This window comes from Enterobacter sp. PL_is514 (assembly GCF_055816715.1).
Genome location: NZ_JBVPGN010000027.1, coordinates 170,304 through 224,176, shown reverse-complemented (window position 1 = coordinate 224,176; position 53,873 = coordinate 170,304). Strand labels below are relative to the sequence as shown.

At 56.3% G+C, this 53,873-nt stretch carries 64 protein-coding genes and 1 tRNA gene (2 of these 65 cut by a window edge); 24 read left to right on the top strand and 41 right to left on the bottom strand.

The genetic code is table 11. The annotated features are described in order from the left end of the window. Window positions 1-439, top strand: partial view of an urease accessory protein UreG gene (ureG, locus tag AC0TNG_RS05215; protein ID WP_008503187.1) — the 3' portion only. 179 nt of this gene lie to the left of the window's left edge; only the last 439 of its 618 coding nucleotides appear in the window; its start codon lies beyond the left edge, outside the window; the stop codon is at window positions 437-439. A gap of 85 nt (window positions 440-524) precedes the next feature. Here ureG and tsaD read toward each other — a convergent pair whose 3' ends face one another. After that, window positions 525-1,538, bottom strand: a complete 1,014-nt coding sequence (gene tsaD / locus AC0TNG_RS05210) for a tRNA (adenosine(37)-N6)-threonylcarbamoyltransferase complex transferase subunit TsaD (protein ID WP_473713213.1) — start codon at window positions 1,536-1,538, stop codon at window positions 525-527. A 236-nt stretch (window positions 1,539-1,774) separates the two neighbouring features. Here tsaD and rpsU point away from each other — a divergent pair, with 236 nt between their 5' ends. From rpsU to rpoD, 3 genes are all read left to right on the top strand, one after another. Further along, window positions 1,775-1,990: a 30S ribosomal protein S21 gene (gene rpsU, locus AC0TNG_RS05205; RefSeq protein WP_001144069.1), complete on the top strand. Its 216-nt coding sequence runs from the start codon at window positions 1,775-1,777 to the stop codon at window positions 1,988-1,990. Between the two features lie 115 nt (window positions 1,991-2,105). Beyond that, complete coding sequence (dnaG, locus tag AC0TNG_RS05200) at window positions 2,106-3,851, top strand: DNA primase (RefSeq protein WP_023294585.1); 1,746 nt, start codon at window positions 2,106-2,108, stop codon at window positions 3,849-3,851. 154 nt (window positions 3,852-4,005) lie between these two features. Continuing rightward, complete coding sequence (rpoD, locus tag AC0TNG_RS05195; RefSeq protein ID WP_023309228.1) at window positions 4,006-5,853, top strand: RNA polymerase sigma factor RpoD; 1,848 nt, start codon at window positions 4,006-4,008, stop codon at window positions 5,851-5,853. 538 nt (window positions 5,854-6,391) lie between these two features. On the opposite strand, the gene mug is transcribed toward rpoD, so the two are convergent. Then, window positions 6,392-6,898, bottom strand: a complete 507-nt coding sequence (mug, locus tag AC0TNG_RS05190) for a G/U mismatch-specific DNA glycosylase (RefSeq protein ID WP_029741755.1) — start codon at window positions 6,896-6,898, stop codon at window positions 6,392-6,394. Window positions 6,899-7,023: 125 nt separating this feature from the next. Between mug and AC0TNG_RS05185 the strand changes: the two genes are divergently transcribed. The 3 genes from AC0TNG_RS05185 to AC0TNG_RS05175 all read left to right on the top strand — a co-directional run bounded on the left by AC0TNG_RS05185 (window position 7,024) and on the right by AC0TNG_RS05175 (window position 8,316). Further along, a tRNA-Ile gene (locus AC0TNG_RS05185) sits at window positions 7,024-7,099 on the top strand. 167 nt (window positions 7,100-7,266) lie between these two features. Further along, the gene (locus AC0TNG_RS05180) at window positions 7,267-7,446 is read left to right on the top strand and encodes a hypothetical protein (RefSeq protein ID WP_417927745.1); all 180 of its coding nucleotides are present in this window, start codon (window positions 7,267-7,269) and stop codon (window positions 7,444-7,446) included. A gap of 627 nt (window positions 7,447-8,073) precedes the next feature. Beyond that, entirely contained in the window at window positions 8,074-8,316 is a 243-nt protein-coding gene (locus AC0TNG_RS05175) for a hypothetical protein (RefSeq protein ID WP_248207118.1), read from the top strand. 262 nt (window positions 8,317-8,578) lie between these two features. Here AC0TNG_RS05175 and AC0TNG_RS05170 read toward each other — a convergent pair whose 3' ends face one another. After that, window positions 8,579-9,052 (bottom strand): hypothetical protein, encoded by a 474-nt coding sequence (locus AC0TNG_RS05170; protein ID WP_473712442.1) that lies wholly within the window; start codon window positions 9,050-9,052, stop codon window positions 8,579-8,581. Continuing rightward, entirely contained in the window at window positions 9,030-9,332 is a 303-nt protein-coding gene (locus AC0TNG_RS05165; RefSeq protein ID WP_473712443.1) for a polymorphic toxin type 44 domain-containing protein, read from the bottom strand. Before AC0TNG_RS05165 ends, AC0TNG_RS05170 begins: the two co-directional genes overlap by 23 nt. Before the next feature lie 294 nt (window positions 9,333-9,626). Here AC0TNG_RS05165 and AC0TNG_RS05160 point away from each other — a divergent pair, with 294 nt between their 5' ends. After that, window positions 9,627-10,118 carry an Hcp family type VI secretion system effector gene (locus AC0TNG_RS05160; RefSeq protein WP_024906453.1) on the top strand — a complete coding sequence of 164 codons (492 nt, stop codon included), beginning with the start codon at window positions 9,627-9,629 and terminating at the stop codon, window positions 10,116-10,118. Between the two features lie 150 nt (window positions 10,119-10,268). Here the strand turns inward: AC0TNG_RS05160 and AC0TNG_RS05155 are convergent, their stop codons facing one another. Beyond that, on the bottom strand, window positions 10,269-10,442 hold the full coding sequence (locus tag AC0TNG_RS05155) for a PerC family transcriptional regulator (RefSeq protein ID WP_081112021.1): 174 nt from the start codon (window positions 10,440-10,442) through the stop codon (window positions 10,269-10,271). Between the two features lie 72 nt (window positions 10,443-10,514). On the opposite strand from AC0TNG_RS05155, the gene AC0TNG_RS05150 reads away from it, so the two are divergent. After that, window positions 10,515-10,748: a DUF2542 family protein gene (locus AC0TNG_RS05150; RefSeq protein WP_157189744.1), complete on the top strand. Its 234-nt coding sequence runs from the start codon at window positions 10,515-10,517 to the stop codon at window positions 10,746-10,748. 245 nt (window positions 10,749-10,993) lie between these two features. On the opposite strand, the gene AC0TNG_RS05145 is transcribed toward AC0TNG_RS05150, so the two are convergent. The 25 genes from AC0TNG_RS05145 to AC0TNG_RS05025 form a co-directional block, all read right to left on the bottom strand. Further along, on the bottom strand, window positions 10,994-11,194 hold the full coding sequence (locus AC0TNG_RS05145; protein WP_032650280.1) for an ogr/Delta-like zinc finger family protein: 201 nt from the start codon (window positions 11,192-11,194) through the stop codon (window positions 10,994-10,996). 67 nt (window positions 11,195-11,261) lie between these two features. Beyond that, window positions 11,262-12,416 (bottom strand): phage late control D family protein, encoded by a 1,155-nt coding sequence (locus AC0TNG_RS05140; RefSeq protein WP_473712444.1) that lies wholly within the window; start codon window positions 12,414-12,416, stop codon window positions 11,262-11,264. Continuing rightward, the gene (locus AC0TNG_RS05135; protein WP_473712445.1) at window positions 12,413-12,877 is read right to left on the bottom strand and encodes a phage tail protein; all 465 of its coding nucleotides are present in this window, start codon (window positions 12,875-12,877) and stop codon (window positions 12,413-12,415) included. Before AC0TNG_RS05135 ends, AC0TNG_RS05140 begins: the two co-directional genes overlap by 4 nt. Window positions 12,878-12,894: 17 nt before the next feature. Next, entirely contained in the window at window positions 12,895-15,168 is a 2,274-nt protein-coding gene (locus tag AC0TNG_RS05130; RefSeq protein ID WP_473712446.1) for a phage tail tape measure protein, read from the bottom strand. Continuing rightward, complete coding sequence (locus AC0TNG_RS05125; RefSeq protein ID WP_023616176.1) at window positions 15,161-15,280, bottom strand: GpE family phage tail protein; 120 nt, start codon at window positions 15,278-15,280, stop codon at window positions 15,161-15,163. The genes AC0TNG_RS05130 and AC0TNG_RS05125 overlap by 8 nt, the downstream gene beginning before the upstream one ends. Window positions 15,281-15,312: 32 nt before the next feature. Next, entirely contained in the window at window positions 15,313-15,621 is a 309-nt protein-coding gene (locus AC0TNG_RS05120) for a phage tail assembly protein (RefSeq protein WP_024906448.1), read from the bottom strand. Between the two features lie 56 nt (window positions 15,622-15,677). Then, window positions 15,678-16,196: a phage major tail tube protein gene (locus AC0TNG_RS05115; RefSeq protein ID WP_023309235.1), complete on the bottom strand. Its 519-nt coding sequence runs from the start codon at window positions 16,194-16,196 to the stop codon at window positions 15,678-15,680. An 11-nt stretch (window positions 16,197-16,207) separates the two neighbouring features. Next, on the bottom strand, window positions 16,208-17,395 hold the full coding sequence (locus AC0TNG_RS05110; protein ID WP_090418752.1) for a phage tail sheath protein: 1,188 nt from the start codon (window positions 17,393-17,395) through the stop codon (window positions 16,208-16,210). A 153-nt stretch (window positions 17,396-17,548) separates the two neighbouring features. After that, on the bottom strand, window positions 17,549-18,157 hold the full coding sequence (locus AC0TNG_RS05105; RefSeq protein WP_370884308.1) for a tail fiber assembly protein: 609 nt from the start codon (window positions 18,155-18,157) through the stop codon (window positions 17,549-17,551). Continuing rightward, the gene (locus AC0TNG_RS05100; RefSeq protein WP_473712447.1) at window positions 18,157-19,650 is read right to left on the bottom strand and encodes a phage tail protein; all 1,494 of its coding nucleotides are present in this window, start codon (window positions 19,648-19,650) and stop codon (window positions 18,157-18,159) included. Before AC0TNG_RS05100 ends, AC0TNG_RS05105 begins: the two co-directional genes overlap by 1 nt. 11 nt (window positions 19,651-19,661) lie before the next feature. Beyond that, a complete protein-coding gene (locus tag AC0TNG_RS05095) occupies window positions 19,662-20,192 on the bottom strand; it encodes a phage tail protein I (protein WP_024906444.1) in 531 nt (176 codons plus the stop codon). Then, a complete protein-coding gene (locus AC0TNG_RS05090) occupies window positions 20,185-21,093 on the bottom strand; it encodes a baseplate assembly protein (protein WP_024906443.1) in 909 nt (302 codons plus the stop codon). The genes AC0TNG_RS05095 and AC0TNG_RS05090 overlap by 8 nt, the downstream gene beginning before the upstream one ends. A 5-nt stretch (window positions 21,094-21,098) precedes the next feature. Beyond that, entirely contained in the window at window positions 21,099-21,449 is a 351-nt protein-coding gene (locus AC0TNG_RS05085) for a GPW/gp25 family protein (RefSeq protein ID WP_157189747.1), read from the bottom strand. Then, window positions 21,446-22,087 carry a phage baseplate assembly protein V gene (locus AC0TNG_RS05080; RefSeq protein ID WP_032645069.1) on the bottom strand — a complete coding sequence of 214 codons (642 nt, stop codon included), beginning with the start codon at window positions 22,085-22,087 and terminating at the stop codon, window positions 21,446-21,448. The genes AC0TNG_RS05085 and AC0TNG_RS05080 overlap by 4 nt, the downstream gene beginning before the upstream one ends. Window positions 22,088-22,199: 112 nt before the next feature. Next, window positions 22,200-22,667: a phage tail protein gene (locus AC0TNG_RS05075; protein ID WP_032645068.1), complete on the bottom strand. Its 468-nt coding sequence runs from the start codon at window positions 22,665-22,667 to the stop codon at window positions 22,200-22,202. Then, window positions 22,630-22,875: an Rz1-like lysis system protein LysC gene (gene lysC, locus AC0TNG_RS05070; RefSeq protein WP_229226321.1), complete on the bottom strand. Its 246-nt coding sequence runs from the start codon at window positions 22,873-22,875 to the stop codon at window positions 22,630-22,632. The genes AC0TNG_RS05075 and lysC overlap by 38 nt, the downstream gene beginning before the upstream one ends. Next, on the bottom strand, window positions 22,763-23,188 hold the full coding sequence (gene lysB, locus AC0TNG_RS05065; protein WP_063622459.1) for an Rz-like lysis system protein LysB: 426 nt from the start codon (window positions 23,186-23,188) through the stop codon (window positions 22,763-22,765). The genes lysC and lysB overlap by 113 nt, the downstream gene beginning before the upstream one ends. Then, the gene (locus AC0TNG_RS05060) at window positions 23,185-23,694 is read right to left on the bottom strand and encodes a lysozyme (protein ID WP_024906439.1); all 510 of its coding nucleotides are present in this window, start codon (window positions 23,692-23,694) and stop codon (window positions 23,185-23,187) included. The genes lysB and AC0TNG_RS05060 overlap by 4 nt, the downstream gene beginning before the upstream one ends. After that, a complete protein-coding gene (locus tag AC0TNG_RS05055) occupies window positions 23,678-23,899 on the bottom strand; it encodes a phage holin family protein (RefSeq protein ID WP_023309247.1) in 222 nt (73 codons plus the stop codon). Before AC0TNG_RS05055 ends, AC0TNG_RS05060 begins: the two co-directional genes overlap by 17 nt. Then, window positions 23,890-24,093, bottom strand: a complete 204-nt coding sequence (locus AC0TNG_RS05050) for a tail protein X (RefSeq protein ID WP_104950066.1) — start codon at window positions 24,091-24,093, stop codon at window positions 23,890-23,892. The genes AC0TNG_RS05055 and AC0TNG_RS05050 overlap by 10 nt, the downstream gene beginning before the upstream one ends. Window positions 24,094-24,271: 178 nt before the next feature. Continuing rightward, window positions 24,272-24,712 carry a DinI-like family protein gene (locus AC0TNG_RS05045; RefSeq protein WP_024906437.1) on the bottom strand — a complete coding sequence of 147 codons (441 nt, stop codon included), beginning with the start codon at window positions 24,710-24,712 and terminating at the stop codon, window positions 24,272-24,274. Window positions 24,713-24,821: 109 nt separating this feature from the next. Beyond that, entirely contained in the window at window positions 24,822-27,011 is a 2,190-nt protein-coding gene (locus tag AC0TNG_RS05040) for a replication endonuclease (RefSeq protein WP_024906436.1), read from the bottom strand. Window position 27,012: 1 nt separating this feature from the next. Continuing rightward, window positions 27,013-27,234: a TraR/DksA family transcriptional regulator gene (locus tag AC0TNG_RS05035; protein ID WP_032650300.1), complete on the bottom strand. Its 222-nt coding sequence runs from the start codon at window positions 27,232-27,234 to the stop codon at window positions 27,013-27,015. Beyond that, window positions 27,234-27,461, bottom strand: a complete 228-nt coding sequence (locus AC0TNG_RS05030; protein WP_148768958.1) for a DUF2732 family protein — start codon at window positions 27,459-27,461, stop codon at window positions 27,234-27,236. Before AC0TNG_RS05030 ends, AC0TNG_RS05035 begins: the two co-directional genes overlap by 1 nt. A gap of 67 nt (window positions 27,462-27,528) precedes the next feature. Continuing rightward, window positions 27,529-27,867, bottom strand: a complete 339-nt coding sequence (locus AC0TNG_RS05025) for a DUF5347 domain-containing protein (protein ID WP_024906434.1) — start codon at window positions 27,865-27,867, stop codon at window positions 27,529-27,531. A 227-nt stretch (window positions 27,868-28,094) separates the two neighbouring features. On the opposite strand from AC0TNG_RS05025, the gene AC0TNG_RS05020 reads away from it, so the two are divergent. The 6 genes from AC0TNG_RS05020 to AC0TNG_RS04995 all read left to right on the top strand — a co-directional run bounded on the left by AC0TNG_RS05020 (window position 28,095) and on the right by AC0TNG_RS04995 (window position 32,293). Further along, window positions 28,095-28,670 (top strand): phage repressor protein CI, encoded by a 576-nt coding sequence (locus AC0TNG_RS05020; RefSeq protein WP_473712448.1) that lies wholly within the window; start codon window positions 28,095-28,097, stop codon window positions 28,668-28,670. A gap of 271 nt (window positions 28,671-28,941) precedes the next feature. Next, window positions 28,942-29,433 carry a type VI secretion system tube protein TssD gene (gene tssD / locus AC0TNG_RS05015; protein ID WP_473712449.1) on the top strand — a complete coding sequence of 164 codons (492 nt, stop codon included), beginning with the start codon at window positions 28,942-28,944 and terminating at the stop codon, window positions 29,431-29,433. Between the two features lie 12 nt (window positions 29,434-29,445). Then, the gene (locus tag AC0TNG_RS05010; RefSeq protein WP_071994439.1) at window positions 29,446-29,808 is read left to right on the top strand and encodes a tlde1 domain-containing protein; all 363 of its coding nucleotides are present in this window, start codon (window positions 29,446-29,448) and stop codon (window positions 29,806-29,808) included. A 101-nt stretch (window positions 29,809-29,909) separates the two neighbouring features. Continuing rightward, entirely contained in the window at window positions 29,910-30,272 is a 363-nt protein-coding gene (locus AC0TNG_RS05005; protein WP_231103412.1) for a hypothetical protein, read from the top strand. 211 nt (window positions 30,273-30,483) lie between these two features. Next, window positions 30,484-30,918 (top strand): hypothetical protein, encoded by a 435-nt coding sequence (locus tag AC0TNG_RS05000; RefSeq protein WP_061716449.1) that lies wholly within the window; start codon window positions 30,484-30,486, stop codon window positions 30,916-30,918. 205 nt (window positions 30,919-31,123) lie between these two features. After that, window positions 31,124-32,293: a DNA repair protein gene (locus tag AC0TNG_RS04995; RefSeq protein WP_473712450.1), complete on the top strand. Its 1,170-nt coding sequence runs from the start codon at window positions 31,124-31,126 to the stop codon at window positions 32,291-32,293. Here AC0TNG_RS04995 and AC0TNG_RS04990 read toward each other — a convergent pair whose 3' ends face one another. After that, complete coding sequence (locus AC0TNG_RS04990; RefSeq protein WP_473712451.1) at window positions 32,294-33,058, bottom strand: siderophore-interacting protein; 765 nt, start codon at window positions 33,056-33,058, stop codon at window positions 32,294-32,296. Between the two features lie 146 nt (window positions 33,059-33,204). Here AC0TNG_RS04990 and AC0TNG_RS04985 point away from each other — a divergent pair, with 146 nt between their 5' ends. Beyond that, window positions 33,205-33,699 carry a PadR family transcriptional regulator gene (locus AC0TNG_RS04985; RefSeq protein WP_024906427.1) on the top strand — a complete coding sequence of 165 codons (495 nt, stop codon included), beginning with the start codon at window positions 33,205-33,207 and terminating at the stop codon, window positions 33,697-33,699. Here AC0TNG_RS04985 and AC0TNG_RS04980 read toward each other — a convergent pair. Together AC0TNG_RS04980 and AC0TNG_RS04975 are read right to left on the bottom strand one after the other, a co-directional pair. Continuing rightward, on the bottom strand, window positions 33,696-35,255 hold the full coding sequence (locus AC0TNG_RS04980) for a methyl-accepting chemotaxis protein (protein WP_473712452.1): 1,560 nt from the start codon (window positions 35,253-35,255) through the stop codon (window positions 33,696-33,698). The two genes, AC0TNG_RS04985 and AC0TNG_RS04980, sit on opposite strands and share 4 nt — an antisense overlap. Window positions 35,256-35,591: 336 nt before the next feature. Next, entirely contained in the window at window positions 35,592-37,112 is a 1,521-nt protein-coding gene (locus AC0TNG_RS04975; protein WP_032650310.1) for a methyl-accepting chemotaxis protein, read from the bottom strand. 435 nt (window positions 37,113-37,547) lie between these two features. Here AC0TNG_RS04975 and ygjG point away from each other — a divergent pair, with 435 nt between their 5' ends. Continuing rightward, the gene (gene ygjG / locus AC0TNG_RS04970) at window positions 37,548-38,927 is read left to right on the top strand and encodes a putrescine aminotransferase (protein ID WP_198313983.1); all 1,380 of its coding nucleotides are present in this window, start codon (window positions 37,548-37,550) and stop codon (window positions 38,925-38,927) included. Window positions 38,928-38,963: 36 nt separating this feature from the next. Here the strand turns inward: ygjG and AC0TNG_RS04965 are convergent, their stop codons facing one another. After that, window positions 38,964-39,566, bottom strand: a complete 603-nt coding sequence (locus tag AC0TNG_RS04965) for a helix-turn-helix domain-containing protein (RefSeq protein ID WP_048992625.1) — start codon at window positions 39,564-39,566, stop codon at window positions 38,964-38,966. 42 nt (window positions 39,567-39,608) lie between these two features. On the opposite strand from AC0TNG_RS04965, the gene AC0TNG_RS04960 reads away from it, so the two are divergent. Together AC0TNG_RS04960 and AC0TNG_RS04955 are read left to right on the top strand one after the other, a co-directional pair. After that, on the top strand, window positions 39,609-40,295 hold the full coding sequence (locus AC0TNG_RS04960) for a B3/B4 domain-containing protein (RefSeq protein ID WP_024906422.1): 687 nt from the start codon (window positions 39,609-39,611) through the stop codon (window positions 40,293-40,295). Between the two features lie 12 nt (window positions 40,296-40,307). Further along, entirely contained in the window at window positions 40,308-41,156 is an 849-nt protein-coding gene (locus AC0TNG_RS04955; protein WP_473712453.1) for a dihydrodipicolinate synthase family protein, read from the top strand. Window positions 41,157-41,221: 65 nt separating this feature from the next. On the opposite strand, the gene lsrG is transcribed toward AC0TNG_RS04955, so the two are convergent. Genes lsrG through lsrA form a run of 6 tightly spaced genes read right to left on the bottom strand, consistent with a single transcriptional unit; the run spans window position 41,222 to window position 46,907 of the window. Continuing rightward, a complete protein-coding gene (lsrG, locus tag AC0TNG_RS04950; protein ID WP_003862606.1) occupies window positions 41,222-41,515 on the bottom strand; it encodes a (4S)-4-hydroxy-5-phosphonooxypentane-2,3-dione isomerase in 294 nt (97 codons plus the stop codon). Next, the gene (gene lsrF, locus AC0TNG_RS04945; protein WP_061716445.1) at window positions 41,512-42,399 is read right to left on the bottom strand and encodes a 3-hydroxy-5-phosphonooxypentane-2,4-dione thiolase; all 888 of its coding nucleotides are present in this window, start codon (window positions 42,397-42,399) and stop codon (window positions 41,512-41,514) included. The genes lsrG and lsrF overlap by 4 nt, the downstream gene beginning before the upstream one ends. Before the next feature lie 11 nt (window positions 42,400-42,410). Beyond that, window positions 42,411-43,412 carry an autoinducer 2 ABC transporter substrate-binding protein LsrB gene (gene lsrB / locus AC0TNG_RS04940; RefSeq protein WP_023333523.1) on the bottom strand — a complete coding sequence of 334 codons (1,002 nt, stop codon included), beginning with the start codon at window positions 43,410-43,412 and terminating at the stop codon, window positions 42,411-42,413. Window position 43,413: 1 nt separating this feature from the next. Further along, a complete protein-coding gene (gene lsrD, locus AC0TNG_RS04935; RefSeq protein ID WP_473712454.1) occupies window positions 43,414-44,391 on the bottom strand; it encodes an autoinducer 2 ABC transporter permease LsrD in 978 nt (325 codons plus the stop codon). Further along, a complete protein-coding gene (lsrC, locus tag AC0TNG_RS04930; protein ID WP_148770294.1) occupies window positions 44,392-45,423 on the bottom strand; it encodes an autoinducer 2 ABC transporter permease LsrC in 1,032 nt (343 codons plus the stop codon). Further along, the gene (gene lsrA, locus AC0TNG_RS04925) at window positions 45,420-46,907 is read right to left on the bottom strand and encodes an autoinducer 2 ABC transporter ATP-binding protein LsrA (RefSeq protein WP_061716443.1); all 1,488 of its coding nucleotides are present in this window, start codon (window positions 46,905-46,907) and stop codon (window positions 45,420-45,422) included. The genes lsrC and lsrA overlap by 4 nt, the downstream gene beginning before the upstream one ends. 215 nt (window positions 46,908-47,122) lie before the next feature. Between lsrA and lsrR the strand changes: the two genes are divergently transcribed. From lsrR to AC0TNG_RS04910, 3 genes are all read left to right on the top strand, one after another. After that, on the top strand, window positions 47,123-48,094 hold the full coding sequence (gene lsrR / locus AC0TNG_RS04920) for a transcriptional regulator LsrR (protein WP_024906415.1): 972 nt from the start codon (window positions 47,123-47,125) through the stop codon (window positions 48,092-48,094). A gap of 33 nt (window positions 48,095-48,127) precedes the next feature. Further along, window positions 48,128-49,744 (top strand): autoinducer-2 kinase, encoded by a 1,617-nt coding sequence (lsrK, locus tag AC0TNG_RS04915; RefSeq protein WP_473712455.1) that lies wholly within the window; start codon window positions 48,128-48,130, stop codon window positions 49,742-49,744. Between the two features lie 163 nt (window positions 49,745-49,907). Continuing rightward, window positions 49,908-51,929 (top strand): oxidoreductase, encoded by a 2,022-nt coding sequence (locus AC0TNG_RS04910; RefSeq protein WP_473712456.1) that lies wholly within the window; start codon window positions 49,908-49,910, stop codon window positions 51,927-51,929. A gap of 119 nt (window positions 51,930-52,048) precedes the next feature. Here the strand turns inward: AC0TNG_RS04910 and rlmG are convergent, their stop codons facing one another. After that, window positions 52,049-53,185: a 23S rRNA (guanine(1835)-N(2))-methyltransferase RlmG gene (rlmG, locus tag AC0TNG_RS04905; protein WP_473712457.1), complete on the bottom strand. Its 1,137-nt coding sequence runs from the start codon at window positions 53,183-53,185 to the stop codon at window positions 52,049-52,051. Between the two features lie 83 nt (window positions 53,186-53,268). Here rlmG and AC0TNG_RS04900 point away from each other — a divergent pair, with 83 nt between their 5' ends. Further along, on the top strand, window positions 53,269-53,772 hold the full coding sequence (locus AC0TNG_RS04900) for a YgjP-like metallopeptidase domain-containing protein (RefSeq protein ID WP_023333531.1): 504 nt from the start codon (window positions 53,269-53,271) through the stop codon (window positions 53,770-53,772). Between the two features lie 70 nt (window positions 53,773-53,842). Beyond that, a protein-coding gene (locus tag AC0TNG_RS04895; protein ID WP_090418811.1) for a Gfo/Idh/MocA family protein crosses the window boundary here: on the top strand, window positions 53,843-53,873 show its beginning. 968 nt of this gene lie beyond the right edge of the window; 31 of the gene's 999 nt are visible here — the first part of the coding sequence; it begins with the start codon at window positions 53,843-53,845; its stop codon lies off the right edge, out of view.

The following is a 53,873-nucleotide window of genomic DNA, read 5'->3' as shown; positions in this document are numbered from 1 at the left end:
GCCGGAGCGCATTGTGGGCGTGGAGACCGGCGGCTGCCCGCATACCGCCATCCGCGAAGATGCCTCAATGAACCTGGCGGCGGTGGAAGCGCTCAGCGAGAAATTCGGTAATCTGGACCTGATCTTCGTGGAAAGCGGCGGGGACAACCTGAGCGCGACGTTCAGCCCGGAGCTGGCGGATCTGACCATCTACGTGATCGACGTGGCCGAAGGGGAAAAAATTCCGCGCAAGGGCGGACCGGGGATCACCAAATCCGATTTTCTGGTGATCAACAAAACCGATCTCGCGCCGTACGTCGGCGCCTCGCTGGAGGTGATGGAGCGCGATACCAACCGCATGCGCGGCGAGCGTCCATGGACCTTTACCAACCTGAAGGCGGGGGACGGCCTGGGGACGATTATTGCGTTTCTGGAAGAGAAAGGGATGCTGCGGGTGTAGTGCGGTTTGTTGCCCGGTGGCGCTGCGCTTACCGGGCCTACAAAACCGTAGGCCGGGCAAACGAAGTGCCGCCCGGCAAAAAAACTCACGCCTCAGGCAGTTCCGCCAGCGGCCAGCGCGGACGCACGGACACGCTCAGGTCAGACGTTGCGCCAGCGTTCAGGCGCACCATCCCGGCGTAGGCGATCATCGCCCCGTTATCGGTGCAGAATTCCGGACGCGCGTAGAACACTTCTCCGCGACGCTTTTGCATCATCTCGGCGAGCTTCGCGCGCAGCGTGCGGTTGGCGCTGACGCCGCCCGCCATCACCAGACGCTTGAAGCCGGTCTGATCCAGCGCGCGCTTGCACTTGATCATCAGCGTATCCACCACCGCGTCTTCAAACGCGCGGGCGATATCGGCGCGGGTCTGATCGCTGTCGTCGTTATTGCGGATCGTGTTGGCCGCGAAGGTTTTCAGCCCGGAGAAGCTGAAGTCCAGCCCCGGACGGTCGGTCATCGGACGCGGGAAGACAAAGCGCCCTTCCGTTCCCTGCGACGCCATTTTCGACAGCATTGGGCCGCCCGGGTAATCCAGCCCCAGCAGCTTGGCGGTTTTATCGAACGCTTCACCGGCGGCGTCGTCGATCGACTCGCCCAGCAGCTCGTACTTGCCAATCCCCGTTACGCTAATCAGCTGCGTGTGACCGCCGGAGACCAGCAGCGCCACAAACGGAAATTCAGGCGGATTCTCTTCCAGCATCGGCGCCAGAAGGTGCCCTTCCATATGATGAACCGGGATCGCCGGCACATCCCACGCGAAGGCCAGCGAACGGCCAACCGTTGCGCCAACCAGCAGCGCGCCGACCAGGCCTGGGCCTGCGGTATACGCCACTGCATCAATCTCTTTTGCCGTTAATCCTGCTTCTTTCAGCGCCGCCTGAATCAGGGGAACCGTTTTACGCACGTGGTCACGAGAGGCCAGTTCAGGCACGACGCCGCCGTAGTCAGCGTGCAATTTCACCTGACTATACAGCTGGTTGGCCAGAAGCCCTTTTTCGTCGTCGTAAATGGCGATGCCGGTTTCATCGCAGGATGTTTCAATACCCAGTACACGCATGACTTGTTTTACCTCGTTTCAATACCGCGCAGTGTAGAGCCTGGGCGGGTTGATGTAAAACTTTGTTCGCCCCAGGAAGAAGGCTCGTGTATACTCCTCACCCTTATTAAAGTCCCTTTCAAAATCGCATCGGTGCTTTACAAAGCAGCAGCATTTGCAGTAAAATTCCGCACCATTTTGAAATAAGCTGGCGTTGATGCCAGCGGCAAACCGAATTTATTAAAGGTGAGAGTTACATGCCGGTAATTAAAGTACGTGAAAACGAGCCGTTCGACGTAGCACTGCGTCGCTTCAAACGTTCATGCGAGAAAGCAGGTGTTCTGGCTGAAGTTCGTCGTCGTGAGTTTTATGAAAAACCAACGACCGAACGTAAGCGCGCTAAAGCTTCCGCTGTGAAACGTCACGCGAAGAAACTGGCTCGCGAAAACGCACGCCGTACTCGTCTGTACTAATTGGTTGAGGGCCTCAGCCCTCAATTGACAGACAGAGTAATAGTCGTAAGGCCGTGCTTCCGGAAGGAATGCGCGGCTTGTTTTCGTTTATAAGTCGCTTAAAATTTTGGGGCATATGGCCGGAAGAATCCCACGCGTTTTCATCAATGACCTGCTTGCCAGAACCGACATCGTCGATCTCATCGACGCGCGGGTAAAGCTGAAAAAGCAGGGCAAGAACTACCATGCGTGCTGTCCGTTCCATAACGAAAAAACCCCCTCCTTCACCGTAAACGGTGAAAAGCAGTTCTACCATTGCTTCGGCTGTGGCGCACACGGTAATGCCGTTGATTTTTTGATGAACTACGACAAGCTCGAGTTCGTTGAAACCGTCGAAGAGCTGGCGGCGATGCATAACCTTGAAGTGCCGTATGAAGCAGGCAGTGGGCCAAGTCAGATCGAGCGCCATCAACGGCAAACGCTGTATCAACTGATGGATGGCCTGAATTCGTTTTACCAACAGTCTCTTAAGCACTCTGCGGCTGAGCCTGCGCGTCAGTATCTGAACAAGCGCGGACTGAGCGACGATGTCATTGCGCGTTTCGCTATTGGCTACGCCCCGCCCGGCTGGGACAACGTGTTAAAGCGTTTTGGCGGCAATAGCGAAGATCGTAAGTCTCTTATCGATGCAGGCATGCTGGTCACCAATGACCAGGGACGAAGCTACGACCGCTTCCGCGAACGGGTGATGTTCCCAATCCGCGACAAGCGAGGCCGGGTAATTGGTTTTGGTGGTCGCGTGCTGGGTGATGCCCTGCCGAAGTACCTCAACTCCCCGGAAACCGATATTTTCCATAAAGGCCGCCAGCTTTACGGTCTTTATGAGGCGCAGCAGGATAACGCGGAACCTCCGCGTCTTCTGGTCGTCGAAGGCTATATGGACGTCGTGGCACTGGCGCAGTACGACATCAACTACGCGGTTGCGTCGTTAGGAACGTCCACGACAGCGGATCACATTCAACTGCTGTTCCGCGTGACCAACAACGTGATTTGCTGTTACGACGGTGACCGCGCAGGACGCGACGCCGCCTGGCGCGCGCTGGAAACCGCGCTACCCTATATGACCGACGGGCGACAGCTACGCTTTATGTTTCTGCCCGACGGTGAAGACCCGGATACGCTGGTGCGTAAAGAGGGCAAAGCGGCGTTTGAAGCGCGGATGGAGCAAGCTCAGCCGCTCTCCACGTTTTTGTTTAACAGCCTGATGCCGCAGGTCGATTTGAGTACCCCTGACGGGCGCGCGCAGCTCAGCACGCTGGCGCTGCCGTTAATCAGCCAGGTGCCCGGCGAAACGCTGCGCATCTATCTGCGTCAGGAGTTAGGCAACAAGCTCGGCATTCTGGATGACAGCCAGCTTGAACGTTTAATGCCTAAACAGGCTGAAAACGGCGCGGTTCGCCCCGCGCCTCAGCTAAAACGCACAACCATGCGTATACTGATAGGGTTACTGGTACAAAACCCCGAACTGGCGCCACAGGTGCCGTCGCTGGCGGGTTTGAACCACGAAAAATTGCCCGGACTTGGCTTATTTTCAGAACTGGTCAACACGTGTTTATCACAGCCAGGTCTGACCACCGGACAACTTTTAGAACATTATCGCGGCACAAAAGAGGCCGCTACCCTTGAAAAATTGTCGATGTGGGACGATATAGCAGATAAGGACATTGCAGAAAAAACGTTCACCGACTCACTCAACCATATGTTTGATTCGATGCTTGAGCTGCGCCAGGAAGAGTTGATAGCTCGCGAGCGCACACACGGTTTAAGCAGCGAAGAACGCCGGGAGCTCTGGATGATTAACCAGGAACTGGCGAAGAAATAAAGAAATTTAACGGCTTAAGTGCCGAATATCGATCGGGAAGCCCCCGGCAGCCGCACTGAGAGGCAGCGGCAAAAATATAAGTACGCCCTCGCTTTAAAGGTTGGCAGCCCCATCGCCGACACCAATCAAACGAATTAAGTGTGGATACCGTCTTATGGAGCAAAACCCGCAGTCACAGCTGAAACTTCTTGTCCAACGTGGTAAGGAGCAAGGCTATCTGACCTATGCCGAGGTCAATGACCATCTGCCGGAAGATATCGTCGATTCAGATCAAATCGAAGACATCATCCAAATGATCAATGACATGGGCATTCAGGTGATGGAAGAAGCACCGGATGCCGATGATCTGTTGCTGGCTGAAACCTCCAACAACACTGACGAAGATGCGGAAGAAGCTGCTGCACAGGTACTGTCCAGCGTGGAATCTGAAATCGGGCGTACCACTGACCCGGTCCGCATGTACATGCGCGAAATGGGTACCGTTGAACTGTTGACCCGCGAAGGCGAAATTGACATCGCAAAACGCATCGAAGACGGGATCAACCAGGTTCAGTGCTCTGTTGCCGAGTACCCGGAAGCGATTACCTATCTGCTGGAGCAGTACGATCGCGTTGAGGCGGAAGAAGCGCGCCTGTCTGACCTGATCACCGGTTTTGTCGACCCGAACGCTGAAGAAGATATGGCGCCTACCGCCACTCACGTCGGTTCTGAACTGTCTCAGGAAGAGATGGATGATGACGAAGACGAAGATGAGGAAGAGAGCGACGACGACACCGCGGATGATGACAACAGCATCGACCCGGAGCTGGCGCGTGAGAAGTTTGCCGAGCTGCGTACCCAGTACGAAGTGACGCGTGACACCATCAAAGCGAAAGGCCGCAGCCATGCTGCCGCACAGGAAGAGATCCTGAAACTGTCTGAAGTATTCAAACAGTTCCGCCTGGTGCCAAAACAGTTCGACTACCTGGTAAACAGCATGCGCGTGATGATGGATCGCGTACGTACCCAGGAACGCATCATCATGAAGCTGTGTGTTGAGCAGTGTAAAATGCCGAAGAAGAACTTCATCACCCTCTTCACCGGCAACGAAACCAGCGAAACCTGGTTCAACGCGGCTATCGCGATGAACAAGCCATGGTCTGAAAAACTGCACGACGTGAAGGACGATGTGCATCGCGGCCTGCAGAAACTGCATCAGATTGAAGAAGAGACCGGCCTGACCATCGAGCAGGTTAAAGATATCAACCGTCGTATGTCCATCGGTGAAGCGAAAGCCCGCCGTGCGAAGAAAGAGATGGTTGAAGCGAACTTGCGTCTGGTTATCTCTATCGCCAAGAAATACACCAACCGTGGTCTGCAGTTCCTGGATCTGATTCAGGAAGGCAACATCGGTCTGATGAAAGCGGTAGATAAGTTTGAATACCGTCGTGGTTACAAGTTCTCCACCTACGCAACCTGGTGGATCCGTCAGGCGATCACCCGCTCTATCGCGGATCAGGCGCGCACCATCCGTATTCCGGTGCATATGATTGAGACCATCAACAAGCTCAACCGTATTTCCCGCCAGATGCTGCAGGAGATGGGCCGCGAGCCGACGCCGGAAGAGCTGGCCGAGCGCATGCTGATGCCGGAAGACAAGATCCGTAAAGTGCTGAAGATCGCCAAAGAGCCAATCTCCATGGAAACACCAATCGGTGATGATGAAGATTCGCATCTGGGTGATTTCATCGAGGATACCACCCTCGAGCTGCCGCTGGACTCTGCCACCACCGAGAGCCTGCGTGCCGCAACGCACGACGTCCTGGCCGGCCTGACCGCCCGTGAAGCGAAAGTCCTGCGTATGCGTTTCGGTATTGATATGAACACCGACCACACGCTGGAAGAAGTGGGTAAACAGTTCGACGTTACCCGCGAACGTATCCGTCAGATCGAAGCGAAGGCGCTGCGTAAGCTGCGTCACCCAAGCCGCTCTGAAGTGCTGCGTAGCTTCCTGGACGACTAACCTGTCCTGACCGTGAAAAAGCTCCCAATCGGGAGCTTTTTTTTTGTTTATTCCTTCTCCCTGTGGGCTATGGGATCCCCTCAAAATAATGGCTGCACGGACGACCCCCTCTCCCTTGAGGGAGAGGGATGGGGTGAGGGGGAACCTACGGCTGTGGTGGTCATTCCGTTCACTTTATGTTCCTTGCTACTCTGTAACGACATGACCTGTGAACGTGCCAGGGTGGCTCAGTCGCCACCACCCTGGCGACCCGGGCTTCCGGCGGTAAATCGCCGCTTCGCGGTACCCTCAACTTATTCCTTCAGGCTATCGGGTCGGGCATGAGCCTGCATCCCTGCAGGCCACGCCCTCTCGGCGCATCCCTGCGCCTCGCCCCGGCCTTACGGAAACGCTTCGGCGATTTACAGCCGGACCAAGGCGTCGCTGTAAGTTATTAATTTCCCTGAAGAAACGTTCATCGCTTCAGGGAAAAAATAACTGGGGAACCCTCAGCCCTGTGGGAGAGGATTAGGGTGAAGGCATCAGCCCGCAGAGGCCCCTAAAGCCCCCGCACCATCAGCGCCTCATCCAGCTCCCGATACGCCTCTACCAGCTTATCCAGCGTCGCTCTGTTGAGCCCGCTTGGATTTGGCAGCACCCATACCTGCGTAACGCCAATCATGATGCTCTGTTTGCCCCACTGCGTTCCGCGCTGGCTAAACGCCTGCTCGTAGGCCTGCTTGCCGAGGATCGCCAGCGCGGCCGGCTGATAATCCTCTATCTTCTTGATCAGCTCCCGCCCGCCGCTGCGCAGCTCATGCAGGTTGACCTCACTCGCCTGCACCGTAGGCCGCTCAACCAGCATGGTGATCCCGCAGCGCGTGTCCAGCAGATGCTGCTCCTCTTCGGGCTTGAGTAGCCTGTCGGTAAACCCGGCCTGGTAGATCACCTTCCAGAAGCGATTGCCCGGATGGGCGAAGTGAAAACCGGTGTGCGCCGAGGACTTGCCCGGGTTGATTCCGCAGAACACCACCCGCAAGCCTGGGGCCAGAATATCGTTGATCATCTTTACTCCCGCTCGATACATCGTCAGGGAAGTATAAAGGATTGATTATGCGTTGTTTATAAAAACAGCAGGCAGGTGTGAATGGCTGGATTGCTGCGGGGAGTTACTTTATAATTCACCGCCACGGCCCCTTAGCTCAGTGGTTAGAGCAGGCGACTCATAATCGCTTGGTCGCTGGTTCAAGTCCAGCAGGGGCCACCAGACACCGCAATGGCTGGCGGGGAGTCACCTACCAGCCTGATTTTTCCGGGGCTATACCGGGGATTTCCAAAAGATTAACCATAGTGATTCATGGTTAATTTATGACAGTTCATACACTCCTGGAATTAACCAGCTTCATGCAGTAACCACTACTGCAAGGGGTATGAATGAAACGGTTCTTCATCACTGCTTCGGTTCTGTTTGCCACTCTCAATAATGCTCATGCTGGCTGTTACTATGCCTGTAGAAACCTAACGAATGAAAAAGCGCTGCTGATTTTCGGCCTTCTACTTTTGCTTTTCGCTGGGCTGGGAGTTTGGGGCAGCATTGATAGCCTCAAAAAATAAACTGCCCTCCTTACTTTTCTGTGTTTTGCTGGCCGTAGTGAATTTTTCTGGACTGATCGCCATGTACTTCATCGGCGGTTATGGTTTTCTTGGCGCGGTCGTCGGCACAGGCTTACTGATGTTCCTCAGTCCGAAAGGTGTTTAAAACACCATCCCACCAGCACGTCAGATGCCTGCATTGTTCGTTACCCTAATTTTTTATTTTCGCGGGTGTAAAAATTCGATGAAGCGGGCCGTTCCGCAAAATGAAAGGCTCTGGGATTGATCCTCCCCCTCCTATCCATGGGTATGCAGCAAGATAAACCGATACAGAAAAGCTAAATATACACCTGTATATTTTGGTTATCTGTTACGAGTCTAATGCTGGTGGTAGCCCAGTAGCGAGGTTTCAGATAGTCAGTATGGGAACGTGTCAGGAATGGTTATAAAGCGTAAATGCCCTGTCTAGCCACAGAACGTAAAACGTAGCATCGCGCTTGTAACCTACCATGGGTACCTTGCTACAGAAGCGGAATGCAATAAGCTCCACGTCTTCGGTAACATGAGCGGGGATGGCCGCCTTGATTGAGTTACGGGAGATTTTTTCGTATCCGAATTTATGCCAGTGCTGCTGGCGGATATCCGCCCATGAAAGTTGACTCAACCGGAAAAGCTTATCAGTTAATGCTGCCTTTTCTTTTTGCTCGCAGCAATCAACGCAAAAACCCTTTTGAAGGTATGCCCCAAAAACCTTATCATTTTTTAACAGCTAACAGGGTAAGGCATATCCGCGAATTATCAGGCCTTCCCCTGCCAAAAAACCCGCTAGACATACCGCCGACATGTGTTTTGAGACGATCGAAGCATCATGATGATTCCCGAAATCATTAAACCAAAAGTTGCGAATTCGCAGATCGTATGTGGGTGATTCTGGCTGTAATTTTTGCAGGGAAGTTCTTCCCTGGCAACATCAACCGGATCTCACTCACGCCCCAGCCATTGACCTGCAGGGGCAATAACCCAATTTGTGCCCGGGGCGGGCAATCACAATGTACTTTTGATCCATGAACCGCTACGGGTACGCCGTGAAAACTTACACGCGGCTCATCGGGTCATTGACCCGACCGCAAGGGATTTTTAAATAAATATTTATCTATCGACTAAATTTCCCCTTGTCCCAGCCCTCGCCACGGGCCGTTAAGTCGATTGACGGCGCGGCCGCTATTCCCTCAGCATCATAAAAAAATGCGGACGTTGTAAAGCTGTACACGGTGCCATAAACAGTAAATGAGATATTGTTGCCTATGCCGTCAACTTTCGCGCGGGCGGTGTTCGCTGTAAGCGTGGGCGCGATATGTTGTTTTTCGAGAGCTACCAGCGGATCGCCGTCAATCTTGCTCGCTAAAAAATAACGATACACTTCCCCCGTGGTCATGTTCGAGCCGTCATACTCAGTAATGTATAACCAGGTCCGGGACGTGAGCTGGCGAACTTCATAAAGCCGATCACTAACAGTTAAACGCTGTATATGCTGGAAATAACAGTACCCAGCGATCACGATGGCCATCGTAATTGTAGCCACCCAATGCAACGCCTTAAACGCCTTAATAGTGGTGCTGCTTAACATAGTCTATGCCTTGCTTTATCCAAAATTGGTCCATCGGATCATCACCAAACGGCGGGGCCCCCGTGAAATTCCCCCACTCTGGTCTTGATGTGCCGGCTTTCCACTGCGCCGCGCCGGCGGCAATAAGCAAAATTTTTGCAGGTATGCACGGTGCATAACCCACTGAGCCGTAATGAAAATTCCCGAAGTCAGCGTAAGCCCGTTTTTGTTGTTTGTGATCCCACACCCCGCCGTTTCTTACTCGCTCATAAAACCACGTATACGTAAGCGGGGTAGCCATATCCTGGACTCCGTGACGCGCCCGCGCGAGCCTAATGTGTTCGCGCAAAATTTCCAGCCCGCGGGGCGGGTAAATCGGTATACATGCCATCGTTATTCCCTTTTGCCTGGCAAAACCAGCAACATAAGAGCAACGGCGCTGCACGGTACTGTTTGAGATCAATCAATCATTTTTATTATTAATATCAATGCTTAACGCGTTTTAATCACTCATACCGATAACACAATTTGTATCACCTGCGATCCGGTTTTAGCCGTTTAATGAGGGTTTACCCTCATAAAATGGAGTTTTAAAATGGCTATTCCAGCTTACATGTGGCTTAAAGACGATGGCGGCAACCTGATCAGGGGGTCTGTAGATGTTCAGGATCGTGAAAGTAGCGTAGAAATTCTCTCTTTTAGTCACGGCTTGCTTGTTCCAACCGATAGCAACACGGGCAAAATCACAGGTACACGCTTACATGCGCCGCTTATGATCGAGAAAGAATTTGATAGCTCCAGCCCGTATCTCTATAAAGCGGTAGCAACCGGCCAGACGCTTAAAAGCGTTGAAATTAAGTGGTACAGAATCAACGACGCGGGGCAAGAGGTCGAGTATTTCAACATGCTGCTTGAGAATGTGCGGGTAGTCAGCATTAACCCAGTTATGCATAACTGCAAAGAGCCAGGTTTACAGATGCATAATCATAATGAGGGCGTACAGCTGCGCTATGAGCGGATCACCTGGAAGTATTGCGATGGGAACGTCCAATATTCAGACGCATGGAACGAGCGTGTAACAGCGTAAAAAAAAGGGGGCGGTTAATCCGCCCTATATTGTTTTTAGTGCCAATTCTCTCGCCCCCTGGGTCTGCCAGCACGTAGCCTCCCTCGATAGCAATACCCCGCTCGATCACCCGGTGCCGGCTCTCCGCACTTCTTATACGTTTGGGGTATTTTAATCATGCTTTATGCTGTTAAGCATTCTCTGGCAGTTATTGCGGCGTACCGCTGCCGCTGCGCGCGTTTTATCGGTCTGGTCTGGCAAATACATCACCTCAAGCCAGCGCGTTGCTGCGCGTCTCCATAGCTCCAAATTTTCGAGTTTCTCGGCTACGCTCACTTTGCACATGACCACCTGAATGAAGCGACATTGCTCAACCCACTAACACTTTTTTAAGGCGTTATTTTTATAAGACAAGCTATGGAATGGGATACATTATTAGTATTGACCTGTGTACTTCTTTGCGGATTGTGGATGATTTTTCATTCAGCAAAAGCTCTTAGAAGTGGGGTCTTCGTCGGCTGGTATAAAGGCACATATGAAAATTACTACATCTACCGATCCGAAACACCTATCTACTTCTACTGGTATAACACTGTGTTTTCGCTGTTCGGCTCCTTTATGATTGGTTTTGGCGATTATCTTTTTTTATAGGCATCATTGGCAGCAAAATGGCAGCAGACCTATTCACTATGTTTTCATATTTGAAATTATTCGATGCAACAACAAATTTAAAAAGTAAAGTATTGTTTTATAAGACTTTAAATTGGGACTCATAATCGCCAGGTTGCTGGTTCAAGTCCAGCAGGGGCCACCAAATTTTAGTTTTAGAATCATATGATTAAGCCACTCGATTGAGTGGCTTTTTTATTGGCTTTTTTGAGCCGGTGACGCAGCCACTAACCCTGGTTCAGCGAAGCCGTCTGGACACGTTCAGAAACACCGGGGGTCGCAATCAGGCGCTCCACGGACTCCATCGTCACGAACGTACAGCTGCAGTCCACATTGGTGCACTGGTGATAGCGCTCTTTGGTATTTTCACTTAGATAGCGACTGGTACGCGCATGCGCAGAGTGCTTGCACTTAGGACAATGAAACATGTACCCCTCCACTTGATTCACATTTTGTGAATCAATAATACCCAAAATAAAACCAATAGCAACTGTATTACTCACTATCAACAGTAAATTTTTCGTCAGTGGCATTCAGTTCAAGCTTAAGCTGCGTGGTAAATCCGCTATCGTTAAGGGTATGCACCACCTCGCTGATGATCCACGCCTGCTCGTCAATGACGCGTTTAAAACCGTTTACTAATACCGGCGTTTCGGGGTACAGATCGGCTCGCCCCAGCGCCAGCTGGATAGAAAAATTCACGGAACCCCGCTGCAGCGCGCGCCACTTCGCCTCTGCGGCCCTGAGAGCCTGCTCTTCAGAGGCATACACCGTGGTGAGCTCAAATACGTTTTCCGCCGATCCCACCAGCCTCTCTTGCGGTTTCTGCTCCTTGCCTTCAGCTCCCGCTACCGGTGTGGCGGCATCCGGGTGCTGCAGTGCTTCTGTCGGCTGCCCCCCTGACTGACGCAAAATACTCAATTGAGGATTTTGCTGTTTTGGGTCGCGCGTTTGCAGCCATTTGGCCGTCACGCCGGAATAGTTTTCACGGTCTGCGACGGAAAAAAGGTGCTTATCGCCGTCCCCACGCTCAATCATCATTAAGGGAATCGGCGTGCCGCTGGCCGTCACGGCGTGCCCCGCTTTCATAAAAATAACCTTGCCGGCTTTGATTGAAACAAAGGCACCATTACGTTCGGCCAGTCGGGTGAGAAATGCAGCGTCGGTCTCCTGAGACTGATCGATATGAGAAATGGCGATGGATGCAAGTCCCGCCGCAACGCTGGCAGTTAACTGGTTACGCTGAGCGATAGTATTGACTATCGCGCCGATCGTCGTGTCATGCCACGACTGTTCGCGCCGCACGTTTAGCTTTCCACGAAAATCAGCACTGCATCCCCGAATGGTCAGCGTGTCCGGCGCGCCCCGAAATTCAATTGTATCGATCGTAAAGTTCCCTTTCGGCTGGAGCGGGGTTCCCTCCCATCCCAGCCATAAGGAGAGCTTTGCCCCCCGGGCCGGCAAGTCTAACAGCCCGTCGGAATCATCCAGTTGAATATCCAGCTGATCGGCTTCCAGTCCACGTTTGTCGATCATGCTCAGACTGATAAGACGATGGCTGAAATTTTGTGTGATATCGCGATCGTCAAGCTTAAGCATAAAATCAGGGGCGATTTTCCCACCCGCCCGGATATTCATTTCGGTGATCATCCCACCTGCCCTCCAATGCTATTGCGTGCGCTCGTCACCAGCTCTTCGGCCTGGGTTCTCAGATCGCCAAACATCGTCATCAGCGATTCGTCCACGCGTTTCAGTTCCAGCGTAAAATTAATTTTTCGGGCGGTACCGTCACTGTAAAAATCCGAATGCGTGTGCGTGACTTTTTCAATGATAAACATGCCGTGAATGATGCCGGTACCGTCTATCAACGGCCATGCCCGCCCCTCATTCGCCATCAGCTCAACCGCCTTGAGGGAAAGCCGCCCTCCCGTGAGTTCAGGGTAAAGCAGTCCGGAGAGGGTAAAAGATGTCTCGCCTTCGCCAAGGTACTGCCAGGCTTTAGGTTTCCCGATCCGATTGTTGGACGCCCAGCGATAATCCTTTGTAAACTGCATTGTCTGATAGGGTAAGGTTCGTCGTTCAAAGACAAACAGACCCAGCACCATTAACATTTTCTCTCTCCTCAACCTTACATAAAGCTGGCTTGCTGCCGTCTCGCTTTATCCTGTTCAATGCTATCTATTGTCTCCCGGATTTGACGCGTCAGATCCGTTCCTGAGGCCGTGCCCCCCTGCAGCGTGATGTTGTATTCGCTTTTACTCTGATCGACGTAAGAGCGTCCTCCCGGCACGAGGGTTGGCTGATACCCCAGGCCGACGCCAGAGATCCCCGCCACCGGAATGGACGAACTGCCCGCAGAAGAGGATGTCGCGCCTGCTTTTTCCGCCGCGGCATCGAGATTACCCGACTCGTTTTTGATAAGACCGAGTTTCTCCAGCAGCCAGCTGGCCTTGCCGCTCAGGCTGTTAAAGAGATTAAGCGGTGCCATTAACGCATCACCCAGCGCCTGTCCAAAAATCACGCCAGCGTTTTTACAGCCATCCAGCGTTTCCTGCGTCGCCTTGATCGGCGTGATTAAGTCGGTGAACCATTGCCAGATACCGCCCAGCTTCTCCGAGATAGCGTCAAATACCGCCATCACCGGTGAGAACAGCGCACCCAGCGGTGCGAAAGCCGTCGAAAGCCCTTCCATTACCCCGCCAAAAAAGGCGCTGATAGGCTCCCAGTATTTAAAAATCAGTAAGGCGCCGGCGGCAATCGCCGCGCCAAGGGCAATCACCGGCCAGCTAAGGGCACCCAGCACCGTCATGATGGCGCCGCCCACCACGCTGAATACCGTTCCTAACATCCCGGCCGCGGTGATAACCATATTGACGCCCGTCAGAACCGGGCCGAGAACCGTGCCTACGCCACCCAGTACGCCAGCAAACGCCTGCGCGCCGACAACTACGCTGGCGAGGGTCTGCGTCAGCTCAGGGTTGGCATTCACCCAAAGGGAGGCCGTGCCAAGCCAGCCGGTTGCGGTTGTTATCAGGTTACGCAGAGCGCCATCCGCTTTATCAAATACATCAATCTTCAACCCGTTCCACGCGGCCTGGAGTCGGTTGATATCGCCGTCAAGATTATCGGTCTGCACGGAAGCCGCGAGCGCGGTACTGCCCTTCGCCCCTTGCAACTGCTGGCGTTTTTCATCAAGCGATCCATCACCCGCGGCGGAAGCCAGCGCCCCCGAGGCTTTTATGGCATCCGGAGACTGAACATGGCGCAACATCGCGCTGAGCGCGTCCCCGGCGGCGGCGCCTTTCATCCCTTTTTCCGCCAGAACGCCCAGCAGCGCGGTGGTCTCTTCAAGCCCCATACCGGCGGCATCCGCAGCGGGCGCTGCAGAGGTGACGGCCGCCACCATCTCAGCGAGGCTGGTATTCGAAGAGGTAAAACCTCGTGTAAGCACATCTGCGATGCGTCCCGCATCCGCATCGGCCAGGCTATACGCGGCCTGCGTGCTGGCGATCATATCGGCCGCTTTAGCCGCGTCGACATTCCCCGCCAGGCTGAGGTTGACCGTTGGCGCGGTGGCCGCAAGCAGCCCATCGGCGTCATAGCCTGAACGAGTCAGTTCGGTTTGTGCCCGAAGGACCGTATCTGCAGGTACTCCGGTCCTGGCACTGACCTCCCGCGCCTGCTGGCGAATCGCCTCAAGCCGGGAATCCCCCTTCGCCAGGCCAAGGTTTGCCTGAATGGCCGACATCTGCTTTTCAACGCTGATGCCTGGCGCCATAAACCGGGACGTCTGGTCAAAGCCCGCTTTGGCCATGCCCACACCCGCATTCGCAAGCTGGCGCACCCGCGCGGTAACGCGTTTGCCTGACTCGTAGCGATTCTGAACGGTACTCAGCCGCTCCTGCTGCTGGTTGACGCGGGCCAGCGCATCACGCTGTCGGTTAAGCTGCTGCGTTTTTTCGCTGATGTGAGTTCGTAAACGACGCTCATCCGACGAGAGCGTACGCGTGTTGACTCCCGCCTGGGCGAGTTCAGTGCGCTGGCGCTGTACCGAATAGCGTAAGCTGTTGTACTCAAGCTTAAGATCGGCCGCCGATTTTCGGGCTGCGGACAGCGCATCAGCCTGTGCCTGGGTAGGGTTTTGCGTGTTTTTAAGCTGCACCGCCAGCGCCGCTGCCTGCTGTTTCGCCTGTGCAAGCGACTGCTCCGTCACGGAGAGCTGGGCGTTTGCTTTCCTGAAGCCGTTAATACGCCCCGCCTGCTCATCAAGCGCCCCCAACGCCGTCTGCGAATCGTGGATATCGCTTGCGAGAGTGACGCTGGCGTTCTGGAGAGCGTTAAGCGGTCGGGTTGCCCGGTCGACTGCCTTAAGCAGCTCCTGAAGACTGACATTATTACTCATGGTGGTTTCCGCTTCGCTGCAGCGCTTTTTCGCGCCATAAGAGGAGTTCGGTCACGCTAAGGGAGTACAGTTCTGACGGCGGCCAGTGAAAAATCACCGCGATATCCGCCATCAGATCGTCGACCGACAGATTTTCGGGAAATTTCAGCGAGCCGAAGCCGGTGACAAAAAACCGATCACCTTACCTGCAAAAGAGAGCAGATCGCAGGCATCCAGGCGCGCAACCTCATGCTCGGTCAGCGCCGGAGAGGTCATTCGCGGCAGCACCTTAATCAGTGCATCGACGTCAGATTGCGCCAGCGACGCCAGCGATACCCCGCGCAGGGTTCCCGCATTGGGTTTAGAAACCGTCACCTGTTCAATTTTCTGCTCACCGCGCTGAACGGGGCTATCAAGCGTGACGATATGTGGGTTTTCACTTTCGTGCATGGCGGTCTCGTTGATATTTTCCATTTCGTTACTCTTCTGAAAGTTAACTCACCGGCCGGTAATCCCGGCCGGTTAAAGGGTTACAGGCCGATGGCCTTACGGTGTTCTGCCAGACGATCGACGCCGTCGACTTTCAGCACCATGTTGATGATGTCGATCTCGATGATCTCTTTGCCATCAATGGTCAGCTGGTAGTACGCGCACTCGGTGGACATCTTGGTGGTGCCGCTCTCGCCCTGCTTGTTTTCACCGCCATCGAACTCTTTATGACGGCCGCGCATGACGATTTCGACGGCGGAGATTTCGCCGGTATCATCGCGCTGATAAGAGCCGGTAAAGCGCAGCGGCACGCTGTCCGCGCCCGGAGAGGCATACTGCGCCCACAGCGCGGCGTCCGGCAGACCGCCAACGGTCCACTCCAGCGCCAGGGCATCATCGTCCAGACCGAGGTCGACAGAGACCGAGCCCGGCATACCGCCGCCGCGATACTTCTCCAGCTTGCGGGTAAGCTTCGGTAGGGTCACAGACTCAACAACGCCCATATAGCTCAGGCCATCGTTGAACATATTCAGGTATTTAAGTTTGCGTGGTAACGCCATGCTGCAGCTCCTTAGCTATTAACCGAATCTGACAGGTCTGCCAGATAGGTATCGGTGATGCGCTGGCGCAGGGTCAGATTTTCCAGCGGCGGGACAGGGGTGTAGTCGTAATCGATATACAGTTTCCCCGCTTTCAGGGTTGATGCATCGTTAGACTCAGGGTCATACCAGCAGGAGCCGTCGACGATATAGCCGTTGGTTTTCAGCTCGCGGAACTTGGCATTAATACCGGAAACGATGTCGCGAATAAGCGTTGGCGTGATGGGTTTATCCATCGCCCACGCGTGCGCTTCCGCCATGGTATCGGCCAGCACCTGCGCGGTACGGGTGTAGTTTTCAAAGACGAATAACGGATCGTCTGAGCAGGTACGGTTACCCCAGAATTTGAAGCCGTCGTTGCGAATCAGCGTGGTGACGCCCGCCTGGTTAAGCAGGTTCGCATCGGTAGCCTGTTCCTGCAGATCCCAGGAGACAGAGGCGCTTACGCCCGTAACGCCGTTGACGCCAACGTTTGACAGGGTTTTATGCCAGCCGATTGTCTGGTCGATTTTGGCGCGCAGGCCAAGCGCGCGGGCGGTCGCCCAGGCCGTCGTCGTTGCGTTCGTGGTGGTATCCCATGCCAGAAAATCAGGATGGATAACCATCAGCTCGCGCTGGCTGAAGTTTTTGCGGTAGTTGATCGCGTCAGAGATGGTTTTACATCCCCATGCGCTGACATAGCCGAATGCGCGCAGGCTCTGGCACATCGCGGCCAGTGCGGTCGCCACTTCCTGAGAATCGAGCCCCGGGACGCCGAGAATACGTGGCTTAACGCCGGTCACTGTTTTCGCGGTCAGAAGCGCCTTCAGGCCGGTGTATTTGCCGTTTTCGTCGGTGGTACCGATGATGTTGGAAACGGTCTGCTTGCGCGCCTCTTCCGGTGTTTCAGCGGTGCCTTCAGCCACGCGAACAACAACGACAACCGGTTTACACTGGTCGGCGATCGCCTGCAGAGAAGCGGACAGCGTCCCCGCCTTGCCGGCTTTCGCAATCGCATTTTGCACGTTGGTAATGAGCACGGGCTCGTTTAAAGGAAATGTCTTGTCGTCAGCATCGCTGGCCGTACAGACCATACCGATGATTGCCGTCGAGACGGTGGAAATGGTGCGGGTGCCATCGTTGATTTCGATAACTTCCACGCCGTGGTGATAGTCGCCCATCCGGTTAACTCCTTCGTTTAGTGGTGAGGCTATTGTCTGTGGAGTGCGTGATTGATGCGACGTATTGGGGTTGGGGAAAGGATTACACAACAAACGAAAACCCTCCGGATGGAGGGTTTGGGTTTAGTCAGGCAATGGCACGATCTTGCTGACTCATATCTCTGTATCTGGTAATGGAGGCCAGTCCGGTTTACTCACGTCAACGCGGTTCAATAACACACGGAATTGTTTCCACTTCTGCAATTTCGCAGCTTCTTCCTCGGTCGCCATATCCAGCTCAATCGCATCCTGAAGCATGGCAATCGCATTATTTGCCTGTTTTAACAATTCCAGTTTTTTGCGTTGTGCTTCTGCCCGATGCTCCACTGGAGCAAGGGTTATCTTCCCATCATCAAAAATAAATGCGCCACCTAGCGCATTATTTCCAGCATTAGTAAATTCATCAGGCACATTGTCTGGTTCAACTTCCACGACAATCTGATTAATAGGAAAAATAGCGCTAGCATCGTAAGAGAAGTGAATAATTTCTTTTGATTCTGGATTAAAAGATATCTTAAGCGTTTCTTTTGAAAGTCTCTTTAGCCACTGATACCAGTCATTGCCATTCTCATCTTTCAGAAAAATAACATTCATAACTGGAGATTTCGCAATATAATATAGCTCAAGTTCCTCCTGTGAAAGTTTAGCCACTTTCGCAGCAGTATACTCTCCCCATTTGTCTAACGGATTATATTTTTCGAATACACCTGATTGCATTGTCATTAAGCCACCCACGCTGTGTACCAGTTTCCACCGATGTTATATTGAAGGGAGCGATATTGTACCGCTGTGTAATTCGTTTTTTGCTGCACAGCAGTGACCACCGTCCCGTTAGGTGCATATGCAAACTCATTATCATTATTCCCGTTTGTAGCGACTCCCGCCGATGCAAGCCGGAGCCCTCCTTGCAGGAAATTTGCTATAGTCCATGCTGTAGTTGCATAAGGACTCAAATCCTGCTTTGGCGGTTGGTTATTAGGTGAATACACTCGCACACCGGGAGTATCGTATAATCCCCCACCGGCCTCTATTAACCCCTTACTGCTGATATTGCGTTCAGAACGCAAATCTCCGGATGTTTGTACGTAATTTGCATAAATACTACCATTAGAAACTAAGTTACCTGCAAGACCTGCATTCCCGGTAGGATCAATATTGAAAAGGTTCTTACTGCCCAACCACATAGCGAACCCCAGCGTGTTAGTGCTGTCACCTCTTACAAGGCCGAGAACCATCGCATTATCGTACCATTCGAAAGCAACTCCAGAGATAATACTGCCAGCACCTCCTTGGGCACTGACAAGCGACGCAGTATTTCTTTCAGTAGGCACAGTTCCGACGCTACCAAACCTGAATATTGAATTATAATTCCCTCCATTCGACGATACTGCGCCAATATCCTGAGAGGTAATATTGATATCATTCGTCAGAGCCCGCCCGTTAATCTTCCTTGCTGACGGCACGCGGCCATTCGCATTGTCATTCGCCGCCTTGACTGCTTTCGGCGTCGCTGCCAGTGTCTCAGACGCGCTGTCAGTGGTGCTACTGAGCTGAACAATCCCTTTCTGTCCTGTGGTCGCATCCTGAGCCGTATACTTCCCACTGGCAAGGTCATAGGCGGCCTTAACCGATTTCGGTGTTGCGGCAAGCGTCTCAGACAGACTATCGGTCGCGCTACTGAGCTGAGTAAATCCTTTTACCGTTAGCGTTGCATCAGGATGCCTGCGGGACTGCTCATGCTCTTCGATCTTTTCGTCTACATACTCCTGGGTCGCTATTACCGTGGATGTATCTATCGAAAGTTCGACCGAGACGATATCACTAACCATGATCACCATTCTCACGGTCTGCGCACGCCCAGATCCCTCATCCAACAACGGCTTATAACTTTCTGCCATGTTCCCGACAGCGATCAGTGTACCCGTGTCATCATAAAGCCCCATTTCGCGCATCCAGAAACCGCCGGTTTCAGGTGGGATGAGCAGCTCAGCGATCACATAATTTTGATTCTTGTTGTCCTGGCTGATTTTATTTAGCCCATGGCGCCAGACTTCATTAACCAGTGTTGTCTGCCCGGCATCGGGCGTCGGCAGTGCACCGCCACCGTCGCCGACCGCCATCGCCGTAAAATTGACTTTCTTCCCGTTCGGGACGGTCGCGGCAGCCAGTTTTTCGGCACCGGCTTTGGTGATAACCGTTTTATATTTCACTGTCATTGTGCTCTCACTTATCCGGGATAAACCGTGATGATGTCGCCGTCATAGCTCAGGGCACCGGTATAGAGATAACCGGGAATGTCCTGGATGATATTCAGGCCAATAAGGTGGCGGCTGGCAGGCTTTGCATCGGCAATAAGCCTCTCCATTTCGTAATACATTTCCTCAGTGATGCCCGTGTCCAGTACGCCGATATCAAGGCGGAAGGTGCCGGGCGGATCGTTGGTTTGCCACCACTCGGTAACGTTAATCAGATAGCCAAGCGGCTCCACCACGCGACGTACAGCGCCTATCGTTCCCTTGTGGGCATGAATAAACCACGCGGCGCGGATCACCTCCCGCTTGGTGGCCTCCGGCCAGTTCTCATCCCAGCGGTCAACGGAAAACGCCCACGCCAGCCAGGGCAGCAAATTCGCCGGACAGGTATCCGCATTCCAGAGATGGCGCAGCGGAACCGGCGTATTTTCGATGTCCGCGCAGGCGCGCGCCGCAGCGACCTCAAGCGCCGATGAGCCAACCGGTAACAGGCGTGTATTACTCATCGTTTCCCCCCACGATTACGCTGTAGTGGCTGCACCATGAGGCCTGCGTTTCATCAAGCACGATGTCAGCCGCGGGTGCGGTCAGTTCCACCCGCTGCACCCCTTCCACATGAAGGGCCGCGTAAATGGCGGACTTGCGGATATCGCGTCCCAGCCGATGCTGAGCCGTGATGTAGGCCTGTAACCGGGCTCTTGCCGCATTGAGTACCGGTTCACTTTCGGGGCCGGGAAAAAGGAAAAGCGATGCTTCAATGCTGTAGTCGACAATGTTGGCCGACTGGACGGTCACCCGGTCGGCGACGGGCCTGACATCCTCATCGTTCAGCGCATTGCGAACAATGGCGAGCAGTTCCTCAGACGCTATGCCGTTATTCTCCCGGGAGAGCACGGAAACCGTGACGTTTGCCGGCTGTGGGCTAATGACGGAAATGTCCGCCACCCGTCCATCTGCACTGCGGCCATGGAACTGATACGCGCCCGTCGAACCGGCCACGCTCAGCCCTTCCGGAGCCTGCTGGATGCGCAGACGAAAGTCGGTATCGGACTCCATCACAGCCGGAGTGGGCGGTAACGTGGTGTCGTCGGCAGGGGTAATAGTCAGACGCGCAAGGTTAGCGTTTGCCCCAATCTGGTCCAGATCGCTGCCCGCCGCGTAGGCCAACATGACCGCCCGTGCAGCCTCGTTAACCCGCTGGCGCCAGATAACTTCCCGGTAGGCGTTCTCCTGCAGCAGCTTCACAATCGGCTCTGACTCCAGGGTCAGCGTCCGTGCAATCGCCTCTCGCTCCTCTTCCGGATAGAGCGACACAAAGGTGGCCTTTCGTTCTGCCAACAGCGTTTCATAATCCACCTCCTCCACGACATCAGGTGCGGCGAGCTGGCTCAGATCAACAATAGCCATAGCGTTTAACTCAGTGAAATGGTGATAGAAAAGGATTGTCCGGAGGTCGGGCGCGTGCCGGTGATATCGACATACAACGTCCCGTCGTTCTCCGAACGTTCGAAAGTGATGGCCGTCAGGCTTATCCGCGGCTCCCATTTCTGGATGGCGGAATAACAGCCGGCCATGATCTGCAGGCGCAGCGCCGGGCTCTGCGGCCTGTCTATCATCGCCGCCAGCAGCGAGCCGTAATCCCGCCGCATGACCCGCGAACCAATCGGCGTGACCAGGATGTCGCGCACGCTTTGCCGAATGTGTTCAGCCTCTGAAATGCTCAGCCCGGTCTGCCTGTTCATCCCCCTGTAACGCACCGTCATTGTGTCCCCTTAGTCCAGCTTCCGCCGCTTTGCACACTGCCGTGCGCGTGGTTGTCCACCTGCACCCCGTTGGAGGTGAATTTACCGCCGGAATGCTCAATATTTCCGGCCATCACACCGCCTTTCTGCACTTCCAGCGAGGCGGTAATTAACCTGTTGGTACACACCACTTCAGGCGTATCCAACGTGATGCGGGACGTTGATGTCACCCTCACCTCTGGCACTGTGGCGGTCAGCGATTCAGAGGCGGTAATATCGGCCGTTTTAATGCCTGCAACCGTCAGCGCCCCGCGCCCGGGTTCGTACTCGATCACCGCGCCGTCCGGAAACGAGACGTGGAACGCGTCAGGTGACCCGGACGGTGCCGGATGGTCGTCCGAGAAAATGCCGGGCAGAACAAAGGCGGTATCCAGCTCACCGCCGATGGCCAGCAGCAGCACCTGCTCTCCCTCGGAAGGGGCCCACCACACGCGCGAACGTCCCGCACGACAGGTTAGCCAGTTCAGCCAGGTGGTTTTCATCCCGCCGGTCTGGACACGACAAAGCCCTCTGTTGAGGTCAACGTCGGTCACAACACCGATACGAATCAGGTTGCGGATCGCGCGAGCGATACCGTTCATGGAAGTTAATGTATTCATGAGAAGAGAATGCCGTTCAGGAGGAACGGCAGCAACGAGACGGGGTTTTCTGCGGGATGATACAACAAGCGGTCCAGACAGCAGTCGGCTGGCGGCCTTCAGCGTGGGGAGCTTAGTCCTCCCACTGGCTGACCAGCTCACCGTTGATGTACAACGCCTTCGGACGCGTGACGGGCTCCGGCAGCGGCGGCTCCGGGGAATAGGTCGCGTGCAGAGCGCCCTGCTCCTGAGTGACAAGAATGCGCTCGGTCAATTGCACGCTGATGGTGATATCCATCGTATCGTCATCGTTTAAGACGAGCGTGAAGGTGTATCCGTTTTTGCGTCCTTCATCGAGGGTAAAAATGTCCGGCTGGTTTTCCCGCAGCCAGGCCAGCACCGGGACAAAAAATCCCTCGCTGTCGCCCGTGAAACCGCTAACCTTCCCGTTCAGCGCATACCGCTTTTCAAAGGAGAGAGAGGAGGCCAGTCGGGCGTCAATATTGCCGCTTCCGACCGACATCTGCAGGCGCTCCGGGTTGGCATTCAGCTGGGGGATCGCGTCAATTAATGCCTGACGCAGGCTCTTGAGTTTGTGCATCGAGTTTATCCTGACAGTCTTTTATGGTTTCAACCTGCAGCGCGCAGGCGATAAGGGCGTACTCAAGCCTGCGAATATCGGCGCTGAGATCGCCGTTAGTGGCGGGTTCGCTTCCCGGCATCGGGCAGCGGCTCACCTTCGGGCAGGCGTTGTAAACAATGGGCTGCGGAGGCGCAGGCGGTGCGGGTGTGCAACCTGCGGACAGCATCAGGCAGCTGAGCGGTATACCAGCGGCGTAACGCTTCATTTTCATTGAGTAATCTCCCGATAGTCGCTTCCCGTCTTGCCCTCTCCTCGCCCGCAGCGACAAGCTCTTCACGGAGCCTGACCTGGGCGTTTTCGTTTGCTCTGGCCATCCGTTGCGACTGGGACAGCTGATGGTTAAGCGTGGCGAGGGCATTTTTTTGTTCGCTGGCGACACGGTTGGCCGTGGCTAAAGAACGGGACAGGGTCTGGTTGTCATGACGAAGCCACAGCGCGATCGCCAGCAGTCCGGCCAGCATCAGCATGAGGACTCTCATGGCAGCCCCTTCATGCACCAGGCCTTCTCGCGGACGCGACGATTTTCCAGCCCGGTATTTTTGACGCCGTTGACGTACACCCAGCGGGTAAGCTGCCCGCACGCCTGTGACCACTGTTTACGTTTGATAAAGGAGACCAGAGTCGAACGGCAGGCAGCGCCTGCGCCGACGTTAAAGGAAAAACTCACCAGCGCGTCGTAGACACGCGGCGGCATCTCCACCGGCGCGCACGCCGCCAGACGACGCTCAACGTTGAGCACATCAGCGACCAGATTTACCGCGGCCTCACGCTCGGTAATGTCCCGCGTCGGCACGACATTTGCCGTGTGCCCAATGCCTGACGTCCATACGCCAGCGCTGCACCGGTAGGGCGAGAGGCGACATCCTTCGAGATCGGCAATCAGCGCCAGCCCCTCCGGGGAGGTTTTCAGTAATCGAAAGTCAGGCATCAGCACCGCCAGGGCCAGCACGCCGGCGACGCTGCAACGCTTAATGATTGAGTTCACGAATGCTCTTCTTATCGAGGCCCAGAGACTGGAGGTAGCGCCAGGTTTTGCGCTTAAACCAGTAATTCGTCAGCGCGGTAAAAATGGCGCAAAGGCTCCCCACGTACAGCGCAACCTTTTCAGGAGACATCGCCCCGAACCAGGCCAGCGCCACGGCCAGCCAGTAGGCGATAACCGTGGTGATTTTCTCCAGGCTCAGTCCCATAGGTTTACGGATTCTTTGGTGGGGGCGCTATTCACCTCCGGCATCTCTACCGACGTGCCGTGAGGCAAAATAACGCCTGACTCCGCGAGGCCAGGATTGGCCTTCAGAACGGCTTCTACGACGCCAGCCGTGCGCCCATAATAGCGGGCGCAAACGGCATCAAGCGTGTCCCCCTGCATTGCATAGATCTTCATCAGACGCTCCCAACATCCGGTTACGAGGTACTGTAGAGTTTCCCGGGCCGGCGGTCTTTTCGCTATCGCTGACGGATGGGCAATCTCGGACACAACAGACCGTCCACAAGCAGCGAAGCGTGGGTCGACGAATGCGCAAAATCTGAATGAGGGGGTACGTTCGGGCTATGACGCTGGGCTAACGCCAGCTCTCGTCTTCCCAGACTTCCCGGAGAATATTATCCAGCATTTCGCGATCGGCCTCTCCTTCAAGCCCCTGGAGCTCGACTCCCGTCACCGATCCTATTTTCACGCTCACCCGCGATGACGGAAACAGGGATCGTATTCTGCGGGTCAGTTCGCACTGAAAGGCTTCAACGACGGCATGGCCAATCTGCTGATCTTTATCGAGCGTAATGTTCACCCGAACGTTACCCTCTTTTTTGATTCGTTCCGGAACAGGCGATGCTGAGAAAACAACGGTAAATGCGTTGTTCTTGATTAAATTTCCCCGCGCAATCTCAGCAATCAAATTCAGGGCAATCTCACGATCTCTTTCCTGACATGTTCCTTCTGTCGTCAGTCGCGCAATCATCTCGACGCGTTCAATCATGACCTGCTCGTTCAACTCTCTGTCCACACAACCTCCACCACGAGATACTGTATAAACATACAGTAGCACGTATTCATAAAAAGAGTGAAGCGAAAAATCAGAACCCTTCACGGTATGTACATGATATGGATGGAGATTAGCGGGCTCTCTGAGCAAAGAGATCCGTTAAATAGCCAATACGTTCAAGGATTTTCCGCGCCTTGTGCTGATAAGAACGCGCTGCCGGAAAGAGCGATCCGTCAGCTGCGCCTCTGCACCATTTGTCGTTAAAGCGGCTAACGCCGCCAGCCATAAGATGCAGGGCCTCTCCACGGCTGATGGCGATTCTGGTGGCGAGCCGTATCTCATCGATCACCTTCTCCGGAACCCCGTTCTGCGGGTCGCTCGCGAAGACGATGGGCGACGACGCGCCAGGGCGGATGAATTTGATGCGTTCGGTTAACGCCCGCCTCGCACGCCTGCTGAGGGGTTGAGAAAGATCGGTCTGCGTACAGTTATTGACAGAACTCCGAGAGGATACAGGTGCGTCCTTAAGTTCCGCGGCCCGCTTCGGCACAATTTTCCACTGCGTGAGTCGGGTTATAATTGGGCTGCCCGCGCCAACGGCAGAATCGTACACGCCGCGGATGCGGACCGTTTCCTCGCCGTACTGGTTAAACCCGGCACCCGGCTCATACAGGGTGCGCACCTGTAAATCATCGCGACGCACAAACGGGCCGCCCTGTGCAGTAACGTATCCCGCCCAGTCGCCGGCGTCGGCAGCCTCATGGACGGCAGCAAACTCAACGCTCAGACCGCTCGCGGCCTCGGGATCCGCCAGACGCCGCAGCTCGCGGTAGACCGTTACCGGCGCGCCGCCAATAAACTGAAACTGGCGAATGTGCCAGCGCCCCGCCCAGGCCGACACGGCGGACGCCGTCTCCTTCAGCAGCCCACCGCTTTCGCTATCGGTCTCGCCATCGAGCGCATAGCCGTCGATATTCTTTGAGATGTATTTGGCAATATAGCCGGTGGCGCTGCCTTTCTGCGGATCGATCGCGTCCGCGTGAAAGCGCGCCTGTCTGGCGCTTTCGCTCTGCAGCTCAACGGCATCCTCCTGCCGCGCGTAGTCTCCGATAATCCGACGAACGCATTCGACATCTTCCGGCAGCATAAACATCAGCATGTGCCAGTGGGGCGTACCGTCGTGATGGGGTTCCGCAACGCGGATACCAAAAATACGGATCCCATCACGGTGGAGCTTTGCGCGGATGCGCGCCCACAGTCGGGTGAGGTAGCCTTGCGTATCCGCCGGACTGGCCCCGTTCCACTTCGCGTTGGGGTAGCCTGATTTCAGCGTCGCGTGATACTGCGCGGGTGCGGTTAAGGTATAGAACTCGCCCACATAGCCCAGCGCCTCACAGATATTTTCAAATCCGCGGATACGGGTCATCAGTTCACAGCGTCGTATCGCCGGGTTGGCCACCGAGCTATCGAATTTTTCAATCAGGCTAATGCGGTTGCCCTCTTCATCTTCCAGCTCCATGCCCTTGAGAAATTCGCGGGTGCGGCGCTTCTGCTCGCGCCACTCGGTCACGCAGCGTTTGCTCGCATACGCCGTTCTCCGTTTGCTGACGTTGCCGAGGGCAATCTGCAAATGCTCGCGCCAGGCCGCCGCGACCCGACGCAGACGCCCGCGCCACCACGCCTCGGAAAACATGCGTATCACCGCCGCGGCAACGTCATCTTTGTCGAAACATGTCTTCGACACCCGTTCCCAGTGCGGAGGCGACACGTTGAACTGGCGGGCGATCAGTCCGGCGCGCTGATACCAGACGTACAGCGTCTGGTATTCGCCCATCTCAGCATCGTTAATATTCGCCAGCTCGCCGCGAATAAAGCTGGCGATATCGGCGGCCAGCAGGTCGATGTCCGCGCGGGACATATCCGGCAGACGGTTATAGCGGGCAACCAGTTCGACCATTCGCGAGGCAAGGTACTGCAGAAGCAGGGTATCGAAATGGCCGTCAAACACGGTTCGGGAGACTGCTTCATGCAAACCTGCGCAGGCATAGCGTTCAGAGACCCGCCGCAGGCGAGGTAACATTCTTTTGCAGAAGCGGATCAAAAAGGCGTTAGCCTGCGGGCTGCCACGATGCTGTTCGAGGGCGTCAAACGCGCGCCAGACCTCAAAACGCACGCAGTCAGGCTGCTGTGAAAGAGCCATTCTTGCCTGCTTCAGCGCCGCGAAGAAGCGATCGCGGCGCTGCTGTTGGGCATGGGTGAGATAAGGGCTGGCAATGGCCGACCGTGGGGCATTCCACGGATAAGCAAATGACGTCGCCAACTCATCCTCCCCGGACGTGTTTATTTTTCATCTCTGCGATCTCCTGACAGGTGACGCACAGGGCTACGCCAGGCACAGCTATTCGGCGCGCCTCCGGTATCGGCGCCTCGCAGTCCTCACAGAGGAAACGCGAAGGCGATGCGGGTCGTCTGCGGGCACGATTAATGTGGCGCTCTCTGTCTTCCTGCTCGCGCGCCTGGGCAAGATCGATAAAATCGGCCATCAGTGCAGCTCCTGGGATTCACGCTCGTAGCGAGCCGCTTCGTGGCACAGCAGTTCGGCAACGTCCTCTCCGCTCATACTGGTTTTGTAGATATGGCTCGCCAGCGCCTCCAGGCGCAGGGAGACAGCGAGGGCTCGCGCGCATCGTTCCTCCGTTTTTGCCTCTGCCAGCAGGCGTTTCAGTTCTTCACTTCCGATCGGATAAGGGCGGTTTTCACTGTTTCGCATCACGCGTTCTCCTTAAATTCAGGCAAAAGGATGCCCGGCGGGTTTACGCCATTAGTTTTGGGTTGGGTTATATCGGCATGGTCAGCCGTTCAGGAAATAAACTCACAACAGCACGAAAATGGTTCATGGCGTTAATCAGCGCCCGTTTCTCTTCGGTCGTCAGCTCGCTGATATCGCACTCATGCCGGGCGACGGGCAATCTCGCCAGGAAAAAAAGGGCGGCCAGTGCCCTGCAGTTCTCCTCAAAACAGGGGTCGCGCTTATCGCGCAGCTCGGCCATAAACCGCGCCAGCTCTTTTCCGCTATCGCTCCCGTATCGGGCGCGCAGTTCAGCGACGTGGTTAAGCCCGTTAAGACGCGCTCCCACGCTAAGTGGAACCCTTGCACGGGCAGCTTCTATCGCCATATCACCCCTCGCATAAATTCACGCACGCTAATGTGCTGAAAACGGGTACAGCACGGTTTTTTCCACCGTTTGATGATTGCGATTTCAGAAGCCATGCTGCATGATTCCCATTTTGATACTGTCTGCAATCATTAGCCTCTGTTTGCCAACGTCTGCCGCTGATTGCCCGAATTTGCAATGATATTAATACCCAATTGAGTATTAGTAAACACCCAAAGGAATATATTTTGATCTTAGATTCTCAAGTGAATAATGAAGAGTTACTCGATAGAATCTGTCAGGTATATGGTTTCACGCAGAAAATCCAGCTGGCCCGGCACTTTAATATCGCCGCCAGCTCGCTTCAGAACCGCTACGCGCGCGGTACCGTCTCTTACGACTTTGCGGTTCAGTGCGCGCTGGACACCGGCGCCAGCCTTCGCTGGCTGATGACCGGCCAAGGGGCGCAGTTTGCAGGAAACCCCGCCCCGGGCGATCCCGTTTCAGTTTCGACATTCACACTCAGTGACGGGAGACTGGAAGAAAATTCCATTTTGAGTATCGACTCTGCTTTCTTTAGCAAACCGCTGGCGCGCGGCATCGCCGTCCGGGCGGAGGGGAAGCTGCACTTTATCGAAAAAGACGCATCGTTAACCGACGGCCTGTGGCTGGTTGAGATTGAAGGCACCGCCAGCATCCGCGACCTGACGCTGCTGCCGGGTAAAAAACTTCACGTGGCGGGCGGCAAGGTTCCGTTTGAGTGCGGTATCGACGAGATTAAAACGGTAGGGCGTGTGGTGGGGATCTATAGCGAAGTAAGCTGAGGATGTTTCATCCCCCCCTCGTGGCTGTGGATCTGCCGCAAGATAAACCGATACAGAGAAGCGAATTATATGTCCGTATAATTCGCTTCTCTGTTCTTGTTTAATCAGGCTTATAACACTCATAAAAAAATATATGTTTTTAAATTATATTTTTTATTACTTCATTCAACCAATGAATGCATGTAACTGTAGTGACACGAAATATTACAAACAGAAAAATCATGAAGGAGTAAGGTCAGAGAAATTAATTAAATAAATGGAGTTAACCAGAATGGCTATACCAGTTTATCTCTGGCTTTACAGCGAAGAAGGGAAACAGTTAAAAGGTAGCGTTGATGTACATAGACGCGAAGGTAGCATTGAAATAACCGGACTGTCACACGGCGTAGAGATACCTACAGATGATTACTCCGGAAAAATAACAGCCACACGCCAACATTCTCCCTTTGTTTTTACAAAAGCGCAAGACGTCTCAAGTCCTTACCTTTATCAGATCGTTAGTACGGGGAGCGTTCTTAAATCTGCTGAGCTAAAAATTTATCGAATCAACCACGCAGGGCAGGAAGAAGAATATTTTAATATTTTTATGGGAAATGCACGTATTACCTGCATTGTGCCTTATATGGAAGATGTGAAGGATCCCGACTTCACACATTATGATCATATGGAAGCCATAGAAATGACATATGAAAAAATAACATGGAAATATCTGGACGGTAACATTGTCCATTCCGATAGCTGGAAAGAACGCAGCGCGGCATAAGGGGAATAGCTCATGGCATGGACCTACTACCAAAGTACCGGTGAACTGTGGCATAAAGGTAAACTTATTGGCACAGGGTATTCCGGAAACCTGACAAACAAAAATAATCCAGACCGTCAGCACGTTAAGGGGATGGGACCATTACCACGCGGAACGTATCGCATAGGAGGCCATACATCCTCAAGGGGGCCAATGACAATTAACCTCAAACAAACCTCTGGTGAGAGCTATGGGCGATCGCTGTTTCGCATCCATGGTGAGAAAAAGGCACCAGCCATTCCTGGTTTTGCATCAGAGGGCTGCATTATCATGGGACCTCACATTCGCTCTAAAATAATTCTTTCGTCAGATCGTACGCTTGAGGTAGTTCGTTGAAAAAGTACGTGTTTTCTCTAATTACCTGCATTCTTACGGCTTCCTGTATAGCGTCAGAGAGTGACTGGATAACCTATATTAAGCTGGTGTCCAGCGCTGACATGGCAGCTATTCAGGCATTACCAGCGAAGATTAAAAGCACTGGTGATAATCTGGATGACGAGCATGCTGAACAGTTGGCGACCGCCATCAGCATGGCGCTTATCCGCGCCCCAGAATTAGTGCTGAATGTCACCAATCAATTTGAGTTGAACCCAGACCCTTTACAGCAACGGTTTGGAACCACTTTGATATGTAGCATACCGATGATGATACACAGCACTAATGCGGAGGTTGAAACCTATTTAGCAAAGGCTAAACCAGCATTGGAGAAAGCGGGCTCCCCAGCAAGAGAATGCTTAAGCAATATGCTCGATGTAATCAATGAGGTTAAGCAAGAAAAGGATAAGGACTCAAAACGTTAGCATCATATTATAACAAGCGCTCTTCTGAGCGCTTAATCTTTGAACCATTAAATAATAAACTACATATCACTCCAGTTTATCCAAAAATAAAAGAGCACATGGCTAAATCCTCCCTTTCAACCATCACCGTATCAAATAACAGCGGCTGCTCGGCTATGAGTGCGACGCAGAAATTTGAAAATATCTATATCCCACCGGGAATGAACTTGATATGAAAACGATGCAGCTGTTTTTGATTATGTTAGTGATATCGCACGTGGCTTATGCAAATGACTGTACTTCTGTTGAAGAAATGGACAAGGCAGATAACGCAGCCTCTGCCATTCAGGACTGGCAAGGCATCCATTCTTTTTACAAAAATTACAGACAGTGTGATGAGGGATATATCGCAGAAGGGATATCAGCGACTATTGTCGGGCTGTTAGCCGACAACTGGAAAACCTCCCATCAACTCATGCAGCTATCTGTAAACGATCGCGCTTTTGAGTCATGGATGATTAATCACATCGATACGACCACGAACGATCGCGAACTCGATAAAGTCGTGAGAAACGCCACGGATAGCTGTCCCGAAGGCGGTAAAGCGTTCTGCAATCAGATTGAGAATGCCGCACAAGGCGCGTTGAAGGAATTGCAAAGCCCATAGCCAAGAATGGTTTCACAGGTAGAGCAGGAAACGGAGCTATCCTCACCCTCCACCTTACAGGCTCCTGCTCACTTCCCCACCTCACAAACTGCAAAACTAAAGAAATCCCCCATCGCGCCGATCATCATCCGTGTGTATTATTTCCTGTAGCTTTTACAACAACTAACCTTAACTCAAATACTTAAGCGCCAAAGCGAAAGGCATCATGAGCACACCGATCAAACGGCTAGAAATCATTAAAAATGCCATTGAACTGGAAGATGACGACATCATCCAGAGCCAGCTGACACGCCTGAAAAATGAAGCGTTTGACGATGAGCTACAGGCAATCGTCGTGGCGCTTGAGGAGAAGAACTACACCGCGGCCATGGCGGCCATTACCGCCTGGCTGCAGGGCCAGCGCGCCGTCACCCCGTGGCGCGACCCGCAGGTGGCCGCCAGCAAGCTGGAACTGAAGGCGCTGGAAGAGCGTCTGCGCGATCTGATTGACCGCCGCAACGCCCGCGTGCAGCAGCTTGATGAGTTTAACGATCTCTATTTTTCCCGCCTTGGGCCGCTGATGCAGCAGATCCTCGCCCTGCGTAAAACCCTGGCGGAGCTAAACCTGCGTCGTCAGCAGGCGGAAGCGCGTCGTCGCGAGGAAGATTACCGTCGCTGCCAGCACTATATGGCGCAGGCGGTAGAGGTGCTGGCGACGCTCACCCAGCGCTGGCGCGATCTCCCGGCCGATTCCGTACAGGCCGCTGAGGCGCGTAAGCATCTGGAACAGCAAAGCAATCTGATTGCCAACCTGCTGGCCGAAGCGCTGGAGCTGGAGAGCGGCTTAACGCGCGAAGAGGAGCCTGCGCGTCAGGCGCGCGACGAGGCGAACGAAGAGTACGACAAGTATCGCGAGCAGCATCATGATGCCGAAGTGCGGCTGCGCAAAGGTAAGCATCTTTCGGAAGAAGACCAGAACGAACTCAAGCGTCTCTGGCGGCAGGCGAGCAAGCTCTGCCACCCGGATCTGGTGGCGGACGATCTGAAAGAAGAAGCCAACAGCATGATGGTGCAGCTTAACCAGGCGAAGCAGCGCGGCGATGTGAAAGCCATTCGCTCGCTGGTGGCCCGTCTGCAACAGGGCTTCGAGCCATTGATGGCCAGCGACAGGCTGAACGATCTGGAACGTATCCGCAAAAAAATGGCGCAGGTCCGCGAGCAGATCGACATTTTAGTGAACGAGCTGGCGGAACTGGAGAAAGAGGAGTCCTGGCTGCTGGTCTCGTCGCTCAATAATATGGAAGCGTACTTCGCTCAGCAGGAGAAAGCGCTGCACGAGGTCCGCGCCTCGCTCGAACATCAGGTGAGCGAAGCGCAGCTGGATTCGGCAGCCTGATTATTTGGCGTGCCAGTATGCGCTGGCACGCACCAGCTGCGGGTCAATGGCGTCGGCTTCAAACTGACGGCTCAGGCTTTTCACCACCTTCCCTTCCCCGGTCAGCCAGATAAAGTAATCGTCCCCCGGAACGGTCAGCGTCGCCAGATGGTCCGCGACTGCCTGCTCGCTGTGGCCCACCACCCAGGTGATGTTGAACGCGCTCAGGTGCGCCAGATAGTCCTTATACGATTCATCCCCAACCGTCACGACCGCCTGCACATCCGGGCGAACCGGCAGTTGCGCAATGCTCTCTAAGCGTCGACGCAGCGCGGGCATGCCGGACTCGTCGCACACGTACAGCTGCCAGGCGTAATCCTCCGGCACCACCAGCGAACCGCGCGGGCCGCCGATGGTCAGCTTATCGCCTACCTTCGCCTGTATCGCCCATCCGCTGGCTATGCCGCCGTCATGAATGAAGAAATCCAACGCCAGCTCATGACGGGCCTCATCGTAGAGCGGCGTATAGTCGCGCGCCTGTGGACGCACGCCGTCACCCCAGTCGATGCCTTCATCGGTGACCACCGGCGGCGTAAACGTCGTCCCGGGTGCCGGGAAAAAGACTTTGGTATGGTCGTCGAAACCGCGGGAGCTAAAGCCCTCCAGCGCCTCACCGCCTAAAACAATGCGCTGGAAACCCGCGCTGGCGCGCTCAACGCGGAGCACCGTCAGCTCGCGAAAACGCAGGTCATTACGAACACGCTGTGGATAACGAGTAGATGCCATTTTTAGACCCTTTTCTGGTGAATACGATATATCTAAATCAATTTTCAAATGATAATGATTACTAATAATGAAAAATGCAAGATCTTTTAGATTGCATCTGAATATATCTTAGATATAGTTTAGATATATCAATTAAAGGACCTGTTATGCGACACGAACACGACAGCGGCGGGCGCCGACCGCGCTTTTTCGGCCACGGCGATCTGCGGCTGGTGATTCTGGATATCCTGACTCGCAGCGCGAGCCACGGCTACGAGCTGATCAAAGAGATTGAAAACCTGACCCAGGGGAATTACACCCCGAGCCCAGGCGTCATCTACCCAACCCTGGATTATCTTCAGGATCAGTCCTTTATCACCATTACGGAAGAAGAGAGCGGGCGTAAGCGCATTGCGATTACCGCTGAAGGACAGCGCTGGCTGGATGAAAACCGGGAACAGCTGGAACAGATCCAGGTGCGTATAAAAGCGCGCAGCGTCGGTTTTCAGCTGCGCAAAAACCCGCAGATGAAGCGGGCGCTGGATAACTTCAAAGCGGTGTTAGACCTGAAGGTGAATCAGGGAGAGCTCAGCGACGCGCAGCTTAAGCAGATTATCGGCGTGATTGACCGCGCGGCGCTGGAGATCTCCCAGCTGGATTAAGCCGGCGCGTGCTCGCTCACGCGGAAGACGCGTACCAGCTCTTTCAGGTGCATCGCCTGTTCGTTAAGCGATGCCGCCGCAGCCACAGACTCCTCCACCAGCGCGGAGTTCTGCTGGGTGGTGGCATCAATCAGGCCAATCGCGCTGTTAATCTGCGAGATACCTTCCGTCTGCTCGTGGCTGGCCTGGCGAATTTCCCGCAGAATCACGTCCATCTCCTCCACGTTGCCCACCATCCCGTTGATCAGCCCACTCGCTTTTTCGACAAGGTTCATCCCGTCCTGGGTCTGGCTGGTGGAGCTCTCAATCAGCTCACGGATTTCGCTGGCAGACGACGCGCTCTTCTGGGCAAGCTGGCGAACCTCACCGGCCACCACCGCAAAGCCGCGTCCGTGCTCGCCGGCGCGCGCCGCTTCCACCGCCGCGTTGAGCGCCAGAATGTTGGTCTGGAACGCAATGGCGTCGATCAGGTCGATAATGTCGGACATCCGGTTCGATGTTTCGTTAATCAGGCGCATTTTGCTGGTCACCTGCTTCATCATCTCACCGTTGTTTTTGACCACCGTGGCGGCATCGGCAGAAAGGTTGGTCGCTTCCCCGGTATGCGAGGCGGTATTTTTCACCGTCGCGGTGATCTGCTCCATCGAGGCGGCGGTCTGTTCGACAGAACTTGCCTGCTCTTCCGTGCGCGCGGCCAAATCCTGGTTCCCGGCGACAATCTGCGCGGCTGCGCTGGAGATATTCTCCGAGCCGGTTTGCACCTGCTGCACAATGTCCAACAGTCGCGTCTTCATCTCCATCAGCGCATGCAGCAGCAGACCCGTTTCGTCTTTGCCGTGCGGCGTGATGCTGCCCGTCAGATCGCCCTCTGAAATGGCTTTTGCAAAATGCACCGCCTCGCCGAGCGGACGTGTGATAGCGCGCACGATAAACCAGCCAATCAGGCTGCCTGCCACGACGCTAAAGAGCGTGATCAGGATCAGCAGCAGTCGGTTAGACCTGAAATCTCCTTCTACCTGCGCCCCTGCACTCTGCATCTCGCTGTTTTGAATAGTAATCAGCTCCTTCACCTTCGCTTTATAAGCCTGCTGCACGGCGAGGGTGGTGGTGGTCATCTCCTGAATAGCGCCCGCACGATTGTTGTTCTGCACCGCCTGCAAAATGCGGTAGCGCGAGTCCAGATACTGCTGGCGCACGCTGCGGATATCCGCCAGCACCTGCTGAGACTTTTGATCCTGCAGCGCGTTGTTCAGCTCGCCCAAGATCACCGTGATGTGCTCGCTGATCTCTTTCAGGCGCTGCTGCGATTGTCCCGTGTAGGTACCCTGCTCATCCAGCAGCATCAGCTGTTGCGTGCTAATAAATTCCTGGAAGTTATCGATTAACTGGTTCGCTTTTACCGTGGTCGGATAATCACTGGTAATAATGGATTGCATCCCGTTATTAGCCCGGTTCAGACTCAGCAGAGACAGGCTCGCGCTGATCGCCATCAGGACAATAAAGAATCCAAACGCCAGAAATAATTTCGTGCCGATCTTTACGTCATGTAAGAACATATTTTCTCCATCGATGTGATTATTTCTCAGACGATCGCTGTTATCGGTAACGAATTTGCTAACTTTATGACTTTGATCGTTTTTTTATTTCATAACCCTCACAATGCATAGGTGTAGGCTATTAATATTGCTTCATCGATCGTTACCAGACCGTCAAACGAGGTATTTTTGAAACAGGATTCTGAAGAACTGACTTAGGCAGGAATAAATAACTGAGGCACTTTCTTTAGTTATTTAATATGAACTTAACAATAAAATACATTAATAGTCACAACCAGAAAATAAAAAGCCACTTATTCCTTACGGAATAAACGGCTTTTCCGGAACATTATTGACTCAATGGAGCACGGTCACCGCATCCTTAAGGCGTCCGGCGCGATGCTTCACCATCGCAGAAATGTGGGCGCTCTCCTCGACCAGGTCGGCGTTTTTCTGCGTGATGCTGTCGAGTTCAGCCACCGCGCGGGTCAACTCTGAAAGTCCGGTTGCCTGCTCGGAGGTCGCGTGGCTGATCTGGGCGATAAGCTGCGTCACGTTTTTCACCTGCACAACGATATCATCCATCGTACGGCCTGCGGCGTGTACCTGCTCAGAGCCGGACTGCACCTTGCTGGCGCTGGCATCAATCAGTTTACGAATATCATTCGCGGCACTGGCGCTGCGGCTGGCAAGATGGCGGACTTCGCCCGCGACCACGGCAAAACCTTTGCCCTGCTCGCCTGCCCTTGCCGCTTCAACCGCCGCGTTCAGCGCCAGAATATTGGTCTGGAAAGCGATATCGTTAATCAGAGAGGTAATCGAGCCAATTCGCTGCGTGCTGTCGGCAATGTCATCCATCGTTTTAACGACGGTCTGCATCGCGTTGCCCCCTTTCGTTGCCGCGCTGCTCGCGGCCACGGAGAGTTTGTCCACCTCGGCGGCGGTTTCGGAGTTACTCTGAACGGACGCGGCCATCTGGTTCATTGTCGCGACGGTCTGCTGCACGTTCGCGACGGTCTGACGCGTACGATCGTTCAGATCTTCATTCCCCTGCGCCAGCCTGTCGCTGCCGTCACGGACGCTCACCACCTGGCTCGACACGTCATTGATCAACCAGCGGCACATCAGGCCCAGTTGCCCGACCGCACGCAGCGTCAGCCCCAGCTCGTCGCTGCGGTTCAGGTGCTGCACGCTGTTGCGCTCGCCGGTGGCGACCTTCAGCGCCTGTCGCGCCACATTCTCTATCGGGCGGACAATCTGTTGCTCAAACAGCAGCGTCCCCAGCAGCATCACCAGCGCGGCTGCGGCAAGCGGCATCCACCCGGCGGAGGTCGCGACCAGCGTGGCGGCGAGTACAGCAAAGAGCACCGCCATCACGCTGCGCACGCGCCAGCGCAGCGGCATTGCCGGCAGTTTGCCCAGCCAGCCCTTTCCGACCACCAGCCCTTTATGAATACGTTTTTTACAGCGCCCGTCGTTCAGCGCCCGGTAGAGCGGCTCCACGGCGGCAATCTCTTCCGCTGTGGCTTTGGTGCGAATGGACATATAGCCCGTCACCTGCCCGCGGCGCACCATCGGTACCGCATTCGCACGCACCCAGTAGTGGTCGCCGTTTTTGCGCCGGTTTTTGACAATCCCGCTCCACGGCTCGCCCTGCTGCAGCGTGTACCACATATCGGCAAACGCGGCTTTTGGCATATCGGGATGGCGTACCATATTGTGCGGCTGGCCCGTCAGCTCATCGAGCTGGTAGCCGCTCACCTGCACAAAGGTGTCGTTGGCGTGGGTGATGTAGCTGTGGACGTCTGTGGTAGACATTAAGGTGGTGTCATCGTCCAGAGGATATTCATTCTGGGTGACATAGGTTGGAGAGGACATGGCGTGCATCCCTTGCAGGTTATTTGAATGTTAATTTTGTGGGTCAATGTTTTTTCGGCGGTAAACAATTTATCTTTAGTTGTTAAACTTGATGGAGATCGCAGATTTGACTTAAACCATACTTTTTGTACGATTTTTTAATCCATTGATTTCAAATACTTTCACAGAGAAATTACCCACAAAGCATGACCCGTTAATGCCCGCTTAAGTCGCAGCGTATGCACTTCTTTAGTGCAGCGGCGCTCTTCCCCCTTCTTTTATACTCTCTGCCCCGTACCGCTAAACCCCGTTTGGCTTCTATCGGCATGATTAAATATTGTGCAACATTATTTTAACCTGGCGTTTATCCCGATTTTCGTTAAGTCATCTGAAGTGGCGTAATCCCTGCAATACTTAAACCAGTATCATGTGATACGCGATCCCCGGGAGCACATTTTGAACAGGTTACCTTCCAGCGCCTCGGCTCTTGCCTGTACCGCGCACGCACTGAATCTCATTGAGAAGCGAACGCTCGATCATGAGGAGATGAAACAACTTAACCGAGAGGTCATCGATTACTTTAAAGATCACGTCAATCCAGGGTTTCTGGAGTATCGCAAATCTGTTACCGCCGGCGGGGATTACGGAGCCGTAGAGTGGCAAGCGGGGAGTCTGAACACGCTTGTCGACACCCAGGGACAGGAGTTTATCGATTGCCTGGGAGGTTTTGGAATTTTCAACGTGGGGCACCGTAATCCAGTTGTGGTTTCCGCCGTACAGAATCAACTTGCGAAACAACCTCTCCATAGCCAGGAACTGCTCGACCCGCTTCGCGCCATGCTCGCGAAAACGCTGGCGGCCTTAACGCCCGGCAAACTGAAGTACAGCTTCTTTAGCAATAGCGGCACGGAATCGGTCGAAGCGGCGATTAAACTCGCCAAAGCGTACCAGTCGCCGCGCGGGAAATTCACCTTTATCGCCACCAGCGGCGCGTTCCACGGGAAATCCCTGGGTGCACTGTCTGCTACCGCCAAATCCACCTTCCGCAAACCGTTTATGCCGCTGCTGCCGGGCTTCCGCCACGTGCCGTTTGGCGACATCAACGCCATGCGCACCGCGCTGAGCGAATGCCGCAAGACCGGCGATGACGTGGCGGCGGTGATCCTGGAGCCGATTCAGGGCGAAGGCGGCGTGATCCTCCCTCCGCAGGGCTATCTGCCCGCCGTGCGTCAGCTGTGCGATGAGTTTGGCGCGCTGCTGATCCTCGACGAAGTCCAGACCGGGATGGGGCGCACCGGCAAGATGTTTGCCTGCGAGCACGAAAACGTGCAGCCGGACATCCTGTGCCTGGCGAAGGCGCTCGGCGGCGGCGTGATGCCGATTGGCGCGACGGTGGCCACCGAGGAGGTCTTCTCGGTGCTGTTCGACAATCCGTTCCTGCATACCACCACCTTTGGCGGTAACCCGCTGGCCTGTGCGGCCGCGCTGGCGACCATCAACGTGCTGCTGGAGCAAAACCTGCCCGCGCAGGCGGAGCAGAAAGGCGACATGCTGCTGGACGGCTTCCGTCAGCTAGGCCGGGAGTATCCGGATCTGGTGCAGGACGCGCGTGGGAAAGGGATGCTGATGGCGATTGAGTTTATTGATAACGAAACCGGCTATAGCTTCGCGAGCGAGATGTTCCGCCAGCGGGTGCTGGTGGCCGGAACGCTCAACAACTCGAAAACCATCCGCATTGAACCGCCGCTGACGCTGACGATTGAGCAGTGTGAGCAGGTGCTGAAAGCGGCGCGTAAAGCGCTGGCAGCGCTGCGGGTGAGCGTGGAAGAGGCGTAATCAACGCCGGGTGGCGTTACGCTACCCGGCAGTTTTTTATCGGTGAAACTCCGCCACCGTCATGGTGAAGCGAAGCACGGTATCGCTTTCATTGGCGTAGCCGTGCGACGCTTCCGTTTTCGCCACCGCCGACGCACCAGCGTTAACCTGGGTCACCGTCTCATCCACCGTCAGCGTTAACACGCCCTCGTTTACGTGCAGCAGCTCAAAGGTTCCCGCCGGGTGCCCCGGAGAGGTAAAACGTTCTCCCGGCTGCATCTCCCACTGCCATAACTCAATCATGTCAGGTCCCGCGGTACCCGCCAGCAGTCTGGCACGTCCACCCAGCGCGCCCTGCCACAGCACCGGAATCGCCTCTTCTTCGATAACATGTACCAGCGGCTCGCTGGAGACGTTGACAATATCCGCCACGGAGATGCCGAGCGCGGCGGCCAGCTTGCACAAAATGGCGATGCTGGGATTGGCTGCGCCCTTTTCGATCTCCACCAGCATCCCTTTGCTGACGCTGGCGCGGCGGGACAGCTCGTCCAGCGACAGCTTTTTCTCTTTACGCCAGTTGCGGATGCGGTTCGCCACGGCCAGGCTTACCTGGGCAACATCGGCACCCGAATCAGTCATTATATTGACTTTATCAGTCATTGGTCACTACCATGGTATAAAACAGTCAATACAGGATTATTTATGTCTCTCGTTACGCCGTCAATAGATTCGCGTCTTGCCGGGATTGCCCCAGGCTTTCGGGCGCTGAGCATTCTGGTTGAAGCTGCGCCGATTACCCACCCGGAGGTAGCGCCCGCCGCGCTGGCGCAGGCCTGCCAGCAGATGTTGAATGATGATGTGCCGTGGGCTGATGCACACCTTTCAGACTGGGATGAGGTGTTTAAAGCCTTCGGCGCGAAACCGAAACGCACGCCCTGTTCCGCCGCGGCCCTGCGCAAGCGGGTACTGAAAGACGGTTCGCTGCCGTCGCTGGATCCGGTGGTGGATATCTATAACTCGGTGAGCATTCGCTATGCCATTCCGGTGGGTGGGGAAAATCTCGCGGCGTACTCGGGTGCGCCGCGTCTGACGCTGGCCGACGGCAGCGAGCCGTTTGATACTTTAAAAGAGGGACAACCAGTGGTAGAACATCCGGAACCTGGCGAGGTTATCTGGCGCGACAACCTCGGCGTCACCTGCCGCCGCTGGAACTGGCGACAGGGGGTGCGTACCCGTCTGGACAGCCAGGCGCAATCTATGTGGTTTATTCTTGAAAGCCTGCCGTCGATGCCGCTTGCGGCACTGGAAGAGGCGGGAGAAGAGCTGGTCAACAACCTGCAGCGGCTGATGCCGGGGGCCACGGCTCAGGTTAAGATGCTGACGCTGTAAGAGGACAACACGATGTTTCACGGATTAAGCGCTTTTCCGTTAACCCCCCTGAAAGAGGGGACGTTTGACGAGCAGTCCTTCATTAATCTTCTGCGCCCCGTGGTCGACGCTGGCGTGGATTCTCTGGGCATTCTCGGCTCAACGGGAAGCTATGCCTATCTGACCGTAGAAGAGCGCGGTCGGATCGCACGCTGCGCGGCGGCGCATGCTGATGACATTCCGGTCATCGTCAGCATTGGCGCATTACGGCTGGACGATATTCTGCATCTGGCTGACGACGCGCAATCGGCAGGTGTCTCCGGCTTGCTGCTGGCGCCCGTGTCGTACCAGCGATTAACGGAAGACGAAGTGTTTAATCTCTATGAAACGGTGACCCGCCAGATCTCCGTACCGCTGTGCATTTACGATAATCCCGCCACGACCGGTTTTTCGTTTAGCGATGAATTGTTATTTGCCGTCGCGGCCCTGCCGAATATAGGCTCCATAAAGCTTGGCCCCGTGCCGGAAGACCTGTCGCAGGTACGGGCTCGTCTTCCTGATACCGTCACGCTGGGCATCGCCGGCGACTGGCGAGCGGCCTCCGCCCTGCATGCCGGGTTTGACGTCTGGTACTCTGTGCTCGGCGGATTGTTCCCGCAAACAGCGCTGGCGATTGCGCGTTCGAAAGAGGCGGCACAATCCGAGCGGCTGGAGCCGCTGTGGGAATTGTTCCGTCGATACGGCAGCTTGCGGGTGGTAGCGGCAGCGGCAGAAATGCTGGGGAAAGTGGAAACACCCGCGCTCCCCTTCCCGCTTCAGGCTATTCAGGGTGAGCCGCGCGAAGCGCTTGCTGCGATACTTGCGGATCTGGTGCTGGCCTGAACAATGCCGGGTGGCGCTAACGCTTACCCGGCCTACAAAATCAACACAACCTCTTACCCGTACCGTTACTCCGGCAACAACCCCACAAAACTGCGTTTCTTACGTGGCTCTGACATCAATTCCTCAAGCTTATCCACGCACGCCAGATAGTGCGGCGTTTGCTTATGCGCCAGCACCGCCTCTTCGTCTTTATAGGCCTCGTAGATAAAGAACCGGGTTTTCACCCGCGGATCCTGCAAGACGTCAAAGCGCAGGTTTCCCGGCTCCTTGATTGCCCCCTCGTGGTTGGCGCGGAATACCTCCAGAAACTCGTCCACCCGCTCGGGCTTAATGTTGATTTCAACCAGCGTCACGTTCATTTTGCTCCTCCCTGTTTCTCTTCCTGCCAGAACTGGAACGCATCGCGGGCGTTCCAGTTCTCGTGAACCACTTTTTTCACCGCCTTCAGCATGGCGAGCGGCGCGCTGGACTGGAAGATGTTGCGCCCCATGTCCACGCCGGATGCCCCCTGATCTATCGCACGCCAGCACATCTCCAGCGCCTCGTGCTCCGGCAGCTTTTTGCCCCCGGCGATGACAATCGGCACCGGACAGCTGGCGGTCACTTTTTCAAAGCCCTCGTCCACGTAGTAGGTTTTGACGAACTGCGCCCCCATTTCGGCGGCGATGCGGCTGGCGAGCGAGAAATAGCGCGCGTCACGCGCCATCTCTTTCCCCACGCCCGTCACCGCCAGCGTCGGCATGCCGTAGCGCGCGCCCGCATCGACAAGCTTGATGATGTTGTTGATCGACTGATGCTCAAACTCACTGCCGATGTACACCTGCGCCGCCACCGCGCAGACGTTCAGGCGCAGCGCGTCCTCCATCGCCACCGCCACGCACTCGTTCGACAGCTCGCCCAGAATCGAATTACCGCCGGAGGCGCGCAGCACCACCGGTTTGTTCGTGGCGGCTGGCACCTGGCTCCTGAGGATGCCGCGGGTGCACATCAGCACGTCGGTTTCACCAAACAGCGGCGCGATGGAGAGATCGATACGCTCAAGGCCGGTGGTCGGCCCCTGAAAGTAGCCGTGGTCAAAGGCAAGCATCACCGTACGGTTGCTCTTAGGGTTGAAGATGCGTGCCAGGCGGGACTGCATGCCCCAGTCCAGCGAGCCGCAGCCCTTCAGCGTGAACGGCACGTTGACCTGCGGCGTGCCGATGCCAAAATCCTTACCGTCTTTGATATCGTCTAAATCAGCCATTTGCTCCCCCGTCAGAAATCGTATTTGCTGATGTTCTCTTTGGTGAACACCACCCGCTCCGGCAGCAGCACGATGCCGTTGCCCTTCGCCTCATACTGGTAACCCTGCACGCTGTTCGGCTCGACCTTCAGCGCCCCGATATTTTTTACGTCCACGCTGTCGCCGACGTTAAGATCGCCTTTTTTCAGCAAACGATCGGCGACATTGACCGCAATTTTGCCCTGTTGTACGACATCCCACAGGCCGAAGGCTTTTACCGTGCCGCGCTCAACGTACGGACGCATCACGTTCGGCGTACTGAACCCGACAATCGCCACCCCTTCGCGCTTCAGGTTTTCCGCCGCCTGCGCAGCGGCCGGCAGCGCGTTGGCATCCGGGGCGATGATCGCATCCAGATCCGGATATGCTTTTAAGATCCCTTCGGCAGTTTGCAACGATTTGGTGGCGTCGTTATAGCCAAACTGGGTAGTGACGACCTGCCACTGGGGATGATCTTTCTCGATTTTGGCCTTCGCCTCTTTCACCCACTGGTTCTGGTCGGTGACGGTGGGGCTGGAGTAGAAGAACGCCACTTTGGCATTCGGTTTGGTGACCTGCTTGCCCGCCATCTCCACCAGCAGGCCGCCCAGCTGTTCCGGCGTTCCCTGGTTGATATAGATGCTGCGGCACTCCGGTTTGGTGTCGGAGTCCCAGGTCAGGACCTTGACGCCGCGCTGCATCGCGCGCTTGAGCGCCGGGCAGAGGCCGTCCGGCGACACGGCGGAGACGATGATGGCGTTATAGCCCTGGTTGACGAAGTTATTGATCAGCTGCACCTGGCCGGAGACGCTCGGCTCGGTCGGGCCGTCGTAGGTGACGTCCACCCCAAGATCTTTCCCCGCCTCTTTCGCGCCGTTGCCGCCGCTGGTGAAGAAGCCCACGCCCACCAGCTTCGGGATAAAGGCAATGCGGTCCGCCGCCTGCGCCGAGGCGAAGCTGAGGGCCATTGCCAGGACGAACAGTTTTGTTTTCATCTTACGCTCCGGATAGTTTTCTAAAGAGAGAACGCACCCACTCGCGGTGCAGACTCAGCGAACGTCCCATCACCACCACAACCAGCAGCGCCCCTGACAGCGCGCTCGACACCTGGTTGGGGATGCCGACCATCTGTAAACCCTGCTGCAGATACCCCACCAACAGCGCCGCCAGCGCTGTACCGACAACCGAACCTGAACCACCGTAGATATTGGCTCCTCCGAGTACGGCGGCGGTGAGCGCGGGCATCAGCAAATCGCGCCCCAGATCCGACCGCGCGGAGCCGAAATAGGAGACCATCACCAGCGCGGCAACCGCCGAGGCCACCCCCACCAGACCATACAGCGCGTAGGGCATGCCGTTCACCGACAGCGCCGCATAGCGCGCCGCGCGAGGATTCTGCCCAATCAAAAACAGATGACGACCAAAGCGCCCGCGGTGGGTAATCAGCCAGAAGAAGACGGTAATCACCGCGAACAGCACCAGCGGGATCGGCAGGCCAAACACCGTGAGGTTAGCGAACGCCGTGAAGCTGTCCGGGAAGCCGCCGATGCCCTCGTAGCCCGTGGCTCCCGCCATGCCGGAGAGCAGCAGCGCCCCGCCGCCGTAGAGGTAGAGCGTGCCGAGGGTAATCACCAGCGGGCTGATGCCGGTGTAGTGGATCAGCGCCGCGTTTACCAGCCCGCACAGCAGTCCCAGCAGCAGCGTCAGCGGAACGGCGACCGCCATCGGCCACCCAGCCTGCATCATCACCCCCAGCGCAATCGCGCACAGGCCGATGGTCGAGCCGAGGGAGATGTCGATCCCGCCGCTGATGATCACCAGCGTCAGCGGCAGCGCCACAATGCCGATGCAGATGAAGTCGCTGGTGCTGAACAGCAGCATGTTGATGTCGAGCATGCGCGGGTTGATGGCGCCGAAGAGCAGGATCTCCAGCACCAGCAAAATGAGCAGCGCGCTTTCCCAGTTAAGCCTCATTTACGCCACCTCTTTTTTGCGTTTGGGAAACGGGGTGACGTGCTTCCCCCCTCTGTTACCCGGCTGGAAGCGACCGTACTTCAGCGCCCGCTGATGGCGCGCCAGCGCCTGGCGCAGACGCCCGTCGAGCACCAGCACGCCCAGCAGCACCAGCCCGGCGATAAAGTCGTTCCACCAGGCCGGGAGCCTGAACAGCACCAGCACGGTGTCGATTTGGGTCAGGAAGAAGGCGCCGAGCAGCGCGCCAACCAGCGTGCCCGTGCCGCCCAGCAGCGAAATCCCCCCGAGCACGCAGGCGGCGATGGCCTTCATCTCCAGCCCGCTGCCGGTCTGGTTGGGCACAAAACCAATCTGCGCGGCAAAGACGATCCCGGCGCAGGCCGCCAACATGCCGTTCAGGGTAAAGGCGATCATGCGGGTGCGGTTCACCGCCACGCCCAGCTGGCGCGCGGCGGCGAGGTTATCGCCCACGGCGTAAAAATCACGCCCGAACGCGGTGCGCGACAGCGTCCACGCGCCGGTGACCACGATAATCAACACCACCATGCCAAGGGGCGACACGCCGATGGCCGCAGGCTCAGAGAGAGATTTCAGCCCCGGCGGCAGCCCTTCAATCCACTTTCCGCCCGTCCAGAGCAGCATCGCTCCACGGTACAGCCCCAGCGTGCCGAGGGTGGCGACAATCGCCGGGATGCGCAGCCCCACCACCAGAAACCCGTTGAATACCCCGGCCAGCGCGCCAACCGTGAGCGCGAAGAGGATGGAAACCGGCAGGCTGTAGCCGCTGTTGAGCGCCACGCCGACGGCGATGGCGGACAGCCCGACGATGGAGCCGACGGAAACGTCGATATTGCGGGTCAGCATCACCAGCGCCGCGCCGATAGCCAGCAGGATCAGGATCTGCGAGCTGGCGAAGATCATCCCCAGCGTCTGCAAACTCAGGTAGGACGGATTGAGCGCCACCAGCACGGCGAACAGCGCCAGAATGGCGAGAAACGCGCTCAGCTCGCGGTTTTTCAGTAAAGTCTTCATGCTTGCCCTCCGAACGCCAGCGCCATCATTCTGTCGAGGCTGACGGCATGGCGCGGCAGCTCGCCGCTGAGTACGCCCTGATGCATCACCAGCACGCGGTCCGCGAGGCCCGGAAACTCATCGAGATCGCTTGAGATCATCAGCACCGCCACGTTCTGCGCCGCCACGCTTTTGATCAGCTGGTAGATGTCGGCGCGCGCCGAGACGTCCACGCCGCGCGTCGGTTCATCGACGATCAGCAGCAAAGGGTTGGCCTCCAGGCAGCGCGCCAGCAGCACCTTCTGCTGGTTACCGCCGGAGAGCGTGCGCACGGTTTGATCCGCATGGTTGAGCTTGATCCCCAGCGCCCGGTGATAGCGCTCCACCACCGCCGACTCCCGCTTGCGCTGCTGCCAGAGAGACGGCTCGTTCAGCGCCACGGTGTTCCAGCGGATCGGCGCGTCGAGGAACAGGCCGGACACCTGCCTGTCTTCCGGCAGGTAGACCAGCCCTTTTTCCAGGCGTGAACTTACCGGATCGCCGGTGATCTCCTGGTTCTCCAGCCAGACACGGCCCCCGCGCACGGGCCGCAGGCCGTAGAGCGTTTCCGCAAACTCGGTGCGCCCGGATCCCACCAGCCCTGCCAGGCCGACGATCTCCCCGGCGTAGATCTCAAGGCTGAGATCGATAAAGCCTTCCCCGGTAAGATCGTCAACGCGCAGCACCGGGAAATCCTGCGGCTGGGTGCGGCGGTTTCCCGGCAGCGCCAGCCACAGCTTTTGCGTATCGCTGAGGGATTTCTCCCGGCTTACCGGCGTCATGGCGGCGATCAGGGCGCTATCGTCAAACTGCGCGGTTTCGCCGCTCAGCACCACCGCGCCGTCGCGCATCACCGAGACATGGCTTGAAAGCATGCGAATTTCCGGCAGCTTATGGGAGATAAAAACAATCCCGACGCCGAGTGTCTGCAGGGCGCGGATCTGGCGGAACAGCCGTTCGGTTTCGCCCGGCGTGAGGGAGGCCGTAGGTTCGTCGAGGATCAGGATCCGGGCGTTGCGCATTAATCCGCGCAGGATCTCCAACATCTGCTGATCCGCCACTTCCAGAGTGCTGGCGGCGGCGTCGAGGTTAAGCTGGCACTGCAGCTGCTGGAGTTTCTCCGCCAGGCACTTTTCAAGATCGCGCTCGCGCGGCAGACGGAACAGGATGTTTTCCCGCACCGTCAGGTTGGGGAACAGCAGCGGCTCCTGCGGCACGAGATAAATGCCAAGCCTGTGCGCCTGAACGGGCGTCAGCCGCGCATATGACTGCCCCTCGACAGAAAGTTCACCGCTGTCAGGCGTTTCGACCCCGGCGATGATTTTCATCAGCGTCGATTTTCCCGCGCCGTTTCCGCCCATCAGGGCGTGCACCTGGCCCGCAAGCAGCGTGAAATCAATGCCTTTAAGAACCGGCACGCCTGAGAACTGCTTGCTGATATTCCGCGCGTCGAGAAGTGAGGTCATCATCGCTCCGCTATTGAACAAATGATTTTTAGATTTAATAATGTTCAAAAGCGTAGACGGTGAACTATATTTACAACCGTGCAGGGATCACAGTTTTATCGATTGAGATTCAGATAAACCAGAAACGATCGAAATGATCCGTTTTGTCGCGTGGCTCACACTTTCCCTTCGCGCCATCACGAACATATGATCTAAATTTTTATAAGAGTTCAACTATGAGCGATAAACGCACTGCGGAAGAAGGACGGTTTGCCGGGCTGGCACTGGCGGAAGAGGAGCTGGTGGCGCGCGTGGCCTGGTGCTACTACCACGATGGGCTGACCCAGAACGATATCGGCGAGCGGCTCGGGCTGCCGCGATTAAAAATCTCCCGCCTGCTGGAGAAGGGCCGTCAGTCCGGGGTGATCCGCGTGCAGATCAACTCCCGCTACGAGGGCTGCCTGGCGCTGGAAACCGAGCTACAGCAGCGCTTTGACCTGAAGCTGGTGCGCGTGATGCCCGCCCTGAATACGCCGCCGATGAACGTGCGGCTGGGCATTGGCGCGGCGCAGTCGCTGATGGGCGTACTGGAGCCCGGCCAGCTGCTGGCGGTGGGGTTTGGTGAAACCACCATGAGCAGCCTGCAGCACCTGAGCGGCTTTATCAGCTCGCAGCAGATCCGCCTGGTGACGCTCTCCGGCGGCGTCGGGCCGTATATGACCGGTATCGGCCAGCTGGACGCGGCATGCAGTGTCAGCATGATCCCCGCCCCGCTTCGCGTGTCATCCGCCGAGGTGGCCGGGATCTTAAAACGTGAAACCAGCGTGCGGGACGTAATCCTCGCCGCCACCGCTGCCGACGTGGCGGTGGTCGGCATTGGGTCGGTGAACCAGCGCCGTGACGCCACGATACTGCGATCCGGCTATATCAGCGAAGGTGAACAGCTGATGTACGCCCGCAAAGGCGCGGTCGGCGACATTCTCGGCTATTTCCTCAATGCCGAAGGGGAGTGCGTCGAGGAACTGGAGATCCATAAAGAATTACTCGGCGTCTCGCTTGATGAGCTGGCGCAGCTGCCCACCATCGTTGGCGTGGCCGGAGGGGAAGAGAAAGCCGATGCGATTTATGCCGCACTGAAGGGTCGCCGTATCAATGGCCTGGTGACGGAGGAGACGACAGCCCGCGCGGTGCTGGCTCTGGCCAAGTGAGAGCCCGCCCTGCGCTAACAGCGAGGCAAGCTCATGAGTTACCTTTTAGCGTTAGATGCAGGGACCGGCAGCGTTCGCGCCGTGATTTTCGATTTGCAGGGCAACCAGATTGCCGTCGGCCAGGCCGAGTGGAAGCACCTGAACGTAGAGAACGTGCCGGGGTCGATGGAGTTCGACCTCGACACCAACTGGCGGCTGGCCTGCCAGTGCATTCATCAGGCGCTGTCGCGCGCGAATCTGGGCGCGGCGGATATTCAGTCCGTTGCATGCTGCTCCATGCGCGAAGGGATAGTGCTGTATGACCGCAACGGCGAGGCCATCTGGGCCTGCGCCAACGTTGACGCCCGCGCCAGCCGCGAGGTGGCCGAACTCAAAGAGATCCACGACTACCGTTTTGAATCCGAAGTGTATGACGTTTCCGGGCAGACGCTGGCGCTGAGCGCCATGCCGCGCCTGCTGTGGCTGGCACACCATCGCCCGGATATTTACCGCAAGGCCGCGACCATCACCATGATCAGCGACTGGCTGGCGGCGAAGCTCTCCGGCGAGCTGGCGGTCGACCCGTCTAACGCGGGCACCACCGGCATGCTGGATCTCTTCTCCCGCGACTGGCGTCCGGCGCTGCTCGACATGGCCGGGCTGCGCGCCGATATTCTCTCCCCGGTGAAAGAGACCGGCACCGTGCTGGGCGCTATCACCAAAGAGGCCGCGCAGCAAAGCGGCCTGCGCGAAGGCACGCCGGTCGTCATGGGCGGCGGCGACGTACAGCTGGGCTGTCTGGGGCTGGGCGTAGTTCGCGCCGGGCAGACGGCGGTGCTGGGCGGCACCTTCTGGCAGCAGGTGGTGAACCTGCCGCAGGTGCGCACCGACCCCGAGATGAACATCCGCGTCAACCCGCACGTTATCCCCGGCATGGCGCAGGCGGAGTCGATCAGCTTTTTTACCGGGCTGACCATGCGCTGGTTCCGCGACGCCTTCTGCGCGGAGGAAAAGCTGATTGCCGAGCGGATGGGGATGGACACCTACTCCCTGCTGGAAGAGATGGCCAGCCGCGTGCCGGCGGGTTCACACGGGGTGATGCCGATCTTCTCCGACGCCATGCATTTTAAGCAGTGGTACCACGCCGCGCCGTCGTTTATTAACCTCTCCATCGACCCGGAAAAATGCAATAAAGCGACGCTGTTCCGCGCACTGGAGGAGAACGCGGCGATCGTCTCGGCCTGCAACCTGGCGCAGATTTCGCGCTTCTCCGGCGTGACGTTTGAGAGCCTGGTGTTTGCCGGTGGCGGTTCGAAAGGCGCGCTGTGGAGCCAGATCTTAAGCGACGTCACCGGCCTGCCGGTGCGCGTGCCGGAAGTGAAGGAGGCGACGGCGCTGGGCTGCGCCATTGCGGCAGGCGTTGGCGCAGGGCTGTTTGCCGATATGGCCTCGACGGGCGAGCGGCTGGTGAAATGGAGCCGCGAGTTCACGCCAAACCCGATACATCGCGAGCTGTACGACGGCATGATGCAGAAATGGCAGGCGGTATATGCGGACCAGCTTGGGTTGGTGGACAGCGGGCTGACGACGTCGATGTGGCAGGCACCGGGGTTAGTAAAAACCCATACCCCTCTCCCCATAGGGGAGAGGGAAAAAACCAGATCGAGCTGATTCTTTAAGGCCGCACCGGCCAGTCCCCTCTCCCCTCCGGGGTGAGGGGAAGTTCTTTGAGATCTATCACAATCATTCGATCCCGCTTTTACCTTTCCGCTGCCGCTGGCTAAATTAGTAACTCATCCGACCACATAACAATAATTTTACACTGGAAGAGACTATGAGCCGCTACCCGTCGTTATTCGCCCCCCTCGATCTGGGGTTCACCACACTCAAAAACCGCGTGTTGATGGGCTCGATGCACACCGGGCTGGAGGAGCATCCGGACGGGGCCGAGCGTCTGGCCGCCTTCTATGCCGAACGCGCCCGCCATGGGGTAGCGCTGATCGTCACCGGCGGCGTGGCCCCTGCCCCTTCCGGCGTCGGCATGGAGGGCGGCGCGGTGCTAAACGATGCGTCACAGCTGCCGCACCACCGCATTGTGACCGACGCGGTACACAACGAGGGCGGTAAAATCGCCCTGCAAATTCTGCACACCGGACGCTACAGCTATCAGCCGAATCTGGTCGCGCCATCGGCCATTCAGGCGCCGATTAACCGCTTCACTCCGCATGCCCTGAGCCACGACGAGATCCTGGCGCTGATTGACGACTTCGCCCGCTGCGCGGCGCTGGCGCGCGAGGCGGGCTACGACGGCGTTGAGGTGATGGGCTCAGAAGGCTACCTGATCAACGAGTTTCTCGCCGCCCGCACCAACCACCGTGAAGACGAATGGGGCGGCGACTATGCCCGTCGGATGCGCTTTGCCGTGGAGGTGGTGCGCGCGGTGCGCGAACGTGCAGGGGCTGATTTTATTATCGTCTTCCGCCTGTCGATGCTCGACCTGGTGGAGGGCGGCGGAACGTTCGATGAAACCGTGCAGCTGGCGCAGGCGATTGAAGCCGCAGGTGCCACGATTATCAACACCGGCATCGGCTGGCACGAGGCGCGCATCCCGACCATCGCCACGCCGGTGCCGCGCGCGGCGTTCAGCTGGGTGACGCGCAGGCTGAAGGGCAAAGTGTCTGTTCCGCTGGTGACCACCAACCGCATTAACGATCCGCAGGTGGCGGACGATGTGATTTCACGCGGCGACGCCGACATGGTCTCAATGGCGCGGCCGTTCCTTGCCGATGCCGAGCTGCTGTCCAAAGCGCAAAGCGGCCGTGCGGATGAAATCAACACCTGCATCGGCTGTAACCAGGCCTGCCTGGATCAGATCTTCGTCGGCAAGGTCACCTCATGCCTGGTTAACCCACGCGCCTGCCATGAAACCAAAATGCCGGTCGTTCCGGCGGTCAATAAAAAACGCCTGGCCGTGGTGGGCGCAGGACCTGCGGGCCTGGCGTTTGCGGTCAATGCCGCCTCGCGCGGGCACGGCGTGACGCTGTTTGATGCGCTGGGGGAGATTGGCGGGCAGTTTAATATCGCCAAACAGATCCCCGGCAAAGAGGAGTTCTACGAAACGCTGCGCTACTACCGCCGGATGATCGAGCTGACGGGCGTCGAGCTGCGGCTTAACCAGTTTGTCCACGCGGCGGATCTGACTGATTTCGATGAGGTGATCCTGGCGAGCGGGATCGTACCGCGCACGCCTGCGATCGAGGGTATCGATCATCCAAAAGTGCTGAGCTATCTCGACGTGCTGCGTGACAAAGTACCGGTTGGCGAGAAGGTGGCGATTATCGGCTGCGGCGGGATCGGCTTTGATACCGCTATGTATTTGAGCCAGCCGGGCGAGGCGACCAGCCAGAACATTGCTGAGTTTTGCGTCGAATGGGGCATTGATACCAGCCTCAGCCAGTCCGGCGGCCTGCGCCCCGAAGGGCCGCAGCTGCCAAAAAGCCCGCGCCAGATCGTGATGCTGCAGCGTAAGGCCAGCAAGCCGGGCGAAGGGCTGGGCAAAACCACCGGCTGGATCCACCGCGCTACCCTGCTCTCACGCGGGGTGAAGATGATCCCGGCGGTCAGCTATCAGAAGATCGACGACGAGGGGCTGCACGTCACGATCGGCGGCGAGCCGCAGCTGCTGCGCGTGGATCATGTCATTTTGTGCGCCGGGCAGGAGCCAAAGCGCGATCTGGCGGATCCGCTGCGCGAGGCCGGTAAAACGGTGCATCTGATTGGCGGGTGTGACGTGGCGATGGAGCTGGATGCGCGGCGCGCGATTGCGCAGGGGACGAAATTAGCTCTGATGATCTAGAACATTGCCGGGCAGCGGGGTAAAAGCAAAACGGCAACCCAGTTGCCGTTTTTAATGTTTGCTCCCTCTCCCTGTGGGAGAGGGTCGGGGTGAGGGCATCAAGCCGCACATACCCAATCTTAACGACGACGTCCCAGCTTCACCGACTTCAGCACCACAAACTTGTTATTCGTCGCAATGGTGACGCAGTTACCGAAAATCTTCTTCAGCTTGTGGAAGTAGTCCAGGTGGCGATTCGCCACGATGTACAGCTCGCCGTTAATTTTCAGGCAACGGCGCGCGTGGTGGAACATCTCCCAGGCGACGTTATCCGTCAGGGCGTGCTTCTGGTGGAACGGCGGGTTACAGAACACCGCGTTGAAGCGGAACGGCTCTACCCCCGACAGCGCGTTGTTGATCATAAACTCGCAGCGGTCCAGCGCGTCCGGCAGGTTGGTTTCTACGTTCAGACGGCTGGAGGCCACCGCCATCGGCGATTCGTCGCTGAACACTACGCTGGCTTCCGGGTTCTTCGCCAGCAGCGTCAGGCCAATCACGCCGTTGCCGCAGCCAAGATCGACAATCTCACCTTCCAGATTTTCCGGCAGATGTTCCATAAAGAAACGCGCGCCGATATCCAGACCGGTGCGGGAGAAGACGTTCGCGTGGTTATGGATGGTCCAGTCTGTCCCTTCCAGCTTCCAGCTCAGCGTTTCTGGCGCGTCGGCCAGCTCAGGGGCGCTGAAGGTGCAGTTGATCAGGCGCGCTTTTTTCCAGGCCAGCGTGGTGGTGGTCGGGCCGAGGACTTTCTCGAACAGCTCGAGCGTCGAAGTGTGGATATCGCGCGCTTTGGCACCCGCGATGATGCGCGTATCCGGCGTCACGACCTTACGCAGCGCGCGCAGCTGCTGCTCCAACAACGCCATGGTTTTTGGCACTTTGATCAGCACCACGCCGGGCGCCTGCGGGTAGTCCGCGGTGCTGTCGAGAAACTTCACGCTGGACTCTTCGATGTCGTTATGGCGCAGGTTTTCACGCGTCGCCAGCTCGCTCAGGTAGGAATCGCCGATGCTGTATGGCGTGTGCTCCGCCAGGGCGCATCCCAGCGCGCCAAACGCGTCATTCAGGATCAAAACCGGGCCGCGGATTTCAGTCTCATCCAACTGCTGCAGCAGATATTCATCCGCCGCTTCCCACGCCTGAAGCGGGTTAACGTCGTCCGTTTCCGGGAAACGTTTAAGGTTGAGTGAACGGAAACCGTTGTCTAAGTGGCTCATCGGCCCTCCTGAATGGTAAAATTTGGCGTATCCCTGAAAAGGGTGCGTGAGTATACCCGTTTTCGCATTAATTTGGGCTTTTGATGAACCAACTTACTTATCTCCAGGGCTATCCGGAGCATTTACTGACTCAGGTTCGCAGCCTGATTGCCGAGCAGAAGCTCGGTGCGGTGCTGGAAAAACGCTATCCCGGCACGCACGATTTCGCGACCGATAAGGCCCTATGGCAGTATACGCAGGATCTGAAAAGCCGGTATCTGAAGAGCGCGCCGCCGATCAACAAGGTGATGTACGACAATAAGATCCACGTGCTGAAAAACGCGCTCGGCCTGCACACCGCTATCTCCCGCGTGCAGGGCGGCAAGCTGAAGGCGAAGGCCGAAATCCGCGTCGCGACGGTGTTCCGTAACGCGCCGGAAGCGTTTCTACGGATGATCGTGGTGCACGAACTGGCGCACCTGAAAGAGAAAGAGCACGACAAAGCGTTCTATTCCCTGTGCTGCCACATGGAGCCGCAGTACCATCAGCTGGAGTTTGATACCCGCCTGTGGCTTACGCATTTATCGTTAAATGGTAATGCGGAATAGCGCACGCGAATTGTCATGATGACGTGCTACAGTGGCTAAAGGTTCCCCGCTACGGAGTACGTAAACGTTTATGATACGTTTCGCAGTCATTGGTACGAACT

Coding starts and splice junctions, on each gene's coding strand:
- tsaD (WP_473713213.1), bottom strand. CDS start 1,538: ATGCGTGTACTGGGTATTGAAACATCCTGCGATGAAACCGGCATCGCC.
- rpsU (WP_001144069.1), top strand. CDS start 1,775: ATGCCGGTAATTAAAGTACGTGAAAACGAGCCGTTCGACGTAGCACTG.
- dnaG (WP_023294585.1), top strand. CDS start 2,106: ATGGCCGGAAGAATCCCACGCGTTTTCATCAATGACCTGCTTGCCAGA.
- rpoD (WP_023309228.1), top strand. CDS start 4,006: ATGGAGCAAAACCCGCAGTCACAGCTGAAACTTCTTGTCCAACGTGGT.
- mug (WP_029741755.1), bottom strand. CDS start 6,898: ATGATCAACGATATTCTGGCCCCAGGCTTGCGGGTGGTGTTCTGCGGA.
- AC0TNG_RS05180 (WP_417927745.1), top strand. CDS start 7,267: ATGAAACGGTTCTTCATCACTGCTTCGGTTCTGTTTGCCACTCTCAAT.
- AC0TNG_RS05175 (WP_248207118.1), top strand. CDS start 8,074: ATGAAAGTTGACTCAACCGGAAAAGCTTATCAGTTAATGCTGCCTTTT.
- AC0TNG_RS05170 (WP_473712442.1), bottom strand. CDS start 9,052: ATGTTAAGCAGCACCACTATTAAGGCGTTTAAGGCGTTGCATTGGGTG.
- AC0TNG_RS05165 (WP_473712443.1), bottom strand. CDS start 9,332: ATGGCTACCCCGCTTACGTATACGTGGTTTTATGAGCGAGTAAGAAAC.
- AC0TNG_RS05160 (WP_024906453.1), top strand. CDS start 9,627: ATGGCTATTCCAGCTTACATGTGGCTTAAAGACGATGGCGGCAACCTG.
- AC0TNG_RS05155 (WP_081112021.1), bottom strand. CDS start 10,442: ATGTGCAAAGTGAGCGTAGCCGAGAAACTCGAAAATTTGGAGCTATGG.
- AC0TNG_RS05150 (WP_157189744.1), top strand. CDS start 10,515: ATGGAATGGGATACATTATTAGTATTGACCTGTGTACTTCTTTGCGGA.
- AC0TNG_RS05145 (WP_032650280.1), bottom strand. CDS start 11,194: ATGTTTCATTGTCCTAAGTGCAAGCACTCTGCGCATGCGCGTACCAGT.
- AC0TNG_RS05140 (WP_473712444.1), bottom strand. CDS start 12,416: ATGATCACCGAAATGAATATCCGGGCGGGTGGGAAAATCGCCCCTGAT.
- AC0TNG_RS05135 (WP_473712445.1), bottom strand. CDS start 12,877: ATGTTAATGGTGCTGGGTCTGTTTGTCTTTGAACGACGAACCTTACCC.
- AC0TNG_RS05130 (WP_473712446.1), bottom strand. CDS start 15,168: ATGAGTAATAATGTCAGTCTTCAGGAGCTGCTTAAGGCAGTCGACCGG.
- AC0TNG_RS05125 (WP_023616176.1), bottom strand. CDS start 15,280: ATGGCGGATATCGCGGTGATTTTTCACTGGCCGCCGTCAGAACTGTAC.
- AC0TNG_RS05120 (WP_024906448.1), bottom strand. CDS start 15,621: ATGGAAAATATCAACGAGACCGCCATGCACGAAAGTGAAAACCCACAT.
- AC0TNG_RS05115 (WP_023309235.1), bottom strand. CDS start 16,196: ATGGCGTTACCACGCAAACTTAAATACCTGAATATGTTCAACGATGGC.
- AC0TNG_RS05110 (WP_090418752.1), bottom strand. CDS start 17,395: ATGGGCGACTATCACCACGGCGTGGAAGTTATCGAAATCAACGATGGC.
- AC0TNG_RS05105 (WP_370884308.1), bottom strand. CDS start 18,157: ATGACAATGCAATCAGGTGTATTCGAAAAATATAATCCGTTAGACAAA.
- AC0TNG_RS05100 (WP_473712447.1), bottom strand. CDS start 19,650: ATGACAGTGAAATATAAAACGGTTATCACCAAAGCCGGTGCCGAAAAA.
- AC0TNG_RS05095 (WP_024906444.1), bottom strand. CDS start 20,192: ATGAGTAATACACGCCTGTTACCGGTTGGCTCATCGGCGCTTGAGGTC.
- AC0TNG_RS05090 (WP_024906443.1), bottom strand. CDS start 21,093: ATGGCTATTGTTGATCTGAGCCAGCTCGCCGCACCTGATGTCGTGGAG.
- AC0TNG_RS05085 (WP_157189747.1), bottom strand. CDS start 21,449: ATGACGGTGCGTTACAGGGGGATGAACAGGCAGACCGGGCTGAGCATT.
- AC0TNG_RS05080 (WP_032645069.1), bottom strand. CDS start 22,087: ATGAATACATTAACTTCCATGAACGGTATCGCTCGCGCGATCCGCAAC.
- AC0TNG_RS05075 (WP_032645068.1), bottom strand. CDS start 22,667: ATGCACAAACTCAAGAGCCTGCGTCAGGCATTAATTGACGCGATCCCC.
- lysC (WP_229226321.1), bottom strand. CDS start 22,875: ATGCTGTCCGCAGGTTGCACACCCGCACCGCCTGCGCCTCCGCAGCCC.
- lysB (WP_063622459.1), bottom strand. CDS start 23,188: ATGAGAGTCCTCATGCTGATGCTGGCCGGACTGCTGGCGATCGCGCTG.
- AC0TNG_RS05055 (WP_023309247.1), bottom strand. CDS start 23,899: ATGGGACTGAGCCTGGAGAAAATCACCACGGTTATCGCCTACTGGCTG.
- AC0TNG_RS05050 (WP_104950066.1), bottom strand. CDS start 24,093: ATGAAGATCTATGCAATGCAGGGGGACACGCTTGATGCCGTTTGCGCC.
- AC0TNG_RS05035 (WP_032650300.1), bottom strand. CDS start 27,234: ATGGCCGATTTTATCGATCTTGCCCAGGCGCGCGAGCAGGAAGACAGA.
- AC0TNG_RS05030 (WP_148768958.1), bottom strand. CDS start 27,461: ATGCGAAACAGTGAAAACCGCCCTTATCCGATCGGAAGTGAAGAACTG.
- AC0TNG_RS05025 (WP_024906434.1), bottom strand. CDS start 27,867: ATGGCGATAGAAGCTGCCCGTGCAAGGGTTCCACTTAGCGTGGGAGCG.
- tssD (WP_473712449.1), top strand. CDS start 28,942: ATGGCTATACCAGTTTATCTCTGGCTTTACAGCGAAGAAGGGAAACAG.
- AC0TNG_RS05010 (WP_071994439.1), top strand. CDS start 29,446: ATGGCATGGACCTACTACCAAAGTACCGGTGAACTGTGGCATAAAGGT.
- AC0TNG_RS05005 (WP_231103412.1), top strand. CDS start 29,910: ATGGCAGCTATTCAGGCATTACCAGCGAAGATTAAAAGCACTGGTGAT.
- AC0TNG_RS05000 (WP_061716449.1), top strand. CDS start 30,484: ATGAAAACGATGCAGCTGTTTTTGATTATGTTAGTGATATCGCACGTG.
- AC0TNG_RS04995 (WP_473712450.1), top strand. CDS start 31,124: ATGAGCACACCGATCAAACGGCTAGAAATCATTAAAAATGCCATTGAA.
- AC0TNG_RS04990 (WP_473712451.1), bottom strand. CDS start 33,058: ATGGCATCTACTCGTTATCCACAGCGTGTTCGTAATGACCTGCGTTTT.
- AC0TNG_RS04985 (WP_024906427.1), top strand. CDS start 33,205: ATGCGACACGAACACGACAGCGGCGGGCGCCGACCGCGCTTTTTCGGC.
- AC0TNG_RS04980 (WP_473712452.1), bottom strand. CDS start 35,255: ATGTTCTTACATGACGTAAAGATCGGCACGAAATTATTTCTGGCGTTT.
- AC0TNG_RS04975 (WP_032650310.1), bottom strand. CDS start 37,112: ATGTCCTCTCCAACCTATGTCACCCAGAATGAATATCCTCTGGACGAT.
- AC0TNG_RS04965 (WP_048992625.1), bottom strand. CDS start 39,566: ATGACTGATAAAGTCAATATAATGACTGATTCGGGTGCCGATGTTGCC.
- AC0TNG_RS04960 (WP_024906422.1), top strand. CDS start 39,609: ATGTCTCTCGTTACGCCGTCAATAGATTCGCGTCTTGCCGGGATTGCC.
- AC0TNG_RS04955 (WP_473712453.1), top strand. CDS start 40,308: ATGTTTCACGGATTAAGCGCTTTTCCGTTAACCCCCCTGAAAGAGGGG.
- lsrG (WP_003862606.1), bottom strand. CDS start 41,515: ATGAACGTGACGCTGGTTGAAATCAACATTAAGCCCGAGCGGGTGGAC.
- lsrF (WP_061716445.1), bottom strand. CDS start 42,399: ATGGCTGATTTAGACGATATCAAAGACGGTAAGGATTTTGGCATCGGC.
- lsrB (WP_023333523.1), bottom strand. CDS start 43,412: ATGAAAACAAAACTGTTCGTCCTGGCAATGGCCCTCAGCTTCGCCTCG.
- lsrD (WP_473712454.1), bottom strand. CDS start 44,391: ATGAGGCTTAACTGGGAAAGCGCGCTGCTCATTTTGCTGGTGCTGGAG.
- lsrC (WP_148770294.1), bottom strand. CDS start 45,423: ATGAAGACTTTACTGAAAAACCGCGAGCTGAGCGCGTTTCTCGCCATT.
- lsrA (WP_061716443.1), bottom strand. CDS start 46,907: ATGACCTCACTTCTCGACGCGCGGAATATCAGCAAGCAGTTCTCAGGC.
- lsrR (WP_024906415.1), top strand. CDS start 47,123: ATGAGCGATAAACGCACTGCGGAAGAAGGACGGTTTGCCGGGCTGGCA.
- lsrK (WP_473712455.1), top strand. CDS start 48,128: ATGAGTTACCTTTTAGCGTTAGATGCAGGGACCGGCAGCGTTCGCGCC.
- AC0TNG_RS04910 (WP_473712456.1), top strand. CDS start 49,908: ATGAGCCGCTACCCGTCGTTATTCGCCCCCCTCGATCTGGGGTTCACC.
- rlmG (WP_473712457.1), bottom strand. CDS start 53,185: ATGAGCCACTTAGACAACGGTTTCCGTTCACTCAACCTTAAACGTTTC.
- AC0TNG_RS04900 (WP_023333531.1), top strand. CDS start 53,269: ATGAACCAACTTACTTATCTCCAGGGCTATCCGGAGCATTTACTGACT.